The sequence below is a fragment of the Kribbella sp. NPDC002412 genome (assembly GCF_053592935.1).
Genome location: NZ_JBSFBL010000005.1, coordinates 1 through 57671, shown reverse-complemented (window position 1 = coordinate 57671; position 57671 = coordinate 1). Strand labels below are relative to the sequence as shown.

Annotated in this window: 39 protein-coding genes (1 of these 39 running past the window's edge); 15 read left to right on the top strand and 24 right to left on the bottom strand. The window is 69.9% G+C overall.

The window, feature by feature from the left end; translation table 11 throughout:
* Positions 1 to 636: the 5' portion of an ABC transporter ATP-binding protein gene (locus ACWCOV_RS05630; RefSeq protein WP_449828032.1), read on the bottom strand. 57 nt of this gene lie to the left of the window's left edge; the window shows 636 of its 693 coding nt (coding positions 1-636); the start codon lies at positions 634 to 636; its stop codon lies off the left edge, out of view.
* Positions 626 to 2032 (bottom strand): efflux RND transporter periplasmic adaptor subunit, encoded by a 1407-nt coding sequence (locus ACWCOV_RS05625; RefSeq protein WP_449828031.1) that lies wholly within the window; start codon positions 2030 to 2032, stop codon positions 626 to 628. Before ACWCOV_RS05625 ends, ACWCOV_RS05630 begins: the two co-directional genes overlap by 11 nt.
* A 235-nt stretch (positions 2033 to 2267) precedes the next feature.
* On the opposite strand from ACWCOV_RS05625, the gene ACWCOV_RS05620 reads away from it, so the two are divergent.
* Positions 2268 to 2639: an RNA polymerase-binding protein RbpA gene (locus ACWCOV_RS05620; RefSeq protein ID WP_130448290.1), complete on the top strand. Its 372-nt coding sequence runs from the start codon at positions 2268 to 2270 to the stop codon at positions 2637 to 2639.
* A 99-nt stretch (positions 2640 to 2738) separates the two neighbouring features.
* On the opposite strand, the gene ACWCOV_RS05615 is transcribed toward ACWCOV_RS05620, so the two are convergent.
* Entirely contained in the window at positions 2739 to 14156 is an 11418-nt protein-coding gene (locus ACWCOV_RS05615; protein WP_449828030.1) for a MupA/Atu3671 family FMN-dependent luciferase-like monooxygenase, read from the bottom strand.
* Positions 14104 to 15324 carry an MFS transporter gene (locus ACWCOV_RS05610; RefSeq protein WP_449828029.1) on the bottom strand — a complete coding sequence of 407 codons (1221 nt, stop codon included), beginning with the start codon at positions 15322 to 15324 and terminating at the stop codon, positions 14104 to 14106. The genes ACWCOV_RS05615 and ACWCOV_RS05610 overlap by 53 nt, the downstream gene beginning before the upstream one ends.
* A gap of 107 nt (positions 15325 to 15431) precedes the next feature.
* Between ACWCOV_RS05610 and ACWCOV_RS05605 the strand changes: the two genes are divergently transcribed.
* A complete protein-coding gene (locus ACWCOV_RS05605; protein WP_449828028.1) occupies positions 15432 to 16577 on the top strand; it encodes a GDSL-type esterase/lipase family protein in 1146 nt (381 codons plus the stop codon).
* On the opposite strand, the gene ACWCOV_RS05600 is transcribed toward ACWCOV_RS05605, so the two are convergent.
* The 9 genes from ACWCOV_RS05600 to kdd all read right to left on the bottom strand — a co-directional run bounded on the left by ACWCOV_RS05600 (position 16570) and on the right by kdd (position 28303).
* Positions 16570 to 19137, bottom strand: coding sequence for a P-loop NTPase fold protein (locus tag ACWCOV_RS05600; protein ID WP_449828027.1), 2568 nt, complete (start codon positions 19135 to 19137; stop codon positions 16570 to 16572). The genes ACWCOV_RS05605 and ACWCOV_RS05600 overlap by 8 nt on opposite strands.
* A 392-nt stretch (positions 19138 to 19529) precedes the next feature.
* Positions 19530 to 20018, bottom strand: coding sequence for an FxsA family protein (locus ACWCOV_RS05595; RefSeq protein WP_449828026.1), 489 nt, complete (start codon positions 20016 to 20018; stop codon positions 19530 to 19532).
* 3 nt (positions 20019 to 20021) lie between these two features.
* A complete protein-coding gene (locus tag ACWCOV_RS05590) occupies positions 20022 to 20783 on the bottom strand; it encodes a polyprenol monophosphomannose synthase (protein ID WP_449828025.1) in 762 nt (253 codons plus the stop codon).
* Positions 20784 to 20837: 54 nt separating this feature from the next.
* Positions 20838 to 22403 carry an apolipoprotein N-acyltransferase gene (lnt, locus tag ACWCOV_RS05585; RefSeq protein ID WP_449828024.1) on the bottom strand — a complete coding sequence of 522 codons (1566 nt, stop codon included), beginning with the start codon at positions 22401 to 22403 and terminating at the stop codon, positions 20838 to 20840.
* A gap of 559 nt (positions 22404 to 22962) precedes the next feature.
* Positions 22963 to 23352: a 3-aminobutyryl-CoA ammonia lyase gene (gene kal, locus ACWCOV_RS05580; protein WP_449828023.1), complete on the bottom strand. Its 390-nt coding sequence runs from the start codon at positions 23350 to 23352 to the stop codon at positions 22963 to 22965.
* Complete coding sequence (gene kamE, locus ACWCOV_RS05575) at positions 23353 to 24111, bottom strand: lysine 5,6-aminomutase subunit beta (protein ID WP_449828022.1); 759 nt, start codon at positions 24109 to 24111, stop codon at positions 23353 to 23355.
* On the bottom strand, positions 24108 to 25673 hold the full coding sequence (kamD, locus tag ACWCOV_RS05570) for a lysine 5,6-aminomutase subunit alpha (protein WP_449828021.1): 1566 nt from the start codon (positions 25671 to 25673) through the stop codon (positions 24108 to 24110). The genes kamE and kamD overlap by 4 nt, the downstream gene beginning before the upstream one ends.
* Positions 25661 to 27256 carry an amidohydrolase gene (locus ACWCOV_RS05565; RefSeq protein ID WP_449828020.1) on the bottom strand — a complete coding sequence of 532 codons (1596 nt, stop codon included), beginning with the start codon at positions 27254 to 27256 and terminating at the stop codon, positions 25661 to 25663. The genes kamD and ACWCOV_RS05565 overlap by 13 nt, the downstream gene beginning before the upstream one ends.
* A gap of 3 nt (positions 27257 to 27259) precedes the next feature.
* On the bottom strand, positions 27260 to 28303 hold the full coding sequence (gene kdd / locus ACWCOV_RS05560; protein ID WP_449828019.1) for an L-erythro-3,5-diaminohexanoate dehydrogenase: 1044 nt from the start codon (positions 28301 to 28303) through the stop codon (positions 27260 to 27262).
* Between the two features lie 142 nt (positions 28304 to 28445).
* Here kdd and ACWCOV_RS05555 point away from each other — a divergent pair, with 142 nt between their 5' ends.
* Positions 28446 to 29930 carry a KamA family radical SAM protein gene (locus ACWCOV_RS05555; RefSeq protein ID WP_449828018.1) on the top strand — a complete coding sequence of 495 codons (1485 nt, stop codon included), beginning with the start codon at positions 28446 to 28448 and terminating at the stop codon, positions 29928 to 29930.
* A gap of 80 nt (positions 29931 to 30010) precedes the next feature.
* On the opposite strand, the gene ACWCOV_RS05550 is transcribed toward ACWCOV_RS05555, so the two are convergent.
* From ACWCOV_RS05550 to ACWCOV_RS05540, 3 genes are read right to left on the bottom strand one after another with little or no spacing between them, the layout of a single operon-like run.
* The gene (locus tag ACWCOV_RS05550; protein WP_449828017.1) at positions 30011 to 30679 is read right to left on the bottom strand and encodes an HAD family hydrolase; all 669 of its coding nucleotides are present in this window, start codon (positions 30677 to 30679) and stop codon (positions 30011 to 30013) included.
* Positions 30676 to 31116, bottom strand: a complete 441-nt coding sequence (locus ACWCOV_RS05545; protein ID WP_449828016.1) for an Lrp/AsnC family transcriptional regulator — start codon at positions 31114 to 31116, stop codon at positions 30676 to 30678. Before ACWCOV_RS05545 ends, ACWCOV_RS05550 begins: the two co-directional genes overlap by 4 nt.
* 48 nt (positions 31117 to 31164) lie before the next feature.
* Positions 31165 to 32340 (bottom strand): endonuclease/exonuclease/phosphatase family protein, encoded by a 1176-nt coding sequence (locus ACWCOV_RS05540; protein ID WP_449828015.1) that lies wholly within the window; start codon positions 32338 to 32340, stop codon positions 31165 to 31167.
* Positions 32341 to 32469: 129 nt separating this feature from the next.
* Between ACWCOV_RS05540 and ACWCOV_RS05535 the strand changes: the two genes are divergently transcribed.
* Positions 32470 to 33390, top strand: coding sequence for a 5'-3' exonuclease (locus tag ACWCOV_RS05535; RefSeq protein ID WP_449828205.1), 921 nt, complete (start codon positions 32470 to 32472; stop codon positions 33388 to 33390).
* The gene (locus tag ACWCOV_RS05530; RefSeq protein ID WP_449828014.1) at positions 33387 to 34580 is read left to right on the top strand and encodes a M20 metallopeptidase family protein; all 1194 of its coding nucleotides are present in this window, start codon (positions 33387 to 33389) and stop codon (positions 34578 to 34580) included. Before ACWCOV_RS05535 ends, ACWCOV_RS05530 begins: the two co-directional genes overlap by 4 nt.
* 6 nt (positions 34581 to 34586) lie before the next feature.
* On the opposite strand, the gene ACWCOV_RS05525 is transcribed toward ACWCOV_RS05530, so the two are convergent.
* Genes ACWCOV_RS05525 through ACWCOV_RS05510 form a run of 4 tightly spaced genes read right to left on the bottom strand, consistent with a single transcriptional unit; the run spans position 34587 to position 39042 of the window.
* Positions 34587 to 35726 (bottom strand): MFS transporter, encoded by a 1140-nt coding sequence (locus ACWCOV_RS05525; RefSeq protein ID WP_449828013.1) that lies wholly within the window; start codon positions 35724 to 35726, stop codon positions 34587 to 34589.
* Positions 35726 to 36307 (bottom strand): TetR/AcrR family transcriptional regulator, encoded by a 582-nt coding sequence (locus tag ACWCOV_RS05520; RefSeq protein WP_449828012.1) that lies wholly within the window; start codon positions 36305 to 36307, stop codon positions 35726 to 35728. Before ACWCOV_RS05520 ends, ACWCOV_RS05525 begins: the two co-directional genes overlap by 1 nt.
* Before the next feature lie 40 nt (positions 36308 to 36347).
* Positions 36348 to 36998, bottom strand: a complete 651-nt coding sequence (locus tag ACWCOV_RS05515; RefSeq protein ID WP_449828011.1) for a response regulator — start codon at positions 36996 to 36998, stop codon at positions 36348 to 36350.
* Positions 36991 to 39042, bottom strand: coding sequence for a histidine kinase (locus ACWCOV_RS05510; RefSeq protein ID WP_449828010.1), 2052 nt, complete (start codon positions 39040 to 39042; stop codon positions 36991 to 36993). Before ACWCOV_RS05510 ends, ACWCOV_RS05515 begins: the two co-directional genes overlap by 8 nt.
* 151 nt (positions 39043 to 39193) lie before the next feature.
* Here ACWCOV_RS05510 and ACWCOV_RS05505 point away from each other — a divergent pair, with 151 nt between their 5' ends.
* A complete protein-coding gene (locus tag ACWCOV_RS05505; RefSeq protein ID WP_449828009.1) occupies positions 39194 to 39838 on the top strand; it encodes a hypothetical protein in 645 nt (214 codons plus the stop codon).
* A gap of 53 nt (positions 39839 to 39891) precedes the next feature.
* Here the strand turns inward: ACWCOV_RS05505 and ACWCOV_RS05500 are convergent, their stop codons facing one another.
* Genes ACWCOV_RS05500 through ACWCOV_RS05485 form a run of 4 tightly spaced genes read right to left on the bottom strand, consistent with a single transcriptional unit; the run spans position 39892 to position 45149 of the window.
* Complete coding sequence (locus ACWCOV_RS05500; protein WP_449828008.1) at positions 39892 to 41940, bottom strand: ABC transporter ATP-binding protein; 2049 nt, start codon at positions 41938 to 41940, stop codon at positions 39892 to 39894.
* Positions 41937 to 43670 carry an ABC transporter ATP-binding protein gene (locus ACWCOV_RS05495; RefSeq protein ID WP_449828007.1) on the bottom strand — a complete coding sequence of 578 codons (1734 nt, stop codon included), beginning with the start codon at positions 43668 to 43670 and terminating at the stop codon, positions 41937 to 41939. Before ACWCOV_RS05495 ends, ACWCOV_RS05500 begins: the two co-directional genes overlap by 4 nt.
* Positions 43670 to 44335 (bottom strand): TetR/AcrR family transcriptional regulator, encoded by a 666-nt coding sequence (locus ACWCOV_RS05490; RefSeq protein ID WP_449828006.1) that lies wholly within the window; start codon positions 44333 to 44335, stop codon positions 43670 to 43672. The genes ACWCOV_RS05495 and ACWCOV_RS05490 overlap by 1 nt, the downstream gene beginning before the upstream one ends.
* 43 nt (positions 44336 to 44378) lie before the next feature.
* Positions 44379 to 45149 carry a TetR/AcrR family transcriptional regulator gene (locus ACWCOV_RS05485; protein WP_449828005.1) on the bottom strand — a complete coding sequence of 257 codons (771 nt, stop codon included), beginning with the start codon at positions 45147 to 45149 and terminating at the stop codon, positions 44379 to 44381.
* 180 nt (positions 45150 to 45329) lie between these two features.
* On the opposite strand from ACWCOV_RS05485, the gene ACWCOV_RS05480 reads away from it, so the two are divergent.
* From ACWCOV_RS05480 to ACWCOV_RS05440, 9 genes are all read left to right on the top strand, one after another.
* Positions 45330 to 47216, top strand: a complete 1887-nt coding sequence (locus ACWCOV_RS05480) for an ABC transporter ATP-binding protein (RefSeq protein ID WP_449828204.1) — start codon at positions 45330 to 45332, stop codon at positions 47214 to 47216.
* Between the two features lie 456 nt (positions 47217 to 47672).
* Positions 47673 to 50048, top strand: a complete 2376-nt coding sequence (locus ACWCOV_RS05475) for a DEAD/DEAH box helicase (protein ID WP_449828203.1) — start codon at positions 47673 to 47675, stop codon at positions 50046 to 50048.
* The gene (locus ACWCOV_RS05470) at positions 50045 to 51259 is read left to right on the top strand and encodes an SWIM zinc finger family protein (protein WP_449828004.1); all 1215 of its coding nucleotides are present in this window, start codon (positions 50045 to 50047) and stop codon (positions 51257 to 51259) included. Before ACWCOV_RS05475 ends, ACWCOV_RS05470 begins: the two co-directional genes overlap by 4 nt.
* Positions 51260 to 51442: 183 nt before the next feature.
* Positions 51443 to 51931, top strand: a complete 489-nt coding sequence (locus tag ACWCOV_RS05465) for a GNAT family N-acetyltransferase (protein WP_449828003.1) — start codon at positions 51443 to 51445, stop codon at positions 51929 to 51931.
* Between the two features lie 177 nt (positions 51932 to 52108).
* Entirely contained in the window at positions 52109 to 53800 is a 1692-nt protein-coding gene (locus ACWCOV_RS05460) for an ABC transporter substrate-binding protein (RefSeq protein WP_449828002.1), read from the top strand.
* Entirely contained in the window at positions 53797 to 54750 is a 954-nt protein-coding gene (locus ACWCOV_RS05455; RefSeq protein WP_449828001.1) for an ABC transporter permease, read from the top strand. Before ACWCOV_RS05460 ends, ACWCOV_RS05455 begins: the two co-directional genes overlap by 4 nt.
* Positions 54750 to 55634, top strand: coding sequence for an ABC transporter permease (locus ACWCOV_RS05450; protein WP_449828000.1), 885 nt, complete (start codon positions 54750 to 54752; stop codon positions 55632 to 55634). The genes ACWCOV_RS05455 and ACWCOV_RS05450 overlap by 1 nt, the downstream gene beginning before the upstream one ends.
* Positions 55631 to 56629, top strand: a complete 999-nt coding sequence (locus ACWCOV_RS05445; RefSeq protein WP_449827999.1) for an ABC transporter ATP-binding protein — start codon at positions 55631 to 55633, stop codon at positions 56627 to 56629. Before ACWCOV_RS05450 ends, ACWCOV_RS05445 begins: the two co-directional genes overlap by 4 nt.
* Positions 56626 to 57609, top strand: a complete 984-nt coding sequence (locus ACWCOV_RS05440; protein WP_449827998.1) for an ABC transporter ATP-binding protein — start codon at positions 56626 to 56628, stop codon at positions 57607 to 57609. The genes ACWCOV_RS05445 and ACWCOV_RS05440 overlap by 4 nt, the downstream gene beginning before the upstream one ends.
* Positions 57610 to 57671: the final 62 nt, after the last annotated feature.

The following is a 57671-nucleotide window of genomic DNA, read 5'->3' as shown; positions in this document are numbered from 1 at the left end:
CGCCCGGGCCGCGACCTCGTTCTCGTGGGTGATCACCACGACCGTGCGGCCGTCGGCGTTCAGCTGGTCGAACATGCCGAGCACTTCCTCGGTCGAGTGCGCGTCGAGGTTGCCGGTCGGCTCGTCGGCGAGCAGGATCCGCGGTCCGGTGGCCAGCGCGCGGGCGATGGCGACGCGCTGCTGCTGGCCGCCGGACAGCTGGTTCGGCCGGTGGCCGGCGCGGTCCGACAGGCCGACCAGCTCCAGCGCCCGGGCGGCACGTCTGCGGCGCTCGGCGCGGCGGAGGTAGGCGTAGGTCAGCGGCAGCTCGACGTTCGCGATCGCCGTGGTGCGCGGGATCAGGTTGAACGACTGGAAGATGAAGCCGATCTTGCGGCCGCGGACGAGCGCCTGCTGGTCCTCGGACAGCCGGGCGACGTTGCTGCCGTCCAGCCAGTACTCGCCCCGGCTCGGGACGTCGAGGCAGCCGAGGATGTTCATCAGCGTCGACTTGCCGGATCCGGACGAGCCCATCACCGCGACGTACTCGCCGGACTCGACCCGCAGCGACACCCCACGGAGTGCGTGCACGGCCGTCTCCCCCGCGCCGTACGTCTTGGTGACGTCCCGGATGTCGATCAGGGCGTCAGCGGCCACGGTTGCCCCCGGCTCCGGTGCCCGCTCCGGGGAACTGGCCGCCGCCGGGAAGCTGCCCCTGACCGAACTGCCCCTGGCCGAATTGACCCTGGCGGCCCTGGCCGTTCTGGCCGGCCGTGGCGCCGATCGAGCCCTGCAGCAGCTCGATCCGGTCGCCCTCGTCCAGCCCGGAGGTGATCTGGGTGTAGCTGTCCCCACGGACGCCGACCTGCACCTCGCGGGTCCCACCGCCGTCGGCCATCGTCACTGTGTACGTCGTACCGCTGGTGGCGATCGCGGTGCTCGGGACGTACAGGGCGTTGGCGGCCTTGGCGGTCTGCACGGTGACGTTCGCGGTCTGGCCGATCCGGGCGTTGGCCGGGATCTTGGTGAGCGAGAAGGTGGCCGAGTACGAGACGACTCCGTTGGTGGTCGTCGGGATCGGTGAGACGGAGGCGAGGGCGGCGGTCAGCGTCGTACCGGGCTCTGCGTTGAGGGTGACGGTGGCGGACTGGCCGGCCTTGATCTTGATCGCGTCCGCCTCGGCGAAGGCCGCGACCACCTGGAGCGACTTGAGGTCGGCGAGGTCGACGAAACCTGTACCTGAGGTTGTGGTCGTGGTGGTGCTGCTGGAGCCTGAACCTTGACCTGAGGTCGAGCCTGTCCCGCCTGAACCCGTCCCTGAGCTTCCCGAGCTGGAGCCGCCGGTGACCGAGCCGACGGAGCCGTTGATCGCGGTGATGGTGCCGGCGATCGGCGCCTTCAGGGTGGTCGCGTCGACCGCGGCCTGAGCGGCCTCGACGTCCTCGTCGGCCTGCTCCTTGTCCGCCTTGGCGCGGGCCAGGCTGGCCTCGGCGTTGCTGACGGCGACTTCGGGGCTCTGGCCCTGGTTGCTCTGGGTCTGACTGTTCTGGGTCTGACTGTTCTGGGTCTGACTGTTCTGGGCCTGCTGGCCGTCGGTCGGTGTCGGGCTTGGCGAGGCGGAGGCCGCCTCCGCGTCCTCGAGAGCGTCCTGGGCGTCGCTCAGCGACTCCTCGGCGGCGTCGACCGAGTTCGCCGAGGCGATCTGGTTCTGCTCGGCGATCCGGAGCTGGCGCTCGGCGGCGGACGGGTCGATCTTGGCGATCGCCGTACCTTTGGCGACCACTTGGCCGACCTTGACCATGATCTGCGTCACGGTCCCGGAGGTCTCGAACTGCGGTGAGGCCGTCTGCGAGCTCTGCAGCGTGCCGCTGGAGCTGACACTCGCAGTCACCTCGCCACGCGCAACCGCGACGGTCGGGCGGGTCGCGGCAGCCGTCGGCTGGTCCGTGCGGAAGAAGAGGAAGTACGCCGTGATGGCGATGGCCAGGACGATGGCCACCAAGGCCACGTTGAGCACGCTGAGGCCACGGAGCTTGTGGCGGGGTAGCACCATGGACGCTGACGCTAGGGACGTTTGCTGAGGAATCGATCCTCGAAACCTGGCAACTCGCTGTGAACTCGGCGCGTCCCACAGCCGGTCGGCCGCGACACACCGTGATGTGTGAACGCCTGATGACAGGCGGTCACGACGGTGCTGTCAGGTGCGAACATGGGGCTCGGGCATGCCAAAATGGGAATGATCCGGGCCGGCCGACCGTTGGCACGGATGACGATCTCGGAGGTTTGACATGTCTAATCGCGTACTGCGTGGTTCGGGGCTGGGTGGGGTCAGCTTCGAGGATGACCGTGGTGTCGAGTTCGCGCCGCGCCAGATGATCACGTACGACTGCCCCCGCGGTCACGTGGTCGAGGTGACGATGGCGCACGACGCCGAGGTGCCCGCGGTCTGGGAGTGCCCGCACTGCGGCAGCGAAGCCGCGCGGTCGACCGGTGAGAAGCCGGAGCCGAAGCAGGAGAAGCCCGCCCGTACGCACTGGGACATGCTGCGCGAGCGCCGCAGCATCTCGGAGCTGGAAGAGCTGCTGGCCGAGCGCGTCGAACTCCTCCGCAAGGGTGAGATCGGCCCGGCGCACCTGCACCGCACCAAGCGCACCGCCTGACCCAAGCCCCAAACGGGCCCTTCTCCGCAACGCCGCGGCGAAGGGCCCGTTTCGTGCGTCAGCACCGGCCGAGGGACCCGGTCGGCCCTAGCCGAGCGATCACACCTGGCACCGGTTCGCCAGCGCCGCCACCAGGGTGGTGGACCACTCGGTGATGGTGGCGGCGGTGAAGAGGTCGGTGGAGTATTCGATGTCGAGGGTGAAGCTGGTGTCGGTGAGGGTGAACACGACGTAGAGCTCCCGGCGCGCCAGGTCCGGCGACGGCAGCGCACGGACCGGGTAGCTGCCGGTGGGCAGGCTCAGGGTGGCGGCAGGCGTCGTGATGACCGTGAACAGGATCGCTTGGGTCTGGTCTGGGAGGACCGTCCGCAGGATCTCGCCCCAAGGCAGGGCCTCGTGGTCGAGCGCCGAGTAGAGGGCGCGAGCGGTCTCGGCGAGCAGGTCGTGGGTTCCGAGCCGGATCCGGACCGGCACGGCTTCTCCGATGAACCCGATGATCCCCTCGTGACCGGACTGGCGCCGGCGCGCGCTGGACACCGGCAGCACGACCTCGTCGTGACCGCAGAGGGCGCCGAGCCACTCCGCGAAGGCGGCGGCGATCAGCACGTACGGCGTGGTGCCGGCGGACGCGGCCGCCGTTCGGACTTCCTTGGCCAGGCTCTCCGGGAGCTCCAAGTGCTGGGTCGCACCGCGGCCTGACAGCGTCGCCGGTCGCGGGTGGTCGACGGGAAGGGTGGGCTCGACGGTCGACCCGGCGAGCTCGGCACGCCAGAAGCCGTCCAGTTCCGCCCGGGTGGCCCCGGTGAGCGTGTCGTGTTCCCAGCGGGCGTAGTCCGTGTGCTGCGCGCTCGGCGGGGGCAGCTCCGCACCGCCGTACAAGGCCGACAGCTCGTCCCAGAACAGCCGCGCCGACCAGCCGTCGAAGACGAGGTGGTGAATCGCGGCGACCAGCACCCAGTGGTCGGCCGCCACGCGCCCCAGCCGGGCGCGCCAGAGCGGCGCCTGACTGGGCTCGAGTGCGGGCCGGGCGGTCGCGACACACCAGGTGTGGATCTGGTCCTCGTCGGCCGGCAGATCCTCGACTGGCAGTTCGACCTCGACCGACGCCAGCACCTGCTGCCGGTCGTCGAGGATCTTGGTCCGTAATGCGCTGTGACGCTGGATCAGACGCTCCAGCGCGTGTCGTAGTCGTTCCGGATCCAGTTCCTCGTGGATGTCGACCCGAGCTGGGGTGTTGTAGATCGACGCATCCGCACGACTCCGGACCAGCTCCAGGCATCGCCGTTGGGCAACCGTCAGCGGCGCAACCTCCACCGGCTCGGCCTCGACCGCCTCGACCTCGACCGGCGCGGCCTCGGCCGGCGCGGCCTCGGCCTGCGCGGGATCGGCCGGCGCGGGCTCGTTCCGGCTCGCGACGGCGCGGATGGTCGGCGAGCGGAAGAACTCGGACAGCGTGAGCTCCAGGCCGGTCGCGTCCCGCAGCCGGTTCAGCAGGCGAACCGCGAGGAGCGAGTGCCCGCCCAGGTCGAAGAACGAGTCGGTCACCCCGATCTCGGCCCGCTCCAGGACCTCACACCACACCGCATGGATCGTGCTCTCCAGCGGCGTTGCCGGCGGAACGTCCGCCTCGACCGCGACCGGCGCCGGGAGCGCCGCCTGGTCGAGCTTGCCCGTGGTTGTCAGCGGCAACCGTTCGAGCGACACCCAGCGCCGCGGCACAAGGTAACGGGGCAGCCGCGCCGCCAGGTATTCCATCAGCTCCTCATGATCGACAGCGCCGACCGTGTACCCGACCAGTTCGCCGTCGAGTACGACGACCGCGGCCTCGCTCACCGCCGGATGCCCCTGTACGGCGGCCCGGACCTCACCCGGCTCGACCCGGACACCACGCAACTGAACCTGGTCGTCGATCCGGCCGAGGTACTCCAGCGCGCCGTCGGCTCGCCAGCGCCCGAGATCGCCGCTCGCGTACCAGCCGGGAGCGTAGAACGCCTTGGCCGTCTCCTCGGGCCTGTTCAGGTACCCGTTCGCCACGCACACACCGCCGATACAGATTTCACCGACCGCTCCGGCCGGCACCGGCCGACGGTCCGGATCAAGGAGGCGGATCCGCACTCCCGGAAGCGGCCGGCCGATCGGGGGCACGGTCTCGCCGGGCTCGACCGGGTGATCCGTCACCCCGATCGACGTCTCGGTCGGGCCGTACCCGTTGTAGAGAACGCAGTCCGGGTGCGCCGCGAGGAACGCGTGTTCGACCGCGGTGGGCGTCGTCGCCTCGCCCGCGGAGCAGATCACCCGCAAGGAGGGCAGCTCCGGCCGGGTCGCGAGCAGCGCGTGGACGGCGCTGAACGGCATCACGATCCGCTGGATCCGGTGCTCACGAATCCGGCGCGCCAGTTGTTCCGGGTCGTACCTGCTGGCGTCCTCGATCAGGATCAGCGTCTGACCGGTGATGAACGTCGTGAACGTCTCGTGCAGGCTCATGTCGAACATCGACGACGCCCACTGCAACGTCGTCAGCGGATGGGTGGCGAAGCCAAGCAGATTGTTGACCGGACCCCGATGCGGCATCAGCACCCCCTTGGGCGTCCCGCTCGATCCGGAGGTGTAGAAGCAGTAGGCCAGGTCGTCGGGCGTCACCTCGACCCGCGGCCGGTCCGCGGCGACCGGGTCGAGGTGGTCGACGAGGATCGTCGGCAGGTCGCCGAGGTCCGGCATCCCGTCGCCGGTGACCAGAACGGTCGCCCCGGAGTCGTTCAGCTGGAACCGCAGGCGTTCGACCGGCACGGCCGGATCGAGCGCAAGGTAGCCGGCGCCGGACTTGAGCACCCCGAGCAGGACCGCGAGCTGATCGACACCGCGAGGCAGGCAACTCCCGACGAGCTCACCGCGCTGTACGCCGTTCCACAGCAACTCGATCGCAACCCGGTTGGCGCGGCGGTCCAACTCGCCGTACGTCACCTGCCCGAAGTCGCCGTCGACCGCGATGGCGTCCGGATGGAGATCGACCCGCTGCTCGAACAACTCGTGCAGGCACGCGGATGATGCCGGTCCCGGCTCACCCTCGAAGCCGGCCAGCAGCTGCTCGTCCGCCGCGGTCAGGTCGGACAGTGCCCTGACCGGGACACTCGGAGCGGCGGTCGCGAGCTCGAGGGTCAGCTCCAGGTAGTCGAGGAGCCGCTGAACTGTGGACTCGTCGAACAGGTCGCTGTCGTACTCGACCACGCAGCGGACACCCGACGGGGTGTAGCTCAGGTACAGTAGGAGGTCGACGGGCGCGCGGTCACTCGGCAGGTCGCGCAGATTGACCTCGAGGCCTGGGGCGAAGTCGAGCTTGTCGACACCGTTCTCGAACTCGACCGCCACCCCGAACAGCGGGTTGCGTCCGGTGGACCGGTCCGGGTTGAGCTCGGCGACGATGTCCTCGAACGGCACGTCGCCGTGGTCGACCGCGTCCATCAGGGACAGGCCGAGACTGCGGGCCAGCCCGGGGAAGTCGGCATCCTCGGACAGCCGGATCCGGAGCGGAAACGTGTCGACGAACATGCCGACGGACTCCGCGGCAGACCGGCCGCGACCGGAAACACCGGTGCCGATGACGAAGTCGCGCTGGCCGCTGAACCGGGACAGCACCACGCCGAGTCCCGCCAACAGCACGCTGAAGACGGTCACACCGGAGCTCGCGGCGAAGGCGCCGAGCCGGCTCGTGTCCAGCTCGTGGGTGAGTGACCGGCCGGCGCCGCTCCAGGTGCGCGGCCGCGGCCGATCGGTGGGCAGCCGCAGCTCCGGTGCGTCGGCGAGCTCGGCGAGCCAGAAGTCACGATCCTCGGCGCTCGAATGTGGCCGCTGCGAGAGACCGTCGACAGCGGGCGGCAGGCCGTCGACGGCGGGCGGCAGGCCGGGATCGGCGGGCCAGGCGCGGTAGTAGACGCCGAGGTCGCGGACGACGATCGGGGTCGAGGCCGAGTCGAAGACGATGTGGTGCCCGACCAGCAGCAGCACGTGGTGGTCGTCGGCCAGCCGGACCAAACGGGCCCGGAGCAGCGGAGCGGTGTCGAGATCCAGAGCACCTAGCCGTACGTCGTGCAGCAGGGACTCGATGTCGTTGCCCTCCGCATCGACTACCGGGCACTCGATCCGGACCTCCGTGCGGACGAACGCTCGTGGCTCGCCGTCGACCTCGCGGAACTCGGTTCGCAGCGCGGGGTGGCGGTCGACGACCCGCTGCAGGGCGCCCTGCAGCGCCGCCGGATCCAGCGGGCCGCGGAGCTCGATCGCCTTCGGTTCGTGGTACGTGTTCGCACCCGGGTTCAGCTGCTCCAGGAACCAGATGCGCTTCTCCGGTGGCGTCAGCGGCCGGCCGTCGTCCCCGGGCTCATCGCCCGTCCGGCCGGCGTCGGAGGGTTGCTCGACGTACTCGGCGCGGAGCTCGTCGACCGCGGCCAGGCTCCGCATCACGTCGTCGGGGCCGAGGCCGAAGTCCACGAAGCAGGCGAGCTCGTTCGCGCCGATCGCGATCAGCTGGTCGACGATCGCGCGGCAGGTGTCCGGCGTACCGATCAGTGCGCGGGTTTCGCAGTACCGGCGATAGGCCTGGCCCAGCAGGAAGTCGACGTCGTCCGGGGCCGTCTTCTCCAGGTCGATCTGGAAGCCGAGGCTGTTCGTCACCTGCCCGAACAGGGACAACGACGAGCGGAGATAGTCGCAGAACGGTTGGTACGCCTCGGCTCGGACGGTCTCGAGGTCGTCGCCGACGTACGTGTGCAGCAGGACGACCACGCGACCGGCGTCCGGGTCGAGACCGTGCTCGGCGCGGGTCGAGCGGTAGAGGGCGATGTTGGCCGCCAGGTCCTCGACGGACTGCGCCATCAGATTGGTGACGACGCCGAGACCGTTGCGGGCAGCCAGCTTGTACGACTCCGGATTCCCCACGACGGCGGTGAACAGCGGCGGCTCGTCCTGCAGCGGGCTCGGGTGCAGCCGCACCTCGGTCGGCTCGCCGTTCCCGGCCACCGCGGTGATCGCCTCACCCGCCCAGAGCCTCCTGACCGTGTCGAGACGGTCGTACATCTCCGTCCGGTGGTTGCCGTAGGCATCAGGTGCGAGCACGAAGTCCCGGGCGTGCCACCCGCTGGCGATACAGAGCCCGACCCGCCCGCCCGACAGGTTGTCGACCACCGACCACTCCTCGGCAACCCGAATCGGATGGTGCAACGGCAGCACCACCGACCCCGCGTTGAGCCGGATGTTTCGGGTTCGGGTCGCGAGCGCCGCGGCGAGAACAGACGGATTCGGGAACAACGCCCCGAACGAGTGAAAGTGCCGCTCAGGCAACCAAACCGAATGAAACCCCCGCTGATCCGCAAACTCGGTGGCCCCGACGATCAGCCCATACTTGTCCCGCGCCGCCGAGTCCGGATAATCCCCAAAGAAATACAAACTGAAGTCACACCCACCCCGCCGCCCGGCCCCAACACTCCCCGACCGCCCCAGCAACTCCCGCCCCGACCCCACCGACACGCTCTCGCCATCCACCTCGGGCGCGCCAACCACCGCCGAGGCCATAGCCACCTCGGGCGCACTATCCACCGCCGACGCGCCACGCGCCGCAGGCCCGCCATCCACCCCCGACGTACCAGCCACCTCGGGCGCACCAGCCGTCGCAGGCACGCCAGCCACCGCCGACGTACCAGCCACCTCGGGCCCGCCAGCCACCGCAGGCACGCCAGCCACCGCCGACGCGCTGGCCGCCGCGGGCGTACTGGTGGGCATTGCGGCCGGCGCTGCGGTCAGTTGCGGGCCCGAGCCAAGCGCACCGTTGAGCAACGCCAACTGCTCGGACATGAGATTGGTGACCCGGTCCACCATCCGCTCAGCCACCTGAAGCTGCCGCTCCACAACCTCCTGCAAACTCCCGGCCGACGAAACCACCGAACTGGCCGCCCCCGGCCACCCCGGCACCACACCCGCACTCGGTGCACCAGCTATGCCCGGTGCACCGGGTACGACGCCTGAGCCCGCCCCACCCGCCACCACGCCTGAGCCCGGAGCACCCTGTGCGACGTCCACAGGCGGCGGACCCGGTACGCCGGCTGTGCCCGACGCACCCGGCATCACGCCCGAACCCGGAGCACCCTGTACGACACCCGCGGCCGGTGCACCCAGCACGACGCCTGTGCCCGACGCACCCAGTACGACGCTTGGGCCTGGAGCACCCGGTACGACGGCTGCGCCCTGCGCACCCGCCACCACGCCCGCAGCCGGTGCACCCGGTAGGCCGGCTGAGTCTGGTGGAGTTGGGGTGCTGCTGGTCAGGGGTTGGGGTGGGGTGGTTGTGGAGTTGGCGATGAGGTCCGCGAGTTTGGCCGGGGTGTCGACGTCGCTGAAGAGACTGCGAACGGAGACGGCGACGCCAAAGGTGTCGGTCAGGTCACCAACCAGGCGCATGAGGGACAGCGAGTCTGCCCCAAGGCTGAGGAACGAGACATCGGCCGGTATCTCATTCGGCACCATCCCAAGCGCCGGCGCAATCAACTCCCGCACCGTGCCCAGCACCCCCGCCCCCGCGGACACAGGCGGCCTGCCGCTCCCCTCGGCAGCACGCAGGCTGGCGGTCCCCACAGCAACAGGCAGGAGGGCGCCACCCCTAGCAGCAGACAGGTCGGCGCTCTCCGCAGCCACGGGCAGGCCGGTAATCCTCACGGCAGCAGGCGGGCCAGCAGTCCCCACGTCAACAGGCGGGACGGTGGTGCCCGCGGGGACGGGCGAGTTGGCGGCGGCCACAGCAGCAGGCAGGTCTGCGGCGCCCACGGCGGCAGGCGGGAAGGCAGTCCCCGCGGCATCAGACAGGCCGGCAGTCCCCACAGCAGCTGGCATGCCGGCGGTGCCCGCAGCCGGGACGGCGCTGCCCGCGGCGGCAGGCGGGATAGCAGTGCCTGTGGGGGTAGATGGCGTCGCGGTTGGGGTGGGGGGTGTGAAGGGGTGGGTGGGGATGGGGCGTCGGGTTAGGGGGTGGCCTGGTAGGGGGATTCTGTGGGCGGTGGAGAGGGGCTGCCAGGTTAGGTTGGTGCCGGTGCGGTAGAGGGTGGCTACGGTTTCGGGGAACTGGGTGGTTGAGCCGCGGCGTTGGGTGGGTAGCCAGGTGGTGCCGGGGGCGGCTCGCCGGCCGAGGGGGGTCAGGACGGTGTCGGGGCCCAGTTCGAGGAAGCGGGTGGCGCCGAATTCGGCGGCGGCGGTGGTGGCCAGGTCGAATCGCACCGGGCGGCGTGCGTGGTCCACGACGTAATGGCTGGTGACGTGGGTCAGGAGTGAACCGTCGAGTCCGCTGAAGAACGGCAGTCGAAGGGGCTGGAAGGTGACCTCGTTGGCGGCTGCGCGGAGGTCGTCGAGCACTGGTTCGACCAGGACGGAATGGAATGCCCGGTCGACCGGCATGCGTCGCCAACTGACCCCGAGGCGATCGAGGATCTCCGCCGCGCCGGCCGCAGCGTCCTCGGACCCGGCCAGCACGAGCCGGTCAGGACCGTTGACCGCGGCAACTTCCAGTCCACACTCGGCGGCGAGCTTTTCCGCCGTCGATCGGTCCGCCGCGACCGCGATCATCGCGCCGGGCCGCATCCGCGTCCGCATCAGCTCGCCACGCCGTACTGTGAGCCGCATACCATCGCGCAGCGACAGCGCGCCGGCCGCGTACATGGCGGCGTACTCCCCCACGCTATGCCCGATGACCACGTCCGGCAGGACGCCGAGCGCCCGCCAAACCTCGGTCCACGCCACCTGGTTGGCGAAGAGGCTCACCTGGGCGAGCTCCTCCTGCTGGGCGTCGACGACGTCCTCGCCAACCATCTGCGTCACCTCGTCGAGCACCCTCCGCGCCGCGTCGAACCGCGTGGCAAGCCATGCGGACATTCCCGGGTACGACGCTCCTTGGCCGGAGTACGCGAATCCCAGAGGTCCCGGCCTGCCTGGTTCGCTGGGCGTCGCCTGGGCGAGGGCGGCGGCAAGCGAGGTCGCATCCGCACCGACTACGGCGACCCGGTGCTGGTGGTGCCGACGACCGAGCGCGAGCGTGGTGGCGACGTCTGCCGCCGCAACGTCCGGCATGGCCACAAGCTGATCCCGCAGCAAGCCCACCAACTCCTCCAGCGCAGCCCGCGACCGAGCCGAAACCGGCACCACCACCGGTTCACCCGCCGCCGACCGTCCGCGCTCCGTCCACTCCGTCAGACCTTTTGGTGTGGTGGTGCGGGGTGGTTGTTCGAGGATTATGTGGGCGTTGGTGCCGCCTACTCCTAGGGCGGTTACGCCGGCTCGGCGGGGGCCTGCGGACTCGGGCCAGTCGCGGGTTGTGGTGATGAGTTCGAAGGGGCTGTTCTCGATTCGGAGTTCGGGATGGGGGCGGGTCAGGTTGATTGTGGGGACGAGGCGGGCGTGCTGGAGCATGAGGATCGTCTTGATCAGGCCGGCCATGCCGGCGCAGGAGTCCAGGTGGCCGACGTTCGCCTTGACCGAGCCCAGGCCGCATTTCGCCGTACGGTCGTCCGGCGAACCGAACACCTGCGACAAGGCCGCGAACTCGATCGGGTCCCCCAGCGCGGTCCCGGTCCCGTGCGCCTCGACGTACGAGATGGTCTCGGCGCCGACACCGGCCCGCTCCAGCGCCTGACGGACCACATCCGCCTGACCGGACACGCTCGGCGCGGTGAAACCGACCTTGCTCGTGCCGTCGTTGTTGACCGCGCTACCAAGGATCACCGCATGAATCGTGTCGCCGTCGGCCAGCGCACGGTCCAACCGCTTCAACAGGACCGCCGCCACGCCGTTGCCCCCGACAGTGCCGTCCGCGTCGGCGTCGAACGGGCGGCAGCGACCACTCCGGGACAGGATGGACCCGGGCACGTACTGGTACCCGGCGTCCTGCGGCAGCCGAACCGCCGCCGCGCCCGCGATGGCCAGATCCGTGTCGGACGTGAGCAGCGCCTGGACGGCCAGGTGCACCGCGACCAGAGAGGTCGAGCACGCAGTCTGCACGCCGATCGCAGGCCCGGTTAGGCCCAGCCGATACGCGGCGCGACTGGCGAGGAAGTCCGGCGCGGCCCCGATCGTCGCCTGCATCGCGGTCGGCACATCGCCAACCCCGACTACCCCTCGTCGACCATCCCGGGCACGGTCTTCCCGATCGTTGCCGGGACTCGGGTCCAGCAGATCCTGGTGTCCGTACAGATTCATCCCGGATCCGGCGTAGACGCCGATCCGCAGCCCGGACGCGTCGGATCCTGCGTAGCCGCCGTGCTCCAGGGCCTGGTGCGCGACCTCCAGGAACTGCCGGTGTGCCGGCTCGGTGAGCGCAGCCTCCTTCGGCGACATCCCGAAGAACTCCACGTCGAACGCCTCGACGTCGTCAAGCACCCCACCTGCCCGGACCCACCCATCCGCGCCGGGGCCCGTGGACACGCTGTCCACTCCCCCGCACAGGTTGGCCCAGAACTCGTCGATCGTCCGCGCCCCCGGGAAGCGCGCGGCCATGCCGACAACCGCCACCCGCCGATCCACGCCGTCGGCCTCCGCACCAGCCCTCGAAACAGGCGCGGCCTCAGCCAGCCAACCGGTGAGAGCAGCCGCAGTCGGATACTCGAACGGCACCGTCGCCGGCACCTCGATCCCGAAGCGTTCGGACAGCATCGCCCGAAGCCGAGTGAGCTTGATCGACGTCAGACCCAACTCGTAGAACGGTACGTCGTCAGCCGTCGGCTGCCCCGCCAACTCCGCAACCAACCTGCTCACCTCGGCCGCCACCGCACGGACCGACGACCCCCGCGACTCCGCCAATTCCGTTCGAGCCGCCGAAGGCACCCGAGAGCGCGTGCCCGCCCGCGGGCCCGCTGTCGACGCAGCCGCGTTGTCCCTCACGCCGTACTGACCACTCAGATACCGCTGACGCAACTCGTTGCGGCGGACCTTGCCGCTGGCCGTTCGCGGGAACTCCCCCGCCGGTACGGCGACCACCTCGGCCGCCAGCCTGAGCCGCTCGAAGATCAACGCCCGCACCGCCGGCGCCACCGCGTCGTCCGCCTCGACGAAGACCACCAGATCCTCGGTCCCGGTCTCGGCGTTCGGGACGCCGCACGCGCCGACCGCGTGCACGCCGACACCGTCCACCCCCGCTGCCACGCCTTCGATCTCGTGGCAGAAGACCGTGTTCCCGTTGACCACCACCGTCTCCCCCTCGCGGCCGGTGATCACCACTTGCCCGCCGGAGACGAACGCCAGATCCCCGGTCCGCAACCACTCCCCATCCGGCAGTGCGGCCGCGGTCGCCGACTCGTTGTTCACATATCCGGTAGTCACCCGATTGGACCGGACCTGCAGCCTCCCGATCCGCAGCTCGGGCAGGACCTCGTCGTTCTCATCGACGACTCGGATCGACGCGCCCGGTGCCGGGGAGCCGACCGCGACGAAGGTCAGGCAGTCCGACTCCGGCCCCGCCGGCACCAGGACGCTGTCCAGCGAGGACTTGAGCACCCGGACCACGCTGCCCTCGTCAGTCAGCCGGCCGAAGGTGATGGCGGTCGTCGTCTCGGCCATGCCCCACGCCGGCCGGAGGCAGGCACGATCCAAACCCGATCCAGCAGTCGCCGCGAAGAACCGGTCGAGGACCGGCAGCACGATCTGCTCGCCGCCGCACACGAGCGACCGCACACTGCTCAGGTCGAGGGACGCACCAACGGGCAGTGCATCAGCAACCAGTTGCAGCCCGAACGTGGGCGACCAGGTGTGCTGTACCTCGTACCGATCGACCTCCTGCAACCAGAGCAGCGGATTCGCGAGTACGTCGTTAGTCGGCAAGTGCACGCCGGTTGCTCCAGCGAACACGGGCAGCACGTGGTACAGCAGCAACGCGCCACTGTGGTCCACCGGCAGCCAGTTGAGCATGGTCTCGCCCGGCCGAAGGTCGAGTAGCAGCCGCGACCCGGCGGCGAACTCAGCGAGCGCCTGGTGCGTGAGCGCGGCAGCCTTTGGTGCGCCGGTGCTCCCCGAAGACAGCATCACGACGGCCACCTCGGCCGGGTCCGGCTGATACAGCTCCGCGGCCGGTTCCAACCGGGCGAGATCCTCGATCGCCACCGCCGGCAGGTCGAGGTGGGCGCGATCGGTCAGGATCAGCGGGGAATCGAGCAGCCCCCATGTGTGCCGCAGCCGCTCCTCCGCGGCCGCGTCGGAGATGACGGCCGGCCGCATCCCACCCAGCAGGCAGGCCCAGAACGCCGGGAAGAAGGCATCCAGCGCAAGCCCGTGCAGGATCACGTGGTGCCCGCTCACGGCTTCGCGCGTACGGAGGCCGGTCAGGATCCGGCGCGCCCGGTCGAGCAGCTCCGGATAGGTCAGCAGTCCCGCGGGCGTCCGTACTCCGGCCGAGGGGAACTCGGCGGCTGCCCGGAGCAGCGCCTGGACCGCGTCCGGCGAGTCAGCCGCGGTCGGCGCCGGCTGGGGACCGTGGATCATCGACGTTCTCGGCATGATGCCTCCTCGAAAGCGACAGAAAGACCAGTACGCCGACCACCGCGACGCCGTGCAGCCCGGCGACCACCGGCAGCGGCGGCAGCACGTCGAGCAGGCCGCCGGCGAGCAGCATCCCGCCGGCGAAAGCAGAGTTCTCCACGCTTGCGGACAAGCCGAAGACCCGGGTCCGCTGGTGCTCGGGCCGGGTCTGCAGCGTGGACAGGTAGCCGATCTCGCTCACGCCGTCGGCGATCCCGGCGAGCAATGAGACGGCGATCAGACCGGCCGCGGGCAGGCCGGTGAAAGCGAGTACGAACGACACCGACATGGCACAGGTCGCGACGGCGAACGCCCGATGGTCGAGCTGTTTCAGGAACCGGCTGACAAGCTGGTGAGCGCTCACGCTGCCGATCGCCCAGGCGGTCAGGAACTGAGTGCTGACCGCGGCGGGGTTGTCCGGCGCGGTCAGGGTGGCGTAGATCGGGAGCGCGACGTTGTGGCCGGCCGAGGCGAGCGCGTCGATCCCGCGCACCGCGATCATCCCGGCGATCAACGCCGGCAGGTACTGCCACGGCCACTGGCGCGCGTGCCCGCTCCGGCCTGACCTCGGTGAGCTGGGCGCTGCCTGCGCGGTTGGCGAGGGCCAAATCACGAAGGCCTGCGCCGTCGCCGAGACCAGGAACGATGCGGCGTTCAGCAGGAAGGCCGCGCTGTACCCGCCGAGGTCGATCACCAGCGCAGCCGTGCCGAATCCCAGCACACTGGCCAGCGACCGTGCCGTCACCAGGCGACCGTTCGCCCGGGTCCGCTGATCCGCACCGACCAGGTCCGGGATCCCACTGCGCAGCGCGACGACCACCGTCGTGTTGCAGACCCCAAGTACCAGCGCGACCAGGACAAGCACGGCCAGACTCGGCGCCAGGACCAGCACCACCATCACCGCCGCCTGCAGCAGATCGAGTCCGATCAGCAGCGGCCGACGCCGTACCCGGCTCAGCACCAGGCCGGACACCAGTCCGGCCACGAACCCGGCTCCGAGCCGGATCGCCATCACCGCACCCGTGGCCCACGTGCTCTGCGTCCAGTGGTAGCTGAACAGCCCGAGCGCGACCAGGTTCAGGTAGTTCCCGTACGACGAGACCGCGTAGCCGCTCAGCAGCAGCCAGAGTGCGCGCGCAGGCGGCATCCCCGGCTCCCTCCTGCCCGGGTTGGGCGGTCACCCGGGTGGCTGGAAGCTTAGGCACATTCCGGTCAGGTGGCTACGAATAGCGGTGAGTCCTCGATACTGGGGCGATGCAGAACTGGATCGCCACGCCTGTGACCGACAGACTGCTCCGTGGCGCGCTGGAGCTGGAGCAGACCAAGGGCGGCGTGCTGCCGCACCGCTTGCCGGCCTGGGCTCGAGCGCAGTACGACGACCCGCAGCTGGAGATGGTGGAGTCGCAGCCGTCTGGGATCCGGGTGGTGTTTCAAACGCGCGCTACGGCGATCGAGCTGGACACGCTGCCCACCAAGCGCGTCTACACGGGCGCGCCGCGCACGCCAGACGGGGTGTACGACGTGCTCGTCGACGGCGAGCTGGTCGACCAGCCGACCGTGCCGAGCGGGAACGTGCTGACCATCGACCTGACCACCGGGGCCACCGACACGCAACCCGGTGAAGCGGGCACGGTCCGCGTCACCGGGCTGAGCGGCGAGCTGAAGACCGTGGAGATCTGGCTGCCGCACACCGAGACCACCGAACTCGTTGCCCTGCGCACCAATGCGCCGGTCGAACCCGCCCCGCCCACCGGCCGCCGCACCTGGCTGCACCACGGGAGCTCGATCAGCCACGGTTCGAACGCGACCAGCCCGACCGGCACCTGGGCCGCCCGCGCCGCTTCGCTGGCCGGCCTCGAGCTGACCAACCTGGGCTTCGGAGGCAGCGCCCTGCTCCAGCCGTTCGTGGCCCGCACCATGCGCGACACTCCCGCCGACCTGATCAGCGTCAAGCTGGGCATCAACGTGGTGAACGCCGACGTGATGCGCCGCCGCGCGTTCGGCCCCGCCGTACACGGCTTCCTGGACACCATTCGCGACGGCCACCCGACCACCCCGCTCCTGGTCGTCTCCCCCATCCTCTGCCCGATGCACGAGGACACCCCCGGCCCGACCATGTGGGACCTGGAAGCGCTGAGCCGGGGCGAGCTGCGGTTCCAGGCCACCGGCGACCCGGCCGACGTACCCATGGGCAAGCTGACGCTCGGCGTGATCCGGGAGGAGCTGGCCCGGATCGTCGCGCAACGGTCCGCCGACGACCCGAACCTGCACTACCTCGACGGCCGCGAGCTGTACGGCGAGGCCGACAACGCCGAGCTCCCCCTGCCCGACGACCTGCACCCCGACGGCCCCACCCACCAGCGGATGGCCGAACGCTTCGCCAAGCTCGCCTTCAACTAGCTTCGAAGGTCAGGCGGCGGATCAGGTCGAAGCGGATGAGGAACTTGCTCATCGGTGTCATCCCGAACGGGACCGTCCCGGCACCCGCGACCTCCTGACGCTTCCGCAACCAGGCCTGCACGCGCTCGCGCTCAACAGTCAGCTCGACCGGATCGAGCGCGGCGAGGGCACTGAGCAGCGTGGCCGGCGGGCTCGCGGGCAATCCGGCCGACACCTGGGCGAGCCGGCTGGCGAGGTACGGCGTACCTTCGTGCAGCGCAGCCATGAAACACGTGGCCATCCGCTCGGTCGGCTGGTCGCCGTCCGCCGACAGCGGTGGTGCCATCGCAAGCAGCAACTGGCAGATGTTCACGAAGCGCTTGACCCGGCGCGGGGTCCCGCCCATCAGCGGCGCGAGCGACTCGACGAAGGCGAGCTCGTCCACGGTCAGCGCGAGCGGCCTGGCATCGAGATCGAGCCAGTTGCCGAAGTCCGTGAGCATCGCGCGCACCAGCTCTTCCTCGCGCTTGCCGACCTTCAGGGTGCTCATCCGACCGCGGCCGGGATCGGTCGGCTGTGCTGCCACCGACGGCAACAGCAGGCCGCGCAACAGGCGCCGCCGGGCGTCGTCGTCGAGCGTCTCCACCCAGAACGGAATCTGGAAGATCTTCTCCACGTAGTCCATCGCCTTCGGCTGGTCCCCGGCCTCCCCGAGCCTCGCGTCGAGCGCGGGCAGCGCTTCGTGCAGCGCCGACCTGAGCCATCGGGTGTCCACCGCGACAACCACGACGAACAGCGGGAACGAGAGCAACAGGTGCACCGCCTCGAGCACCTCGACCACCTTCTTGGGCGGGCACCGGTCCAGGTCGTCGATGTACAGCACGATCCGGTTCGGCGGGCCACCCACGGCCCGTGACGTCTCCTTGTTGAAGTCGGCCGTCAGGTCGGCGAGATCCTGCAGGTCCTCATGGACCTTGCTGATCAGGCCGAGCTGACTGCGGTAGTCGTCGCTCGCCTTGCGATCGGCCAGGAACTCCACGTACGTGTTCCCGACCGTGAGGGCGTCGCTCTTCCGCTTCAGCTCCGCCTGCTCGTCGCGGGCCTTTCCCGCGACCGTCTCCGCCTCGGTCAACTTGGTCCGGGTCGTGTCGAGGTGCTCGTTGGCCGCAGCCAGGCTCGTCCTGACCTCGCTGACAGCCGCTGTGAGCTGTGCGTCGATCTTCGCCTCGGCTTCCGCCAACGCTTCCTGCTGGCTCGCGGCGAAGCTTGCCGCCGCCTTCAGCGCGAGTGCCGCCAACGGGATCAGCGGTGCGAGGCTGGCCACCACACTCGTGATCGGTGGAGCCGACAGCAGGTCCATCACCAGGGCCACAGCCGGTACGGCGATCGCCGCCAGCGCCACGTAGACGATTCGCTTGACCGTCCAGAACCGCTGCTGCAGCCATGGACTGGTTCGAGTCGCCACCGTGGCACGCCGTACCTCTGCCACCGCGTCAGCGACTTCGTCACCGAGCTCTTCCTTGCCAACGGCAACCGCCGTCTGGACCAGCGCGGCCCGGGCGCCGGCCTCGAGCTCACCGGAGATCAGGCTGTCCCGGAGCTCGGAGGTCGTCCGCACCACCGCCTCGAGGTGTTCTTCCTTCTCCCGGACGACGCCGGCGGCCTTGGTCTCGGCGGCCTGCAAGGTCACCAGCGCCGCTTCCGCCTCGACGACGTCCTTCTGCTTGGCGTCCAGTTTCGCCAGGATCGCCTGCCGCCGCCGATCGGACAGCTTCTGCCGCGCCACCGGATCCAGCTCGTCGAAGATCTTGTCCAGCAGCGAGGCCCAGAGGTTGGTCTCGACGTACTCCCAGGCGTTGAACTCGATGTGCGCGACATTCGGCCAGACCGCGAGATTGGCCTGGTTGCTGGTCCCGGCCAAGCTGCTGAGCTGCTCGATCCGGTGCCGGATCTTCGCCATCAGGAAGCTCTTGCCGCTCCCCCACTGACCGAACAGCCCGATGGCCAGCGGCGGCACCAGGGTGCGGGACGAGATCAGGTAGGCGAACGCATCGGCCTCGGTGCTGATGTCGATGAAGTCGGCGGCCGGGTCGACCACGTCACTGCTGAACGCCGCCAGGCTGGCCGGCCGACGCGGAAAGTTCTCGGCCAGCCACTCACCCAGCTTCTTGCCCGCAACCTCCGTCTGCGGATCGAGATCCAGGAGGAACGTCCCGTACCGATCGGCAAGCACGTTCACCGAGAGACCGGACCGCTCCAGCGGGCGTTGCAGAGCTTGCCTGAAGACCGTCGACTCGGTCAGCAGCGCACCGACCACGTCGGCCAGGATCGTCGGCCGACTGCCGCCCGACAGCCGATCCGCCGTGGACAGGATCTGGCTGACCCGTTCATCCAGGCTCGCCGTGCTCTGCGTACCCACGGTTGCGGCCGCCTGCCGCAGGCTCTCCAACGTGACTTTCGGAAAGTCGTCAGGCAGCAGATCACGTGCAGTCAGCCCGAAGTACCCGATCAGCCGCCGCATCTCCCCGTCCGCATCAGGATGAGCCAGCAAGGTCCCCAGAAACACATCCGCCTCGCCCACCACCTGCCCCACCCCACGCAAAGCCGCCGAAGCCTCAGCCCACCGCAAAGCCTCCCCCACCGACCCCGACCACCCACCCGCCGCCTGTGCCATACCCCCACCCCCACACAGGACGATACGGTGCCGGACACCCCTAGCAGCAGCCCTCAACCGAGCCGATCCCTCCCACTCACCGCAGTCCCTCAAGCGAGTGCGCCGGCGTGGGCGGTCGGTCGCGCGCGTCAGCGCGCAGGATGCGGCGGCAGCCGCAGAAGGCGGGCGATAAGCCCGCAGGTCGCGGCGTCAGCCGCAAGGATGCACCGGCGATAAGCCGGGGGGTGGGCGGGAGCGGGCGTAGCAGGCGCGGTGAGGAGCGGAGCGTGGATGCGCCTGCGTAGCACGCGTGGGTAGAACTACTTCTTCTGATCCGGGTCGATTACTTCGCCTTGGATTACGTCGTCCGAGGTCGGGTTGGGGTGGGTCGGGCCGAAGCCTGAGCCTGGGGGGAAGCCGGTGAGGTTGACGCCGCCCAGTTGGGTGGTCAGGCGGCGGCTGAGGAAGCTGGACAGGCCTCGGCGGGCGAGGGGGCGGGTGAAGGGGAGGACGAAGAAGAAGCCGAAGATGTCGGTGACGAAACCGGGCGTGAGCAGCAGCGTGCCGCCGACCAGCACCAGGGCGGCGTCGGACAGTTCGCGGCCGGGCATCTTGCCGGTCTGCAGCGCGGTTTGCAGGGCGTTCCAGGCCCGCCGGCCTTCGCGCTTGATCAGCCAGGCGCCGAGCGCGCTCTCGACGAGCAGCAGGCCGACTGTCGGCCAGCCGCCGATCACCTGGCCGATCTGGATGATCACGTAGATCTCCAGGATCGGCACCACCAGCAGCGCCAGCGCCACGAACCACGGCATGTCCTACCCCTTCCTGAGGAAACTTCGGAGCTGACGTGCCCGGTGACCAACGCCCCACCGGCCGACCCGGGCCATCGCCTCGATCACGATCGCCCGCGACATCTTGGACTGACCACGTTCGCGCTCCACGAAGGTGATCGGCACCTCGACCACCCGGAAGCCGGACTTGATCGCCCGCCACGCCAGATCGACCTGGAAGCAGTAGCCCGCGGAGGCGACCTCGTCCAGTCCGATCCCCTCCAGTGTTGCGCGCCGGAACGCCCGATACCCACCTGTCGCGTCCTGGAGCGGCACTCCGAGCGCCAGCCGGGTGTAGATGTTGCCGCCCCGGCTGAGGATCTCGCGCGACTTCGGCCAGTTCTGCACCTCGCCGCCCTTCACGTACCGCGACCCCAGCACCAGGTCGGCCTCGCGCAGCGCGGTCAGCAGCCTGGGCAGCTGCTCGGGCTGGTGCGACCCGTCCGCGTCGTGCTCGACCAGGACGCCGTACTCCCGCTCGATGCCCCACCGGAAGCCGGCGATGTACGCCGCGCCGAGGCCTTCCTTGCCCTTGCGGTGCAGGACGTGCACGTGGTCGTCGTCGGCGGCAAGTTTGTCGGCGAGCTCACCGGTGCCGTCGGGCGAGTTGTCGTCGGCGACCAGGACGTCGGCCTCCGGTACGGCGTCGCGCAGCCGGCTCACGATCGGCTCGATGTTCTCGGCCTCGTTGTACGTCGGGATGATGACCAGGATCCTGCCGAGATCCGCGAAGGGGGTGGTGCTCACGCTGCTCCTGCCTCCCGGTGACGACTCTGTCCCGGGCTCAAAAAGGGGCCTGACTCAGGCCGGGACCTTTTCGCGGCTGCGCGTGGGCGCCGGCGGGGCGTCCGGGCCGTGGTCCGCCCGGCGGCGGCGAGCCACCAGCGCGAGGACCACACCCAGGATCCCCAGGCCGGTCAGGATCCACTGCGGCCAGCCGCCGAGTGTGGTGGCCAGCGTATGGGTATCGCGCACCGGAACCGAGGCGACATACACGTCCGGCACGAACTGTGACGACTTGTGCTCGACGGTGCCGTCCGGCTGGATCACGCCGGAGATGCCGCTGGTGGACGCGATCAGCACGGTCCGGCCGGTCTCGATCGCCCGCATCCGGGTGATCGCGAACTGCTGCTCGGGCTGCCCGGTGCCGCCGTACGTCGCGTTGTTCGTCTGGACGACCAGGATCTGGGCGCCGCCCTTCATCACGTCCTCGACCACGTCGTCGTACGCGACCTCGAAGCAGATCACGTCGCCGTAGGTGACGCCGTTGATCGGCAGCACCCCGGGCACCTTGCCGGGCGCGGTCTGCCGGCCGACCATCTCCAGCCGCTTGATGTAGGGCAGCAACTGCTCGCGGAACGGGATGTACTCACCGAACGGCACCGGGTGCCGCTTCGCGTAGATCTGTCCCGCGCCCTTGACCGGGTCCCACACCACGCCGGTGGTCTGCCGCTCGTTCGGCCCCGGTCCTTCGAGTACGGCGCCGACCAGGATCGGCACGTCGACGGCCTTGACCGCTTCCTCGATGTCGGCCTTCGTCTCGGCGTCCTTGAACGGGTCGATGTCGGTCGAGTTCTCCGGCCAGATGACGATGTCCGGCTTCTCCTCGGTGCCCGCTTCGACCCGCTTCTGCAGGTCGAGGGTCGCGTTCAGGTGGTTGCGGGTCACGGTCCGGGCGCGGCCGAGGAACTCCAGGCCCTTGCCCGGCACGTTGCCCTGCACCATCGCCGCGGTCACGACCTTGCCGTTGCCCTCGGTGGACAGGTTGATCAGCGCGCTGCCGCCGACGATCGCGACCCCGGCGACCAGCGCGACGGCCCGGAGCCTGAGCGTGCTCTTCGGCTTCAGCACGGCGTACACGAGGACGCCGAGCACCGCGATCGCGAAGCTCAGCCCCGGGATGCCGACCAGTGACGCCAGCTTGCCCAGCGGGGAGTCGGCGAACGCCCACGCCAGCCGGCCCCAGGGGAACCCGCCGAACGGGATCGAGGCGGTGGCGTACTCGGTCGCGACCCACAGGCAGGGGATCAGCACCGGCCACCACTTCAGCTTCAGCACCTGGGTCGCGAACGCCCCGAAGACCGCGTAGAAGAGGCCCTCGAGGATCGCCAGCGCGATCGCGGCGTCGCCGCCGATGACGCTGAGCCACGGCACCAGGACGAGGTAGTAGGTGATGCCGAACCCGGCGCCGATCAGGAAGCCGGCCTTGGCCGAGGCGCCGTTCAGCGCGGCCAGGAACAGCGGTACGGCGACGACCGTCAGCCAGGGGTAGTCGTGCGGTTCGAAGGCGAAGCCGAGCAGTGCGCCCGCGACCACGGCCACAGCGACCCGCGGCAGGACGCGTCCCAGAGCCTTCAACCGGTCCACGCGGTACCCCTTGTCCTCACTGTCCCCGGCGGACGCCGGTCGCACGACCGTACAACGTCCCGGACAAGCAAATGTATCCGGTCAGTAGCCGGTAGGCGGCGATCGCGCAAAGTGAGCACTGATCAGCGGAGTGCGAGGAAGTGAGAAGACCTCAGAAAAGAGGAAAGAGGCTCGGCGCGCCTTCGGACCAACCGTCGATGCGCTGGCTGCGAACCGTCCGGCTGTTGTCTACTGGCCGCCGAGCCTCTTCCACCTCTGCCCCGCGGGGGGCTAACCACCGGCGATCTCAGCCCCCGTCGACTCAAGCCTGGCACTGGCCTGGTCAGCGTCGCGGGATCATCCGGTGGCCGAACTTCGTGTGACCGTTGATAAAACGGGATATGACGACTCCCAAAACGATGCTCGCTGGCGGCGATGGTGTCAACCTCTCCAGCGGCTCCTTGAGGCCGTTGTAACACATTCGCCTGCCCGGTACGGATAAAACGAGAATCCCTCAGCGGAGTCACGTTACAGAGCCGTCTCGGCACTCCACGTGATCGTTACCCAGGGCAACTAACCGTCACCCGACCGGTACGACGACGGTCCCTTTTGCGCGCGTGATCACAAGCGGCTCGGCCAGCACCTCGGCCGCCGACTCCGACACGTCCGGCCGGCCCCGGCAGACCACCGAGGCGCTGAAGTCGAGCTCCCGGCTGCGGTTGCCGACCCGGCTGATCGTCGCCGTCACCTCGACCACGTCCCCGGCCCGCAGCGGCTGCAGGAACTGCACGTCGGAGTACGACGCGAACAGCCCCTCGTCGCCGTCAGCCTGGATGCACACCTCGGTCGCGACGTCACCGAACAGGCCGAGCACGTAGGCGCCGTCGACCAGGTTGCCGGCGTAGTGCGCGTGGCTGTACGGCACGTACCGCCGATGCGTGACACTCAACCCGATAGTTGCCTTCGACACCTATGCGCTCCTCTTGCCGGTCGTCTGCTTGCGTCGAGTCACGAGTGCGTCGACCAGGTAACTGGCCACCTCGCCAGGAGTGGTGCCGCGGCCGAACACCCGGTCCACCCCGAGCTCGCCGGCCATCTGCTCGGTGAAACGGGGGCCGCCGGCAACCAGCACCGGCCGGGCGTCCTCGGGATAGGCCTCGCGGAACGCGGCCGACATCTCCTTGGTGTTCAGCACGTGCGCCTCCCGCTGGGTGACCACCTGCGACACCAGGATCGCGTCCGCCTTCTCCGCCCGGGCCCGCCGGACCAGCTCCGGTACGGCGACCTGCGCGCCGAGGTTCACCACCTTCAGCTCGCGGTAGTACTCCAGGCCCTTCTCCCCCGCGAACCCCTTGATGTTCATGATCGCGTCGATGCCGACCGTGTGCGCGTCGGTGCCGATGCACGCGCCGACGATGGTCAGCCGGCGGCGCAGCGTCTTGCGGATCGCGAGGTTGACCTCCTTCGGCGACAGCAGCGGATAGTCGCGCTCGATCACCTCGACCTTGCTGGTGTCGACCAGGTGGTTCACCGGGCCGTACACGACGAAGAAGGTGAAGTCCGGCCCCATCGCCTTGGCGTGCACGACCAGCGCCGGGTCCATGCCCATCTTGTTCGCCAGCTGGACGGCGGCGCCCTCGGCCCGCTTGTCGTGCGGGATCGGCAACGTGAACGACATCTGCACCATGCCGTCGCCGGTGGTGTCGCCGTACGGCCGGATGATGCTCACTGGCCCTCCTCCAACAGCTCGATCGCCGGGTTGTAGTACTCCCCCGACTTGCGCGCGACCCCGTCCAGGCCGCGGCCGGCGTCGGAAGGGCGCTTCATCAGACCGAAGGTGCCGTCGCCGATCGCGTTCAGCAGGCCGTCGTCGACGATCTCCTCCAGCAGCTCGACCGACTCGGCGAGCACCTGGCGGGCGCGGGAGGCGATGAAGCCGTTCGGCTCCGGCCGGAAGTCCTCGTGAAGGTTGCCCGCGGCACCCAGAACGTAGCGGACGTTCTGCAGGGCGAGGTCGCGGTCGGAGATCCACGGCGTCACCACCGCCTCGGTCATCATGCCGACCAGCAGGATTCCCTGACCGGTCATCGCGCCGACCAGGTTGAAGAACCCGTCCAGCAGGTAGCCGCGGAACACGTCGCCGGTCATGTGCCGGGTCGGCGGCATCCACTTCAGCGGCGCGGCCGGGAACAGCTGCCGGGCCAGCATCGCGTGCGCCAGCTCGAGCCGGAACGAGTCCGGCAGGTCCGGGTTGATCTCGAACGCGTGCCCGAGGCCGAGCTGCCAGTCCTCCAGCCCGGCCTCCTTGGCGAAGTACTCGTTCAGCAGCTGCGACACGGTCACCGTGTGCGCGGCCTCGACCGCGTCCGCGGTGGTCAGGTAGTTGTCCTCGCCGGTGTTGATGATGATCCCGGCGCGGGCGTGGATCTGCCGGCTGAACCGCTGGTCGACGAAGGTGCGGATCGGGTTGATGTCGCGGAACAGGATCCCGTACATCGAGTCGTTCAGCATCATGTCCAGCCGCTCGAGCCCGGCCAGCGTCGCGATCTCCGGCATGCACAGCCCGGACGCGTAGTTGGTCAGCCGGACGTATCTCCCCAGCTCCCGAGAGGACTCGTCCAACGCGGCCCGCATCAGCCGGAAGTTCTCCTGCGTCGCGTAGGTCCCGGCGAACCCTTCACGCGTCGCGCCTTCCGGCACGTAGTCGAGCAGCGACTGCCCGGTCGACCGGATCACCGCGATGATGTCCGCGCCCTCGCGCGCGGCCGCCTGCGCCTGCGGGATGTCCTCGTAGATGTCGCCGGTGGCAACGATCAGGTAGATCCACGGCCGCTGCTCCGGGTCCCCGTGCCGCTTGATCAGCCGGTCCCGTTCCCGCCGCCGCGCGTCGATCCGCTTCAGCCCGGCGGCCGCCGCCTTCCGTGCCGCGGACCGCGCCCGTACGGCGTCTCGTCCCTCAGGCAACCGGAACGTCACGGACCCCGAGGCGGCCTTCTGCGCAAGGACGCTGAGGTCCTCGGCATCGCCGCGAGCCAGCGCATCCCACACCGGCAGCGCGAGACCGTGCTCGAGCCCGACGTCCGCGCGGACCGTGTCCGCGAGCCGGTTGACCCACGGGATGCCTTCGGAGTCCGCGCCGGTCAGCCCGGCCAGCCGCAGGACCGCCCGCTCGACCGACACCGTGGTGTGCTGCCGCGCCAGGTTGACGATCGGCCGCCCGGCCTTGCGCGCCAGGCTGCGCGCCTTCCGGACGGTGACCGGATCCAGGTCGAGCTTCTTCACTGTGACCACTTCTGGGACCATCCCTCGGCTTCGTAGACGACACGGCCACCGACGACCGTCCGCAAGCAGGTAGGTATTCCGGCCGTCAGGTCCGGGAGCACCGGCACGCCGGCCCGCGGGTCCGTCGACCAGGCCGCGACGCGCGAGTCGGGTGTCTGGACGACCAGCTCCGCATCGCTCTCCCAGATCGCGTACGTCGCCGCGGTGCTGGGCGCGAGGACGCCGGCATCATCGATTCCCGCCGCCCGCCAGCCACCACGGGTGTGCGCTTGGAACGCGGCCCGCACGGTGATCCGCTCCCCCTGCTCGTGGTGGAACGCGGCCGCCCGCACGGCCTCCCAGCCGCCGAGCTCGGTCACCGGCGAGTCGGAGCCGAAGGCAAGGACCACGCCGGCGCGGGCCAGCGACCCGAACGGGTTCATGCCCTGCCACCGGTCCCCCACGCGCTCGGCGTACATGTCGTCCGGCCCACCCCAGAGCGCGTCGAACATCGGCTGCACGCTGGCCACGACACCACAGCGCGCCAGCGTCGCGATCACGTCCGCGCTGGGCATCTCGACGTGCTCGAGCCGGTGCCGCGCGGCGACGAGGGCCTGAGCGCCCACCTTCTCCGCGGCGAGCTCGAAGCCGCGCGCAATGTTGTCGAGGGCCTGGTCGCCGATGCAGTGGAAGCCGGCCTGCACGTTCCGCTCGGTCGCCGCGATGACGTGCTCGGCGATCTCCTCGGCGGTCAGGTAGGCGTGGCCACGGTGGTCGGCGCGATCGGCGTACGACTCGCGGAGGGCCGCCGTCCGTGATCCGAGGGCGCCATCCGCGTTGAGGTCGCCGGCGAGACCGGCCAGGCCGTAGGTCTCGACGTGCTCGAAGGCGCCCGGCTCGCCCCAGTACAGGGTCGCCGACAGGCCGAGCTCGTCGGCCACCTCACGGATGATCGGCAGTTCCCACAGCGGTCCGATGTGCGGCGCCGCCATCTCGTGGAACGCCCCGATGCCACGGGACGCCATCGCGTGCAGCGCGGCCTTCACATCAGCACGCCGCTGGTCCGGCCCGATCAGCTCGCTCAGCGCGTCCCGTACGGCGTGATGCGCGTCCCGCTCCACTCGGCCGCTCACGTCGTACCCGGCTCCGGTTGCGGCCGGGACGAAGGCCGACGAGATCACCCCGGAGTGGCCGTCGACTCGGGAAATGTAGACGCGGCGACCGCCGGCCGCGCGGTCCAGCTCCTCCGCGGTCGGCGGGCGACCCTCGGGCCACTTGGTCTCGTCCCAGCCGGCGCCGTCGATCACCGCGTCGGCCGGCAGGTTGGCCGCGAACGCCGCGAGCTTGTCGAGTGCTTCGGCGAGGGACGCCGTACCCGCGAGGTCGAGGCCGGTCAGCAGCGCGCCGGTCTGGGCGGTGTGGACGTGGGCGTCGACGAAGGCCGGCGTGACCAGCTTGCCGTCGAGGTCGATCACCTCGTCCGCGCCGTCGGCGTACGACGAGGCGCCGGTGTCGTCACCGAGCCAGGTGACCACACCGTCGTCGAACGCGATCGCGGTCGCGTGCGGGTCGGCGGGAGAGTAGACGGAACCGTTCGTCAGAAGTGTGCGCACGGCTCAATCCTCCGCCAGCCTGCTTTCGAACAGTTCGCGGACACCCGGCTCAGTGCGCAACAGCTCCATCGCGTAGTCCGCATGCCCCGGCACGTACCCGTTGCCGACCAGCATGGTCACGTCCGCCGCCAGACCCTCCGCACCGAGCGCAGCGGCCGAGAACGACGTCGCCATCGAGAAGAAGATCACAGTGCCACCGGCCGCGGTCGCGAGCACGGCGCCGTGCTCGCACCCAGGTACGTCGACGCACACGACGGTGATGTCCGCCGGTCCCCCGGCCTGCTCGACCGCTTCGGCGAGAGCGACCGGGTCACGCGCGTCGGCCAGCGCGACCGTGTCGGCCAGACCTGCCGCGGTCAGTCGGTCCGACTCGTGCTGCAGCGGCACGATCCCGATCGTCCGGGCGGCGCCTGCATGCCGCGCTGCGGCCAGCGACAGCGACCCGCTTTTACCTGCGCCGCCAATTACTGACACGACAGGTTTTATGCCTTTGTCGACATACTGGCGGACCACACGGGCGGTCAGCGCCGGCGCGCCGCACACGTCCATGACCGCCAGCGACAGCTCCGGCTTCAGGTCGTCCGGGAGCTTCGCCACGATCGACCGGGCGAACAGAATCGCGTGCCCCCGGGCCGGCACCTGCTCGCTCTTGCCGTCCCAGCTCGCCAGGCCGTCGGTGATCTGCAGCGGCGTCAGCGTGAGTGAGACCAAGGTCGCAACGCGGTCGCCGGGCGCGACGCCGAGCGGCGACTCCGGGCCGACCTCCTCGACCACTCCGACGAGCATCCCGCCGGACCCGGTGACCGGGTTCTGCATCTTGCCGCGTGCCGCGACGATGTCGAGCACCGCCTGGCGGACCGCCGTACCGTCGCCGCCGTGCGCCTCGGCGAGCTGGCGGTAGGAGGCGGCGTCCAGGTTCAGCCGCTCGACCGCGATGCGGACCTCGTCCGGCCAGATCTCGGGACGAGCGTCGAGTTTCTCCGCCGCCTGCGGCAACACGCCGGACGGGGCGATCACACGGTGCAGTCCTACCGGGCTAGACGACACGGGGCCTCCTTCACGAGTCAGGCAAAATACTACTCAGATCGCGGTCTGACGAGAATTCTTGCGGCGTACTGTTGGATCTGAGGGAAGTTCTATCGCTATCCTCACACTAGACCGCATCGCCCCTGAAGCCCCGGAGGCCTCTGTGACCGACCTGATCAGCCCCGCTGTGCCGCCTTCGGGTGGCGCCGTACCGCAGCCGGACGACCTCGCCGGCCAGCCGTACGCGTACCGGCGAGCCGAGCTGGTGGAGCCGGACTGGACCCGCATCCCCGGGTGGAAGGACGTGACCGCCGAGGAGTGGCGGTCGGTGCAGTGGCAGCGCGCGCACTGCGTGAAGAACGTCAAGCAGTTGCGCGAGGTGATGGGCGACCTGCTCGAGGAGCGGCTCTACGACGACCTCGCCCGGGACCAGGCCGAGCGGGCGACGATGTCGATGCTGCTGCCGCCGCAGATGCTGAACACGATCGTCCCGCACGGCGCCGAGGACTACACCGATGCGTTCTACGCCGACCCGGTCCGCCGCTACATGCTTCCGGTGTTCAGTGACCGTCGTACCGACTGGCCGTCGCACCCGCACGCGACTCGGGACTCGCTGCACGAGCACGAGATGTGGGCCACGGAGGGGTTGACCCACCGCTACCCGACGAAGGTGCTGGCGGAGGTCTTGCCGACCTGCCCGCAGTACTGCGGTCACTGCACCCGGATGGACCTGGTCGGCAACTCCACGCCGGTCATCGACAAGCTGAAGTTCGTCGCCAAGCCGCAGGCCCGGCTCGACGCGATGCTCGACTACCTGCGCCGTACGCCGGGAGTCCGCGACGTCGTCGTGTCGGGTGGCGACGTGGCCAACATGCCGTGGCCGCGGCTGGAGGCCTTCCTCAGCAGCCTGCTGGAGATCGAGAACATCCGCGACATCCGGCTCGCCACCAAGGCGCTGATGGGCATGCCGCAGCACTGGCTGTCGGACGACGTCCGGGCCGGTGTCGAGCGGGTCAGCCGGACCGCCCGCGAGCGCGGCGTGATGATGGCCATCCACACCCACGTGAACGCGGCGCAGTCGGTGACGCCGCTGGTGGCCGAGGCAACGAAGGCGATGTTCGAGGCCGGCATCCGGGACGTGCGCAACCAGGGTGTGCTGATGCGCGGCGTGAACGACTCGGTGCCACAGCTGCTCGACCTGTGCTTCGCGCTCCTCGATGGCGCGACGATCACGCCGTACTACTTCTACATGTGCGACATGATCCCGTTCTCCGAGCACTGGCGGGTCTCGGTGCGCGACGCGCAGCACCTGCAGCACGGCATGCTCGGCTACCTGCCCGGCTTCGCCACCCCGCGCATCGTCTGCGACGTCCCGTACGTCGGCAAGCGCTGGGTGCACCAGCTGTCCGAGTACGACGAGGTCCGCGGCATCTCGTACTGGAAGAAGAACTACCGCACCGGGATCGAGCACCAGGACCCGGAGGCGCTGAACCGGACCTACGAGTACTACGACCCGATCGACACCCTGCCCGCCGCCGGCCAGGAGTGGTGGAAGCAGCACGCCGGCACCTCGCTGGCCGAGGCCGAGAAGCGCGCCGCCGCCTCCCGCCAGGCCGCCGAGTCCCAGAAGCTGCTGCAGATCAACTAACCCGATCCCGTCTTCGGTGCCACCAATGCAGGGGGTGGCACCGGAGGCGTTGCACCTTCCCGCGATCCCCGCTCCGGCGTCTAGGTCGGGGTGCCGATCAGGTCTGGCAGCTGGGCGAAGGAATTGATGCTTGGGCCGGTCCAGCTCGGGTCGCTGTCGGAGTGTTCGGTGGTGCGGATCGCGTGCATGCCGAGGGCCGCGGCTCCTGGGAGCTCCTTGTCGTTGCCGTCGCCGATGTAGACGCAGTCACCCGGCTCGACGTTGAGGGCGTCGCACGCTGCCAGGTAGATCTTGGGCTCCGGCTTCGCGGCGCCGACCTCGGCGGAGAAGGCTGTGGCCTCGAAGTACGGCGGGAGCGGGCTGTGGGACCACTGGAGCTGGGTCTCCGACGTGATGTTGCTGACCAGGCCGAGCCGCCAGCCGGCCGAGCGCAAAGTCTCCAACGCGGACAGCGTGCCGGCCGGAGCGGCGTTGAGCAGGCGCCGGGAGAGGTCGCGGCGCAGGGCCGTTGCGTCGAGCACCTGCTGGTCCGAGGGATCCGCCCCGGTGCGCCGGGCGATCACCCGGAGGGTGCTGGGCAGGTCGCCGTACGCGCCGGTGAAACGCTCGTACGACGTCGCCGCGAACTCCCGCGTGAAGGCCTCGGCATCCACGCCGAGCACCTCCGACATCGCCACGTTGACCACGTCGCGCTCGGCGTCCCCACTGGGCACGAGCGTGCTGAACAGGTCGACCAGTAGCGCCTTCACAGGGCCGGCGGACGGCGCTCGTACGGTGTGCTGAGGACGATCGTGGTCGTGGTGGACACGTTGGCGCGGGCGCGGATGACGGCCAGCAGGTTCTCCAGGGCGCCCGGTGAGGCGACCCGGACGACCAGGATGTAGCTGGAGTCGCCGGCCACCGAGTAGCAGGACTCGATCTCGCGGACCTCACGGAGCCGCTCGGGCGAGTCGTCCGGCTGGGAGGGGTCGATCGGCCGGATCGAGATCAGCGCGGTGAGCGGCAGGTCGAGGGCGGTGTGGTCGACCGTTGCCGCGTACCCCTGGATGATGCCGCGCTGCTCCAGCCGCTTGACCCGCTGGTGCACGGCCGAGGTGGACAGGCCGGTCGCCTTGCCCAGGTCGGTGAAGCTCATCCGGCCGTCGGTCGCCAGCAAGCCCACGATCTTGCGGTCAAGTTCCTCCACGCCCACGACATTACTGGAGCGACACCCCGGATCGCTTGCCTTCTCACGTCAGCGGTCCAGTGTCAGCACCACCCCGGCGTGGTCGGACGGCCACAGACCGGTGACCGCATCCTGGTCTCCGCTCTCGTCCCCGGTCACCTCGCCCGCGATCACCCGGACCTGCGTACCGGGGGCCGGTCGCGCGAAGATCATGTCGATCCGGTGGTCGAACGACGGTGGTGGCGGCTCGTCCACGGTCTCGTTCAGCCCGGACGTCCAGCCCTGGTTCGCCGGCCGCCAGGTCAGCCACAGATCGGTGAACCCACCCGGGCCGACGATGAAGTTGTACGGCCCGTTGTGCGGCGTACCGAGTGGATCGGTCGGTTTCACCGTGCTGTTCAGCGGATCGGAGTTGCAGTCACAGCCGATGATCGTGGTCCGGCCGCGGTCGCCCGCCGGGCCGGCCAGCAGCTCCATGGCCTGCGCCAGCGCGAGGTCTGAGCTGAACGCCTCCAAGTGGGTGTTCACGAAACGGAACGACCGGCCGGACCCGTGCGCCACGTCGACCCAGTTGTACCCACGGGTGAACGTCGCCGGCAAACCTGCCACCGTGAGGACCAGTTTCGCGTTGTACTGCCCGCCGCCGGAGTCCAGGACCCGCAGGTTGCTGCTGGCCCGCAGCAGCACCACATCCCGGATAGTGAGCCGCACGTCCCGCCCCTGGGTCGCCGTGCCGGTGAAGGGGTTGCCGACGAACGACGGCGCCTCGACGTCGGACTCCTCCTGCACGGCGACCGCCTTGTACGGAACACCTGCTTGGCGGAGGTCCTGCAGCAGGATCGCGAGGAAGTCGTAGTCCACCGTGGTCGCGTTCAGCGCGCCCGGGGTGCCGGCACCCGGCAGCTCCAGCGGACCGTGCCGCCAGAGCGCGACCTCCTGCAGACCGATCAGGTCCGGTTTCACCTCGGCGATCTCCGTCGCGAGCAGCTCGCTGCGGCGCGGGAAGTTCGTCCGGTCCACGATGGCACGGGTGACGTGGTTCGCGTTGCCGAGCGCGACGAACGCGGCGGCACCGGTCAGCCCGGCGGTCGCCCGGATCGGCCGCTGGATGTCGGCGCCCAGGTAGATGTTGCGGGTCATCACGGCGACCGGCTTGTCCGCGACAGCCTGTGCCGGCCCGGCCTGCAGGGGGACGGCCAGCAGCCCCAGGACCGTCGCCAGCCGCCACCACCACGATCGACTCATCTGGATCCCCTCCTCCGACTGACACCGATCCTTGGCGTACGACGCGCCCTTGGCAAGAACTCGGTCACGTCGCGGCCTGTCGGCGCGGCATGAAAGCATCACCCCATGGCTGAGACGGCGCAGCGCCTGATGCTGCTGGACACCGCGTCGCTGTACTTCCGCGCGTTCTTCGGCGTGCCGGACACGATGAAGGCCGCCGACGGGACGCCGACCAACGCGGTCCGCGGCCTGCTCGACTTCATCGCCCGGCTGACCGAGAACCACCGGCCGACCCACCTGGTCGCCTGCTGGGACGACAACTGGCGGCCGTCCTGGCGGGTCGCGCTGATCCCGTCGTACAAGGCGCAGCGGGTCGAGTTCGTCACCGCGAAGGGTGAGCAGGTCGAGGACGTGCCGGACCGGCTCGAGGTCCAGGTGCCCTACATCCGGGCCTGCCTGGAGGCGCTCGGGATCGCGGTCGTCGGCGCCGCGGACCACGAGGCGGACGACGTGATCGGCACGCTGTGCCACCAGGCGACCATGCCGGTGGACGTGGTCACCGGTGACCGCGACCTGTTCCAGCTGATCGACGACAGCCGCGGCATCCGCGTCGTCTACACCGCCGCGCGCGGCGTCGGCCGCGCCGATGTGTACGACGAGAAGGCGCTGCTCGCCAAGTACGAGATCCCCGCAAACCGGTACGCCGACTTCGCCACGCTCCGCGGCGACGCCTCGGACGGCCTGCCCGGTGTGAAGGGCGTCGGCGAGAAGACGGCCGCCTCGCTCGTCACGGCGTACGGCGACCTGGACGGCATCCGCGCGGCGGCGGCCGACCCGAGCACGCCGATGGCGCCGTCGGTGAAGCGGAAGATCCTGGACGCGAGCGACTACCTCGACGTCGCCACGAAGGTCGTCGCGGTGGCCAAGGACGCCCCGGTCGGGACGTTCGACGCGACCATCCCGCACGAGGTGAAGGACCCCGAGCGCTGGCTCGACCTCATCGAGCTCCTCGAGCTCGGCGGCAGCGCCCAGCGCGTGATGTCCGCCCTCAACCTGGGTCCCAAGGCGTGAGCACGCGCGAGCTCGCCGAGCGGTTCCGCGGCGAGATCGTCGAGCTGCGCCGCGCGCTCCACCAGGTCCCGGAGTACGACCTCGACCTGCCCAAGACGCAGCAGCTGGTCCTGAACGCGCTCGAGGGCCTGCCGCTCGAGATCACCCTCGGCAAGGAGCTGTCCTCGGTGACGGCCGTGCTGCGCGGCGGCCGTGGACCGGGCCCGGTCGTGCTGCTGCGCGGCGACATGGACGCGCTCCCGGTCACCGAGCGGACCGCCGTTCCGTACATCTCCCAGCACCCGGGGATGATGCATGCCTGCGGCCATGACCTGCACGTCGCCGGACTGGTCGGCGCGGCGAAGATCCTGTCCGCGCTGAAGGACGAGCTCCCCGGCGACGTGGTCTTCATGTTCCAGCCCGGTGAGGAGACCAGCGGCGGCGCGCCGATCATGATCCGCGAAGGCGTGCTCGACGCGGCCGGGCGGCGCGCGGACGCGGCCTACGGGCTGCATGTCGGGTCCGCCAACCAGCCGTTGGGGATGTGGAGCAGCAGACCCGGCCCGTTCATGGCCGCGGCCGACCAGCTGCACGTCCGCGTCGTCGGAGCGGGCACGCACGGCGCGACGCCGTACCGTGGCAAGGACCCGATTCCGGTGCTCTGCGAGATCGTCGGCGCCTTGCAGGCCATGGTGACGCGGCAGTTCGACGTGTTCGACCCGGTCGTGCTCACCGTCGGGCGGATCGCGGGCGGGACGAAGGAGAACATCATCCCGGACGACGCGTTCTTCGACGCGACGATCCGGACCTTCTCCGAGACGGCCCGGACGAAGATCCAGCAGGCCTCGACCCAGCTGGTCGAGGGACTGGCGGCGGCGCACGGGCTCACGGCCGAGGTGACCTACCAGCTCGGCTACCCGGTGACGGTCAACGACGCCGCGGAGTTCGAGTTCGCCCGGGCCACGATCGTGGACCTGTTCGGCGCCGACCGGTTCCGCGAGCGTCCCAATCCGCGCTGCGGCGCCGAGGACATGTCCTACGTCCTGCAGGAGGTTCCCGGCGTCTACCTCAACATCAGCGCCTGCCGCTCCGCCGACCCGGACGCCGCCGCCGACAACCACTCGCCGCTGGCCGACTTCGACGACTCGATCCTCCCGGACGCGTCCGCCCTGCTGGCCGAGCTGGCCGTTCGGCGTCTCGCCCGAAGCTGACGACAGCTAACCCGCCTTCGCGCGGGTCCAGGCCAGCGCGGACAGGCCGATGCCAAGCACAGTCGTCAGCGCCGCAGCCAGGTAGACCGCAGACAGCCCCGGTCCGGCGATCACGCGGCCGCCCAGCCAGCCGGCAAAGGCGGCCGCGACCTGGTACGCCGAAGCATTGACAGCAATCGCCAGCGTCGGAGCCGCGACCGCGGTGGCCAGGACCCGCGACTGCATACCCGGGATCACGGAGAAGCCGACAGCACCGGCGGCGAAGACCAGGACGCCGGTGAGCACCGCGTTCGGGCTTGCCCACAAGGCGACGAGCAGGGCCACCAGCAGGACCAACGCCACGAGCTGCGAGGCGAACAACGCGCGGTCCGCGAGGCGTCCGCCGACCAGGTTGCCGATGGTCGCGCCGACGCCGTACACCAGCAGCATCGGGGCGACTGCCGAGGTCGCGAACGAGCCGGGGCCGGTGAGCAGCGGGGCGAGGTAGGTGAACACCATCAGCAGGCCGATGTTCGCGACTGCTGTGATGGCGATCGCGAGGAGCAGGTCCCGGTCGCGGAAGACGGCGAACTCGCTCAACGCCCGGCTCCGCACCCCCGTCTCACTGGCCGGCACCAGCCACCTGACCAGCAACAGACCAGCTGCGCAGCACGCCGTGATCGCAGCGAAGGTGGCACGCCAGCCGAAGGCGTCACCGATCCACGTCCCGAGCGGCGCGCCGAGGATCATCGCCAGGTTCATGCCGAAGGCAAGCTTCGCGACCGTGGCGCCTTGTTTCTCCGGCGGGGCGGCGGAGACCGCGATCACGATCGCGTTGGCGAAGAAGGTCGAGGTGACCAGCGCTGTCACGACCCGCGCCGCGAACAGGACGCCGTACCCGGGAGCCAGCGCCGAGAGCAGGTTGCCGGCGACCGCGACAGCCAGCAGGGCGAGCACCAGCGGCTTGCGCGGCCGGCCCGCGGTGAGGGCCGTCAGCAACGGTCCGCCGACGATCATGCCGAGCGCGTACGCCGTCACGAGCAAGCCGGCGGCCGGGATCGACACCTCCAGGTCGTCGGCGACCGCGGGCAGGATGCCGGCCAGGACGAACTCGCCGGTGGTGACGCCGAAGACGCAGACCAGCAGCGCCGGCAGCGGGCCGCGCATCACAGCGCAGCGATGGTGCCGTCGACCACGTCGAGCAGTGCCTGCCGGTCGTCGGTGACCTTGGCCAGCACGCGCAGCCCGTAGTACGCGCTCTGGAACATCCGTGCGACCTGCGTGGGCGACCGGTCCGCCGACAGCTCGCCGGACTCCTGCCCGATCGTGATCAGGGCGACGAGCGCTTCCTCGAGATCCTTGAACTGCCGATGGACCAGCCCGGCGACGTCGCCCGTCCGGCCACTGGTCTCGGTCGCGGCATTGAGCGCGAGGCAGCCGCGCCGACCAGGATCGCTCAGGTCGACCTCGACCATGCTGAGCATCAGGCTCCGCAGCCGGTCGCGGACTGAGCCGTCGGTGGGCGCCAGCTCGTCCAGTTGCTGCGCTGCTCGGGTGGCGGCGTACCGCTTGATCGCCTGCTCGTAGATCGCGTGCTTGCTCGCGTAGGCGTTGTACAGACTCCCCCGCTGCAATCCCGTGCGCTCACAGAGGTCCTGAGTGGTGGTCGCTTCGTACCCCTTCTCCCAGAACACCTCCATCGCCGCGTCGAGGACGGCGCTGTCGCTGAACTTCCGAGGTCTGGCCACGACCTCACGCTAACGTGTTTTTGATCGTGCAGTCAAAAACCTAGCGACCCAGGCCGGCGTCGCGGGCGCGGATGATGGCTTCGGCGCGGTCGGCGACATGCAGCTTGGCGAAGATGTTCGACACGTTGTTGCGGACCGTTTTCGGCGACAGGTAGAGCTCGGCGGCGATCTGGGCGTTGGAGCGGCCGGCCGCGACCAGGGCGAGGATCTCGTGCTCGCGCGCGGTCAACTGCGGGAACGGACTGCCAGGCGTCGCGGCCGGGGCGGCCGAGAAGAACTCCGCGACCCGGCGGGCGATGGCCGGCCCGAAGATCGCCTCGCCCTGCGCCACCGCGGTGATCGCGCGGACGATCTCGGCCTGGTTCGCGCCCTTCAGCAGGTAGCCGCGGGCCCCGGCGCGCATCGCGGCGAACAGGGTCTGGTCCTCCTCGGCCATCGTGAGTACGACGATGCCGATGTGCGGACTGTCCGCGGTGATCGCCCGGGTCGCCTCGATCCCGTCCAGCCGTGGCATCTGCACGTCCATCACCACGACATCGGGCTGCAGTTCGCGCGCCCGGTCCACAGCCTCCACGCCGTCGGCCGCCGTACCGACGACCTCGACGCCGTCCAGCGAACCGAGCAACGCGGCCAGCCCGTCGCGGTAGACGGGATGGTCGTCGGCGAGCAGCACCCGCACCGGCTCAGCCACGAACAACCTCCGGTACGGCGTCCAGCGGCAAGGTCACCCGGACCACGGTGCCACCGCTGGCCGGACACGTGACACTGCAGACTCCCCCGAGCTCGGCGGCCCGTTCCCGCACCGACAGCATTCCCACGCCCGCCGTCACCTCCGCACCGATCCCGACTCCGTCATCACTCACCGACAACTCCAGCGCCGTCCCGTCGACCCGCAGCGCGATGTCGCACCGGCTCGCTTCGGCGTGCCTGGCAACGTTCGTCAACGCCTCCGACGCGATCCGGTACGCCGCGACCTCCACACCGGCCGGCAACGGGCCTAGCGCATCCGCGTCGACCGACACAGCCAGCCCACCCAGGCGGAAGCGCTCTGCCTGCTGCTCGATCGCCCGCACCAGCCCGAGCTCGTCCAGCGACGGCGGACGCAGGTCGTAGACGAGTCGCCGTACGTCGGCCAGCGCGGCAGCCACCTCGGTCGTCGCCTGGTCGAGCATCCGATCAGCCTCCTCCGGTGCGGACTTCGCCAGGTTCCGGGCGGTCTCGATCCGCAGCGCGACCGCACCGAGGCTCGGGCCCAGGCTGTCGTGCAGATCGCGACGCAGCCGGCGGCGCTCCTCCTCGCGGGCGGCGACCAGGCGGCTCCGGCCCTGCTGGAGCTCGGTGCTCAACTCGCTGGCCCGCGCGGCGGCCGCCGCCTGCCTGACCAGATCACCCAACAGCTGCTGGTCCCGCTCGGACAACGCCGTGCCGCCGCCGGGACAGAACACCAGGCGCCCGACCGGCTCACCGCGATAACCGACCGGCAGCGCGTGTGTCGGTCCAGAGGCTCGACCGTGCTCGACGATCGCGAGCCTGCCGCCAGACCGCTCGATCTCGACGCGCACGTACGGCAACCGGAACGCCTCGGCCACCGTGCGGGCGACCGCGCGGAGCTGCTCGTCCGGGTCAGCGGCGGATTCGAGTCGCTCGGCCAGGGTGGACATCGTGGCGTACGGGTCCTCGCGTGAGCCCCGGACGAGGCGCCGTACCCATCGCCAGAGCCGGCTTCGCAGCGGTGCGTAGACCACGGCAACGACCGCGATCGCGACCAGCGCGGCGTCCCGCTCGCCGAGCACTCCGCCGGCGACCGCGAACACGGCCAGGTCGACGCCGACCACGAGCACCGCGAGGACGCCGTACAGGAACGTCGCCGAGAGCAACCGATCCACGTCGTACAGGCGGTGCTTGGTGACCGCGACGACGATCGCGGCCGAGGTGAGCGCGATCGCCAGGCCGAACATGATCGCCGGGACGGCCGGCGGGTTCTCGAACGGGACGAGCAGCACGATCATGGCGACCAGCGCCGCCCACATCAGCCAGCGGATCTGCGCCCGCCGCTCCCGCGCCGCCGTCCGGTAGCGGTGCACGGTGACCGCGAACGGTACGACGAGGCTCACGAGCACAGCCGGGTAGGCGACCCGCAGCAGCGGCTCCCAGACGCCGTACGGCAGGTCGATGCTGAACGGGTCCAGCGACAGCCGGGTGATCTCAGGTGGCAGCGCTGCGTTGTGGTAGCGCTGCATGGCCTCCATCGGCACGACCAGCAGCAGGAGCGGCAGCAGCACGGTCAGCGCGAGGCTCACGATCGACAGCCAGCGCCAGAGCCGCGCGGTGGGCAGCCTGCCGTCCGGGAACAGCAGGATGAGCAACGGCAACCCGAGCAGCAGGAACGCACCGAGGCGGGAGTAGAACCAGTACGCCGCCGACGCGCCGGGCAGCCCTGGCGACGTGTAGATGGCGTACGTCGCCCAGCTCGAGGCGAACCCGTCGACGATCCAGAACAGGCCGGAGCCGGTCAGGATCCAGGCGATCGGGTGCCGCGGGAGGCGCTGCAGGAGCAGCAGGCCGGGCACGAGCTGCGCGAGCCCGGACAGGGCGGCGGTCCAGCCCTCGTCCAGCTCGGCCGCGGGCGGAGCGTCGGCGTTCCGGACGTCGAGCGCCACCGTGGCAGCGACCAGCAGGAGCGCGGCTGCCCCGAGTACAGCCGGCCCCCATCCCCTCCGTGCGTCCTCCCCCACCGCTGCATTGTCACCCAGAGTGTGTCCCGCCGTCGCGGGTCAGCTGTCCCGTCGCGACTCGGGACACCGCCGGGGACCCCAGGCCCTGCCGCCCGGGTCGGCCGGCCCCGAAGACTCGGTGCCAAGACAAACCTCAGGGGGAGGAACTGCAATGACTACCACGCCTGCCAGGGCTCGCACCGACGTAGCACTGACGCTGGATGGGAGCTTGGGCACGACAACCGGTCCGGCGGCACACACGATCCGGCGACTGGGTCTGGGACTGACCGCGGGGACGCTCACGTGGGCCGCGAGCATCTTCGCGTTCAGCACGGTGAACGACGGGGTGCCCGAGCGGATCGGGGACCTGACCGGGCTGGCGTTCCAGCTGGGTGTGTTCTGCCTGCTGGCGATCCAGTTCAGGACCCGGGCCACCGGGCTGTCCCGCGGGTCCGTCGTACTGCTGAAGGTCGAGGCGGTGATCCTCGGGATCGCCAGCGTCTGGTCGCTGCTCCACGGGGTGCTGCCGGAGCCGCACCAGGACGCGGCCTGGCTGGTGCCGCTGGACATCTGCTGGCCGCTGTCGATGCTCGGGATGGCCGTGATCGCGGTGAAGATCGCGTTCGCCGGCCGCTGGCGCGGCCTGCTGCGCTGGTGGCCGCTGGTCGCCGAGAGCTGGGCCGTCGTGACGGTCCCGTCGATGATCGTGTTCGGCGACCAGGCGTCGCGCTGGATCGGCGGCACGCACCTGCTGATCGGCTACGCAACCCTCGGCGTCCTGCTCGCCTCGAAGCCGCACCTCGTCGTACCGAAGTGAACCGAAAGGGGTGCCACCCGTCAAAGGTGGCACCCCCTTCAGCTGTCGTGATCTCAGACGCGGACTGCGCCGCCGGGTGGGCCGGTGACTGCGGGAGCTTCCTCGTCGACGTCGACGACCGCGCCGCTGAACTGAGCGTTGTAGAGCCGGGCGTAGGCACCGTTCGCCTCGAGGAGCTCCTGGTGATTGCCCTGCTCGACGATCGCGCCGTCCTCCATGACCAGGATCAGGTCGGCGTCGCGGATGGTCGACAGGCGGTGCGCGATCACGAAGCTCGTCCGGTCCGATCGCAGGGCGGCCATCGCCCGCTGCACCAGCACCTCGGTGCGGGTGTCGACCGAGCTCGTCGCCTCGTCCAGGATCAGCAGCTGCGGGTCGGCCAGGAACGCCCGGGCGATGGTGAGCAACTGCTTCTCACCGGCGCTGACGTTGCTGCCCTCCTCGTCGATCACCGTGTCGTACCCGTCCGGGAGGCTGTGCACGAACCGGTCGACGTACGTCGCCTTGGCGGCAGCGAGCATGTCCTCCTCGGTCGCGTTCAGGTTGCCGTACAGCAGGTTGTCCCGGATCGTGCCGCCGAACAGCCAGGTGTCCTGCAGCACCATGCCGATCCGCGACCGCAGGTCGTGCCGGGTCAGCTCGGTGATGTCGACGCCGTCCAGAGTGATCCGGCCGCCGTTGAGCTCGTAGAACCGCATGATCAGGTTGACCAGCGTGGTCTTGCCGGCCCCGGTCGGGCCGACGATCGCGACCGTCTGGCCGGGTTCGGCGACCAGGCTCAGGTCGGTGATCAGCGGCTTGTCCGGGTCGTACGAGAACGACACGTGCTCGAACTCGACCCGGCCGCGGGCGTCGGTGACCTTCTCCGGCGTCGCGTCGTCCGGCACCTGCTCCTTCGCGTCCAGCACCTCGAAGACCCGCTCGGCCGAGGCGACCCCGGACTGCAGCAGGTTCGCCATCGACGCCACCTGGGTGAGCGGCTGGGTGAACTGGCGCGAGTACTGGATGAACGCCTGCACGTCACCCAGCGACATCGTGCCGGAGGCGACCCGCAGACCGCCGACCACCGCGATCACCACGTAGTTCACGTTCCCGATGAACATCATCAGCGGCATGATCAGGCCGGAGATGAACTGCGCGCCGAACGCGGCCTGGTACAGCTCCTCGTTCTTCTTCGCGAAGTCCGCCTCGATCTCCTTCTGCCGGCCGAACACCTTCACCAGCTCGTGCCCGGTGAACGCCTCCTCGATCTGACCGTTCAGCGCGCCGGTGTGCCGCCACTGCGCCACGAACCGGGTCTGCGACCGTTTCGCGATCGCCGCGGTCACGATCATCGAGATCGGGATCGTGACGAGCGCGATCAGGGCCAGCAGCGGCGAGACCACGAACATCATCGTCACCACGCCGATCACGGTCAGCAGCGAGGTGAGCAGCTGGCTCAGCGTCTGCTGCAGGCTGGTCGAGATGTTGTCGATGTCGTTGGTCACCCGGCTCAGCAGCTCACCGCGCGGCGCGCCGTCGAAGTAGCTCAGCGGCAGCCGGTTGAGCTTGTCCTCCACCTCGGACCGCAGGTCGAAGATGGTGTGCTGGACGATGCCGTTCAGGATGTAGCCCTGCATCCAGGACAGCACGAACGACCCGGCGTACAGGCACAGCACCAGCAGCAGCACGTTGCGCAGGGCGTCGAAGTCGATGCCGACACCCGGGATCAGGTCGATCCCCTGCAGCAGGTCGGCGAGCCGGCCGTTGCCGGAGGCCCGGGTCTGCTCGATCACCTGCTCCTTGCTCACGCCGCTCGGCAGCCCCTTGCCGATCGCGCCGGCGAAGATGATGTCGGTCGCCCGGCCGAGGATCTTCGGGCCGAGCACCGACAGCGTGACGCTGCCGATCGCGAGCAGGATGACGCCGAACACCTGGGTCCGGTGCGGGCGCAGCCGCGCCAGCAGCCGCTTCGCCGACGGGAGGAAGTCCATCGACTTGTCCCCCGGGATCCCGCCGGGCGGCCCGAACGCCCGCCCGGTGGTCGGCCGCTCGGTCGCCTTGACCGTGGCCGGCCCCTGGCCGTTGGGCGACGGCGGCGGTGTCTTGTTCTCCTCGCTCATGCCGCCTCCTCCGCGGAACGCTGGGACTCGACGATCTCGACGTACGTCGGGCAACTCTCGAGCAACTCGTCATGCGTGCCCTTGCCGACGATCGCGCCGTCCTCGATCACCACGATCTGGTCGGCGTCGACGATCGTGGACACGCGTTGCGCCACGATCACCACGCAGGCGTCAGCGGTGATCGGTCGCAGCGCCGCCCGCAGCCGGGCGTCGGTGGCCAGGTCGAGCGCCGAGAACGAGTCGTCGAACAGGTAGATCTCCGGTTTGCGGACCAGCGCGCGGGCGATCGCGAGCCGCTGCCGCTGACCGCCGGACACGTTCGTGCCGCCCTGCGCGATCGGCGCGTCCAGCCCCTCCGGCATCGCCTCGACGAAGTCCTTGCCCTGGGCAATCTCCAGCGCGGCCCAGAGCTCCTCGTCGGTGGCGTCCGGATTGCCGTAGCGCAGGTTGCTGGCGACCGTCCCGGAGAACAGGTACGGGCGTTGTGGCACCAGGCCGATCCGCTCCCACAAGGCCTCCGGCTCGATGTCGCGGACATCGATTCCATCCACCAGCACCCGGCCCGCGGTCGCGTCGAACAACCGGGGAACCAGCGACAGCAGCGTCGTCTTGCCGGCGCCGGTGCTGCCGATGACCGCGGTCGTCTGGCCCGGCGAGGCGACGAAGCTGATGTCGCGCAGCACCGGCTCGGCCGCGCCCGGGTACTGGAACGAGGCGTTCTCGAACACCAGCTGCCCGCGGCCGGTGAAGGTGCGGATCGGGGTCACCGGCGGCCGCACCGAGGTCTCGGTGTCGAGCACCTCGCCGATCCGGTCCGCGCACACCGAAGCGCGCGGCACCATGATCATCACGAACGTCGCCATCATCACCGAGAACAGGATCTGGATCAGGTAGCTCAGGAACGCGGTCAGCGCGCCGACCTCCATCGACCCGTTCTCGACCCGGGAGGCGCCGAACCACAGCACCGCGATGCTGGACAGGTTCAGGATCAGCATCACCACCGGGAAGACCAGCGCCATCAGCCGGCCGGCCTTGATCGCGGTGTCGGTGAGGTTCTCGTTCGCCTCGCCGAACCGCTCCACCTCGTGCGGCTCGCGGACGAACGCGCGCACCACCCGGATCCCGGTGATCTGCTCGCGCAGCACCCGGTTCACGCCGTCGACGTTCTTCTGCATCCGGCGGAACTGCGGGACCATCCGGCTGGCGATGAAGCCGACCGACACCGCCAGCAACGGCACGGCCACCGCCACCAGCCAGGACAGGCCGACGTCCTCGCGGACCGCCATCACCACGCCGCCGACCATCGTGATCGGCGCCGCCACCAGCAGCGTGCAGGTGGTGACCACCAGCATCTGGATCTGGGTGACGTCGTTGGTGCTGCGGGAGATCAGCGTCGGCGCCCCGAACTGGTTCACCTCACGGGCGGAGAATTCCCCGACCCGGTGGAACACCGCGGCGCGCAGGTCCCGGCCCAGCAGGGCGGCGGTCTTCGCGCCGAAGTAGACGGCGAGCACCGTGCAGATGATCTGCACCAGGCTGACGCCGAGCATCCAGCCGCCGGTCTCCATGATGTAGCCGGTGTCGCCCTTGGCCACGCCGTTGTCGATGATGTCGGCGTTCAGGCTGGGCAGGTAGAGGGAGGCGATCGTCCCGATCAGCTGCAGGACGACCACCATGGTCAGGTTTCCCGCGTACGGCCGCAGCTGCGTACGCAAGATTCGCAATAACATCAGGCATCCCCAGAGTCGTTGGTGCGAGGACCGTCGAGGGCGAGCTCGGCGGCCTCACGGGCGGCCGGCCGGCCGCTGTCGCGCTGCCGGAGACCGTCGAGGGCGAAGTCGACGATCTCCTCGGCGGACAGCACCGTGCCGCCCGAAATCATTGGGTGGGTGGCCGAGAAGGTGATCAGCCCGATCCGGCGGACCACCTCCTCGGGCGGGAAGCGCAACTGGTCCGCGTCCGGCCGGAGCAGGTCGGCGAAGGCCAGGTTGGCCAGGTCGGACTGCCGCTTGCGGCGAGCCTCGTCGAACGCCGTGCTCTTGAAGTCCGGCGGGCGCCGCATCCGCAGCGCGAACATCAGCTTGAAGACACCGCGCAGCCGGTTCTGGCCGATCTCGACGGCGGCGACCATCCGCTCCCGCAGCGGCAGCGAGCGGTCGACCTGCTCCAGCGCGGTGATCAGGTCGGAGCTGTCGAACGCGGTCGCCATCGCGGCATCGATGAGCGCGTCCTTGCTGCCGAAGGCGCGGAAGATCGTGCCTTCGGCGATCCCGGCCGCCTCGGCGATCTGCTTGGTGCTCACGTCCAGGCCGAACTCCTCGAGCAGCGGCAGCGCGGCCTTGACGATGGCCGCGCGTCGCTCGTCCGGTGGCAGGGGCGTCGCTCGTGGTGTCACGCGTTCGAGGCTAACTGAGTGAGTACTCACTCACAACTACGATTCACCCTTTCGGGCCAGACCGGTTCGCCACCAGCGCGGACACGCCGTCCAGGAGCCTGGCGAGACCGTATTCGAACGCATGATCGGAGTCGTACGGGGCCTCGAACTCATTCCCGACCGCGGTCCCGACCCGCGACGCGAGCGGGAACTTCTGCGCGTCGCCGATCTTGTCCAGGTGCGGGACGTGCGCCAGCCACCACTCCTTGTCGGTCATCCCCGAGCGCTGGATCACCTGCCGCGCCTCCACAGCCGTCCGTACGGCGCCGTGCACGTACCCGTTGACCAGCGCGACCGTGTCGTCCATCTCGATGTCGGTCAGGCCGATCCCCTCGACGGCGGACAGCTCGTACTCGTACTTCGCCATCACCTGCGGGCCGAGCGGCGGCCGGCTGATCGCGACCTGGAGCAGCCACGGGTGGCGCAGGTACAGCTCGCGGTTCGCCCGGGCGACCTCGTCGAGCTTGGCCCGCCAGTCCCCGTCCACGGTGCGTCGCGGCAGTTCGCCGTACACGGTGTCGAGCATGACGTCGAGGAGCTCGGCCTTGCCCGGGAAGTAGCGGTACAGCGTCATCGCGCCGACGCCGAGCTCGTCGGCGACCCGGCGCATCGACATGCCGCCGATCCCCTCGGCGTCGGCGATCCGCAGCGCGGCCTCGACGATGCCCTCGACGGTCAGCGCCGGCTTGGGTCCGCGGGTCGGCTGCGGGCGGCGGCGCCAGAGCAGCTCCAGGCTCTTCGCGGGGTCGCCGCTGCCGCTGTACTCGGTATTCATGTGCGCGATTCCGTCGGGGTGGCTAGAGTGGACCGGTTACTTCGTACAGTGTACTCAGTTAGGACCTGGTTTGACCTCAAGAATTGTTGAGGTTCTAGCGTCGGAAACTGTCGGTGGTCCGCGGGATCATCGGCCCTTCCTGGACAACCGAGCTGCCGGAGTGTCGCCGTGAGTATGGAAATGACCGCGTGGACGTCGATGTACCACGCGATGCACCGACAGGACGAGAAGCGGCCCTTCTCGCGCGCGACGCTGAAACGGATCCTCGCGTTCGCGCGGCCGCACCGGCGCGCCCTGGTCCTCTTCCTTCTGCTGAGCGTCGGCGCCGCGATCCTCGCCGTCGCCACGCCGGTGCTGGCCGGGCAGGTGGTCGACGCGATCGTCGGCGGGAAGGCGATCAGCACGGTGCTGTGGCTCGCCGTCCTGATCGCGATCATCGCCGTCGCCGAGGCCGGGCTGGGCCTGCTGACCCGCTGGCTGTCGGCGCGGATCGGCGAGGGGCTGATCCTCGACCTGCGGACGGCGGTGTTCGACCACATCCAGCGGATGCCGATCGCCTTCTTCACCCGCACGCGGACGGGCGCGCTGGTGTCGCGGCTCAACAACGACGTGATCGGCGCGCAGCGTGCGTTCAGCGACACGCTCTCGGGTGTGGTCAGCAACCTCGTGATGCTGGTGCTGACGCTGGTCGTGATGCTGCGGGTGTCGTGGCAGATCACGCTGCTCGCGCTGGTGATCCTGCCGATCTTCGTCATCCCGGCACGCCGGATCGGGAACCGGCTGGCCGCGCTGGAGCGTGAAGCGGCGAACTACAACGCCACGATGAGCACGCAGATGACCGAGCGGTTCTCGGCACCGGGCGCCACGCTGGTCAAGCTGTTCGGCCGGCCGGCGCGGGAGTCGGCGGAGTTCGCGATCAGGGCGCGGCGGGTGCGGGACATCGGCGTGCGGACGGCGATGGTGCAGTGGGTGTTCGTGACCTCGCTGACGCTGGTGTCGGCGCTCGCGCTGGCCGTGGTCTACGGGCTGGGCGGGTTCTACGCGTTGCGCGACCAGCTCGACGCGGGCGCCGTGGTGTCGATGGCACTGCTCCTGACCCGGTTGTACTCGCCGCTGACCGCGCTGGCGAGTGCCCGGCTCGAGGTGATGACCGCGCTGGTCAGCTTCGAGCGGGTCTTCGAGGTGCTCGACCTGGAGCCGCTGATCAAGGACAAGCCGGACGCCGGGAAGGTGCCTTCGGGTCCGGTGGCGGTCGAGTTCTCGCACGTACACTTCGCGTACCCGTCGGCGGACAAGGTCTCGCTGGCGTCGCTCGAGGAGGTCGCGAAGCTCGACACCCGCGGCGGGGTCGAGGTGCTGCACGACGTGTCGTTCCGCGCCGAGCCGGGTCAGATGGTCGCGCTCGTCGGCTCGTCCGGCGCCGGCAAGTCGACGATCGCCCAGCTCATTCCGCGCCTGTACGACGTGGACTCCGGGTCGGTGAAGCTGGCGGGCGTCGACGTACGGGACGTGAGCGCGGAGTCGTTGCGGGACACGCTCGGCATGGTGACGCAGGACGGGCACCTGTTCCACGACAGCATCCGGGAGAACCTGCTGCTCGCGCGGCCGGAGGCTGCGGAGGACGAGCTGTGGGATGCGTTGACGCGGGCGCGGTTGGGTGAGCTGATCAGGTCGTTGCCGGATCAGCTGGACACGGTGGTCGGCGAGCGCGGGTACCGGCTGTCCGGTGGTGAGCGGCAGCGGTTGACGATCGCCCGGCTCCTGCTGGCGCAGCCGCGGGTTGTGATTCTCGACGAGGCGACCGCGGCGCTGGACTCGACCAACGAGGCTGCTGTGCAGGCGGCGCTCACCGAGGCGCTGGAAGGCCGGACCGCGGTGGTCATCGCGCACCGGCTGTCGACGATCCGGGCCGCGGACCAGATCCTCGTGATCGAGGCCGGGCGGATCGTCGAGCAGGGCACGCACACGGAGCTGCTGGCCGCGGGCGGTCGGTACGAAGAGCTGTACCGCACGCAGTTCGACCAGCCGGGCGCCGGTCCCACCGACGCGGAGGTGCTCAAGGTCTGAGGTATGGCGAGATCCGGTGCCAGGGTGTTGTGAGCTAGGAGGGTGTTGGGGTTGGCGGTAGCGGGGCAGCAGGAGCTGGCGGGTTGTGCGGTGGTCTTCAAACCTGCCGACCCACCACGAGAAGGCCGAGTGTGCTTCTGGGACCCGGACGGCGGTGATCTCCCCCTCGGCGTCGGCGAGCAGACCCACCTCCAACTGGTCGTCGACTCCGAGTTGCGCTCGGTCCGCGCGATCGAGCTCCCGGTCGCCGAGGCGGTGCCGTTGCTCGGCCGTGCCCGGCAGACACCCGGCGCACACTCCTCAGCAACCTTCTGGGGCGCCGCGTCCCTGGCCGCCCTCCAACTGGTCGCCCGCGGCAAACTGCTCCCCGGCGTCTCCCCCGCCGGCCACGACGCCTGGCGAGTAGGCCCCCTGGACACCACAGACATCAACCGAGTCCTCTCGTTGGCCGAGGCAATGCCCCCAACCGCCCGAGCCCTCCCCCTGGTAACAGTTGGGCAGCCGCGGCTGCCGGTGGCTGAGGATTTGGTGCGGAGCTTCCTCGACGCCGTCGCGGATGGGATGCCTCGGTCGCCTGCTGCTGCGAGGGCTCACCGGACTGACCTTTTCACCAGCACGAGACCCCAGCGGGTTGAGCGGTTGCGGGGGTGGGCTGATGAAGTGGCGGTGGGGCTGGACAGTGGGGTCCGGATCTCGTTGCGGGTCGAGTTGCCGGAGACGATGGCGTTTCGGGCGGTTGTGCAACTGCACAGCTTGCAGGATCCGACGTTGGTGCGGGATGCGGATGACGTCTGGGCGCAGGACGTGGCCGGGTTCGGGCCGCGGGCTCGGATCGACGCGACGCTGGCGATTCGGCGGGCCGGGCGGGTGTGGGCGCCGTTGGGCCGGCTGCTGGAGTCCGCCGTACCGGATCGGATGGAGTTGTCCGACGAAGAGGTCGCCGACCTGCTCGCGGGCGGTGCTCAGCGGCTGGCCGCGGCTGGCGTCGACCTGCATTGGCCGCGCAGTCTCGGCCGGGCGCTCACCGCACGCGCGGCGATCACGTCGTCGGACGGCCCACCGAGCGACCTGCCGAGCTTCTTCGGCGGCGACGCGACCCTCGACTTCAGCTGGCAGGTTGCGCTCGGCAACGATCCGCTGACCGAGGCCGAGATGGACCAGCTCGCCGAGGCGACCCGCCCGGTGGTCCGGTTGCGCGACCAGTGGATGCTGATCGACCCCGACCTGGCCAGTAAGGCTCGCGAGCGCATCCTCAAACCGGTCACGGCGATCGACGCCCTGAGCGCCGCGCTCACCGGAAGCACCGAGGTCGACGGCCGCCAGATCGCGGTGAAGCCGGCCCAATGGCTCGAGGAGCTCCGCGCCAGGATCGCCGACCCCGATCGCGCGGACGAGCTCATCGAACCGCCCACCAGCCTGCAAGCCACCCTGCGCGACTACCAGTTGCGCGGCCTCCGCTGGCTGGCCCGGATGACCTCGCTCGGCCTCGGCGGATGCCTGGCCGACGACATGGGTCTGGGCAAGACCATCACCCTCATCTCACTCCACCTCCACCGCCAGGCCTCCCCCGACACCGCCGGCCCGACGCTCGTCGTCTGCCCAGCCTCGCTGCTCGGCAACTGGGAGCGCGAGGTCCAGCGGTTCGCCCCAGGCACACCGGTACGCCGCTTCCACGGATCGGCGCGATCCCTCGACGGCGCCGACGACGGCTTCGTGCTGACGACGTACGGCACCTTGCGGCGGGACGCCGTACGGCTGGCCGCTCATCGATGGGCGCTGGTCGTCGCGGACGAGGCGCAACACGTGAAGAACCCATCGTCCAGTACGGCGAAGGCGCTGCGGACCGTGCCGTCGCAGGCACGAGTGGCCCTGACCGGTACGCCGGTGGAGAACAACCTCTCCGAGTTGTGGGCGATCCTCGACTGGACCACGCCCGGGCTGCTCGGGCGGCTCGGCACCTTCCGGAACCAGTGGGCCACGCCGATCGAAGCCGACAAGGACGAGGAGGTCGCCGAGCGGCTGGCCAAGCTGGTCCGCCCGTTCCTGCTCCGGCGGCGCAAGTCCGACCCGGGGATCGCGCCGGAGCTGCCGCCGAAGACCGAGACGGATCAGCCGGTGTCGCTGACCCGCGAGCAGGCGGTGTTGTACGAGGCAACGGTTCGCGAGCTGATGACCGAGGTGAAGGCCAGCGACCGGATGGCGCGGCGCGGGCTGATCGTGAAGCTGCTGACCGGCCTGAAGCAGATCTGCAACCACCCGGCGCAGTACCTGAAGGAGGGCGACGACGCCCGGCTCACCGGCCGCTCGGGCAAGCTCGAGCTGCTCGACGAGTTGCTCGAGACGATCGTGGCCGAGGACGGCGCCGTCCTCGTCTTCACGCAGTACGTCGCGATGGCGAGACTGCTCGAGCGGCACCTGGCCGACCGTGGCATCGGCACCCAGTTGCTGCACGGCGGGACGCCGGTGCCGAAGCGGGAGGAGATGGTCGAGCGGTTCCAGGCGGGCGACGTACCGGTGTTCCTGCTGTCGCTGAAGGCGGCCGGGACGGGTCTCAACCTGACCCGGGCCGATCATGTCGTGCACTACGACCGCTGGTGGAATCCGGCGGTCGAGGACCAGGCGACCGACCGGGCGTACCGGATCGGTCAGACCAAACCGGTCCAGGTGCACCGGTTGATTGCCGAGGGCACCATCGAGGACCGGATCGCGGCGATGCTGGCGAGCAAGCGCGAGCTGGCCGAGGCAGTCCTCGCCGGTGGTGAGGCGGCGCTGACCGAGCTGTCCGATGCCGAGCTGGCCGACCTGGTCGAGCTGCGCGGGGGGCTGCGATGACTGAGGCACGAGGTTTTCCGGCGTTCGAGGCGCAGCGGCGGAGCACGCGCGGGCGGTCGTGGTGGGCGCGGGCATGGGTGCAGGCGCTGGAGGACACGTCGCTGGACTCGGATCAGCTGCGGAAGGGCCGGCGGTACGCGAACTCCGGGCAGGTCGGGACGATCACGGTCAGCCCGGGGCGGATCGCGGCGACGGTCTACTCCCCCGAGGACACCTACGAGGCTGTCGTGACGGTCGACGAGTTGAGCGCGGACGAGTGGAGCCGCTTCCTCGACCAGGTCGCCGAACGCGCCGGCCACATCGCGGCGTTGCTGGACGGTGAGATGCCGCACGACCTGGTCCATGCGGCTGCTGATGCCGGTGTGCGGCTGCTGCCGGGTATTGGTGATCTCGACTGGAGTTGTACGTGCGACGGCTGGGAGCTCCCGTGCCAGCACGCCGCCGGCCTCTCTTACCAGGTCGCCTGGCTCCTCGACTCCGACCCCTTCGTCCTGCTCCTCCTCCGCGGCCGCTCCCGCGAAGCCCTCCTGGACCAACTCCAGAGCCGGCAACTCCGGGGCGGCGAGGATGAACCAGTCGCGGACGGTGAGCCGACCGCTGAGGCGCGCGGGGGCGGTCTCCGAGAGCCAGCCGGGGCGGCGGTTGCCGACGTGTTGTCTGCGCCGGTTGCCGAGTTGCCTGAGGTGCCTGAGTTGCCGGGCAAGGTGACGGTGGATGAGTTGGCGGTGAGTGGGATCGAGCCGCCGGAGGGGCTCTCGCCGGGCACGCTGTCGCTGCTGGTGCTCGACGCTTCGCGGCGGGCGCGGGCGGTGCTCAACGCGCTGCTGCACGGGACGCAGGAGCCGCAAATGCTCGACGAGTGGCAGGACGGCGTGCGGCTTGCGGCCGACTTCCCCGAGCTCGCCGAAGCGCTCGCCGACGAGAAACTTGCGCTGGGCATCCAAGCCTGGCGGTACGGCGGCGCGCCCGGCCTCGACGTACTCGAACACACCTGGTCACCGGATCCGGCCGACCTGGCCCGCGCACGCACCGAGCTCACCGCCGCGGAATTCACGGTCGACATCCGAGACAACCGGATCACCGTCGGCACGGACACCCAACTCCGCCTGGACCACCACGGTCGCTGGCACCCGTACCGCAAGGTCGGCGACACCTGGACCCCGACCGCACCGGCGACCACCGACCCGCTCGCCGCGCTGGCGGATTGGTAAAACCACGTGCACACCACGGGCTCGACCGGTTAACTTGGGCCCCGGCTTCGGAACACAGAGGAGGTGGGTTGATGACCGCGTCAGCGGGCGCTGTCGCCTGGGCGGCAGCCATTCCGGTCATCCAACTCACCTAGGGTCCCGCGCGGCGGGACCCCTTGCCCGAAAGGGATTCCGTTGTCCTTCATGTGGAAGACCCGCGCCGAGACGAACGCGGACATCGAGACCATCCGGGAGCTGACCCGGCAGGCGTTCGGACGGCAGTTCGAGGTCGATTTCCTCGACGCGTTGCGGGCCGACCCGGTCGCCTGGATCGACGGGCTGTCGTTCGTCGCGACCGACGACGACCAGCCGGTCGCCCACGCGCTGCTCACCCGTTGCAACGTCGGCGACACACCGGTCCTGTCACTCGGGCCGGTGGCAGTGCTGCCGCCGTACCAGCGTCGGGGTGCCGGCAGCGCGGCCGTCCGAGCAGCACTCGACACGGCGCGTGAGCGCGGTGAGCAGGCCGTGGTCGTGCTCGGGCACGCCGAGTACTACCCGCGGTTCGGCTTCCGGCAGGCCACCGAGTTCGGCATCCACCACCCCGAGTTCGACGGGCCGAACCTGATGGCGCTCGCACTCACCGGCACCCCGATCCCTGCCGGCGATCTCCGCTACCCGGTCAACGCCTGAGGCCAGGCCGCCGGGCGTGCTCCAGCGCCCGGCGGCCCGCTGGCGGTCGGCACTTGAACGTTCACAACGCAGTACGGCGGGGACTCGTAAAAGATTCACACAAACTCGCCGTTTCACTTGCGCACCTGCCTTGTATACATGAAACAGTCGACGAGACCGCCTACTCAGGAGCACGTGATGACTACTCGCCGACTTCTGTCCTTACTGAACCGCTCCAGCTGGAGCCGTGGCTCGCGGTACACCGGAGCGGCAGTCGGGGTGATCGCCCTGGCCCTGATCGGGACCGCCTGCTCCCCCGTCGAGCCGGCCGGGAGCGACTCGGAGGGCAGCGCGCAGCCGTCCACCGGGCAGGACGTCTTCGGCGACCCCGCGGACCCCGCACAGGTGAAGCCGGGCGGCACGCTGACCGTCGCCCTGTCCGCCGACCCGGACAAGCTGGACCCGACGCTGTCGCGCAGCCTGTACTCGCGCTACGTCTTCCACACCATGTGCGAGAAGCTGTACGACCTCGGCCCGGACGCGAAGATCGTGCCGCAGCTCGCCACCGCGCTGCCGACCATCTCCCCCGACGGCCTCAGCCTCACCATCCCGCTCAAGCAGGGCGTGAAGTTCGCCGACGGCGGCACGATGGACTCGACCGCGGTGAAGGTCTCGATCGAGCGCGGCCTCACGCTGGCCGGCTCCGGCCGCAAGAGCGAGCTCGGACCGATCGACAAGGTCGAGACGCCGGACCCGAACACCGTGGTGATCAAGCTGTCCAAGCCGTTCGCGCCGCTCACCGCCGCGCTGGCCGACCGGGCCGGCATGGTGCTCAGCCCGGCCGCGGTGTCCAAGCTGGGCGCCAACTTCTCCACCGCGCCGGTCTGCGCCGGCCCGTTCAAGTTCGCCAGCCGGGTCGCGCAGAACTCGATCAAGGTGGTCAAGGACCCGCTGTACTACGACGCCGCGAAGGTGCACCTGGACGCGATCGAGTACCGGATCATCACCGACTCGAGCATCCGCTCGGCGAACCTGAAGTCCGGTGACGCCCAGGTCGCCGACTCGCTGTCGACCCAGGACGCGCCGTCCCTGCAGCAGGACAGCAGCATGACCGTGCTGCAGTCGCAGTCGCTCGGCTACCAGGGCCTGACGGTCAACATCGCGAACGCGAACGGCATCGGGAACCCGCTCAAGCAGCTCGACACCCCGATCGCCAAGGAGCCGAAGGTCCGGCAGGCGCTCGCGCTGTCGATCGACCGCGAGGCGCTGGTGAAGTCGATCTTCAACGGCCTCAACACGGTCGCCTGCTCACCGGTCTCGCCGAAGAGCGAGTTCAGCTCCGACGCGGCCCAGGTCTGCCCGCCGCACGACCCCGCGAAGGCGAAGCAACTGCTGTCCGAGGCCGGCGTCGGCACGCCGTACAAGGTCACGATGATCACCTCGAACAACCCCGACAGCCTGCGGCTCGCGCAGGCGCTGCAGGCGATGGTCAAGGAGGGTGGGTTCGACCTGGTGATCAAGCCGGTCGAGTACGCCTCGCTGCTCGACCAGCAGGACCGCGGTGACTTCGAGCTGCTCCAGCTCGGCTGGTCCGGCCGGGTCGACCCGGACGCGAACATCTACAACTTCGTCGGGTCCGAGGGCAGCCAGAACGTGGCCGGCTACAGCAACCCCGAGATCGACAAGCTGCTCACCGACGCCCGCCAGTCGACCGACAAGGCCGAGCGGATCAAGCTGTACGGCGACGTCGTCAACAAGCTGCAGCAGGACGACCCGCTGATCTACATGTACCGCCAGCGCAACCTGACCGGCGTCTCGAAGAAGGTCCTCGGCATCCAGGTCTACCCCGACGGTGTGCTCCGGGCAGCCTTCGCAGGGTTCGCCAAGTGAATCGGTACCTTCTCGGCCGGTTGTGGCAGTCGATCGTCACGTTGATCCTGGCAACGATCGTGGTGTTCGCCGGCGTCCGCGCGCTGCCGGGTGACCCGGCCCTCGCCCTGGCCGGCGAGGACCGGGACCCGGAGTCGCTGCGGGCGATCCGGGAGCAGTACGGGCTGGACGACTCGATGCTGGTGCAGTTCTGGCAGTTCGTCAGCCACGCCGCGCGCGGGGACCTCGGTCAGTCGATCCGCACCGGCGAGTCGGTCACCACGATGATCGCGAGCGCCCTGCCGGTGACGATCGAGCTGTCCGTCCTGGCGATCCTGATCGCCAGCGTGATCGGGGTCGGCGCCGGTGTCGTCGCCGCCGTACGACGGGGCCGCCCGGCGGAGTGGGCCGCGAACGCGCTCGCCCTGCTCGGCCTGTCGGTGCCGAACTTCTGGCTCGGCCTGATGGCGATCCTCTACCTGTCCGTCGCGCTCGGCCTGTTCCCGGCGTCCGGGTTCGTGCCGTTCTTCACCAACCCGATCGACAACCTGCACCACCTGGTCCTGCCGGCGCTGATCCTCGGCACCGGCCTGGCCGCGGTGATCATGCGCCAGACCCGGTCGTCGATGCTGGACGCGCTCAGCGCCGACTACATCCGTACGGCGGAGGCGAAAGGCCTCTCGCCGCGCGCGGTGATCGGCCGGCACGCCCTGCGCAACAGCCTGATCGTGGTGATCACGATCGTCGGCCTGCAACTCGGCGCGCTCATCTCCGGCGCCGTGGTGACCGAGCGGATCTTCGCGCTGCCCGGTTTCGGCAAGCTGACCGTGGACGCCGTCTTCCAGCGCGACTACCCGGTGATCCAGGCCGTCGTGCTGGTGACCGCGACGGCGTACATCCTGATCAACCTGCTCGTCGACCTGCTGTACTCGGTGATCGACCCGCGGATCCGGGTCCGGGGTGATGCCTGATGGCCATCACCGATGTCACCGTCACCGCCGGCACACCGCTGCGCAGCAACCGGCGCCGAGTGGTACGGCGGATGCTCCGCAACCCGCTCGCGATCACCGGCCTCGTCGTCCTCGGGATCGCCGTGATCCTCGCGGTGTTCGCACCGTGGCTCGCACCACACGGGCCGACGCAGACCCAGCTCGACCGCGCGTTCGCACCACCCGGAACCGCCGGCTACATCCTCGGCACGGACGACCTCGGCCGGGACGTGCTGGCGCGGATCATGTACGGACTGCGGGCGTCGCTGCACGTCGGCGTGCTCGCGGTCGCCACGTCGCTGGTGGTCGGCGTGCCACTGGGGTTGATGGCCGGGTACTTCCGGGCGATCGACGCACTGATCTCGCGGTTCACCGACCTAGTGCTCGCGTTCCCGTTCCTGATCCTCGCGGTCGGTCTGGCCGCGATCCGCGGCGCCAGCCTCGGCAACGCGGCGATCGCGATCGGCATCGCCCAGATCCCCGGGGTGATCCGGATCGTCCGGTCCGAGACGCTGCGGCTCAAGTCGCTCGACTTCGTCGCCGCCGCGATCGTCGAGGGCGCCGGGGACCTGTGGGTGCTGGGCCGGCACATCCTGCCGAACGCCGCCTCGGTCATCATCGTCCAGGCCACGGTCGCGATCCCGGCCGCGATCCTCGGCGAGGCGGTGCTGTCCTTCCTCGGCCTCGGCATCCAGCCGCCGGCGCCGAGCCTGGGCACGATGCTGTCCGACGCCCAGCAGTTCGCGGCCCGTGCCCCCTGGGCCGCGGTGATGCCCGGCCTCGCGATCATGCTGCTGACGCTGGCGTTCAACATCGTCGGCGACAGCCTGCGCGACGCGCTCGACCCGAAAGCGAGCCGCCGATGAGCGAACGACCACTGCGGACGGTTCTCGAGGTCAACGACCTCTCCGTCACGTTCCGGACCGAGGACGGCACGTTGTCGGCCGTCGACCGGGCCGGCTTCCAGGTCGGCGAGAGCGAGGTGCTCGCCGTGGTCGGCGAGTCCGGCTGCGGCAAGAGCGTCACCGCGATGAGCCTGGCCGGCCTGCTCCCCCGGACGGCCACGGTCGAGGGGTCGGTCAAGCTGGACGGCGTCGAGCTGATCGGCGCCGACAAGCGGACCCTGCGCTCGATCCGCGGTCGCGAAGTGGCGTACATCTTCCAGGAGCCGATGACGTCGCTGAACCCGGTCTTCACCGTCGGCCACCAGATCGGCGAGGTCCTGCGGACCCATATCGGTCTCAGCCGGCAGGCCGCCCGGGCCCGGTCGATCGAGTTGCTCAAGCTGGTCGGGATCCCGTCCGCCGAGCGTCGGATCGGCGACTACCCGCACCAGCTGTCCGGCGGCATGCGGCAGCGCGTGATGATCGCGATGGCGGTTGCCTGTGATCCCAAGGTGCTGATCGCCGACGAGCCGACCACCGCCCTCGACGTCACGATCCAGGCAGGCATCCTCGACGTACTGCGGGAACTGCGCGAGCGGCTCGGGACCAGCATCGTGCTGATCACGCACGACCTGGGCGTCGTCGCGGACCTGGCCGACCGGGTCGCCGTGATGTACGCCGGCCGGGTCGTCGAGACCGCGGAGGTGCACGAGCTGTTCGCCCACCCGCAGCACCCGTACACAGCCGGCCTCCTCGGCGCGTCACCGGCCGCCGGCCGGCACGCCGAGACCCACCGCCTCAACGAGATCCCTGGCCTGGTGCCGGTCCTGTCCGAGCAGCCGGACGCCTGCACCTTCGCCGACCGCTGCCCAAGAACAGTCGACACGTGTACGGCGTCCCAACCCCAACTCACACCTGGTCAGCACCGAGTGGCCTGCTGGAACCCGGTCCGAGAGCCCGCGGAGGTGGTGTCATGACCGATTTCGCACTCGAGGTCGAGGATCTCGTCATGCACTTCGGCCCGGTCCGCGCTGTCGACGGCGTCACACTGCGGATCCGGCAGGGATCCGTGGTCGCGTTGGTCGGTGAGAGCGGGTCGGGCAAGTCCACGGTCGGCCGGTGCATCGTTCGCCTGCTCGAACCAACCGGCGGGACCGTGAGGCTCGCTGGTGAGGACATCACGCACCTCAACCGTCGGCAGTTGCGTCCGCACCGGCGCGATGTGTCCATCGTCTTCCAGGACCCGGCCGGCTCACTCGACCCGCGGTTGTCGGTCGGCGACATCGTCGGCGAGCCGCTGCGTCTCATGCGTCGCAAGGACATCCCGGCAAAGGTCTCCGAGTCGCTGCGCCGAGTCGGGCTCCGGCCGGAGGTCGCACAGCGTTCCCCACACGAGTTGTCCGGCGGTCAGCGGCAGCGCGTGAGCATTGCGCGTGCACTGATCTCAGAGCCGCGGCTGCTCGTGGCGGACGAGCCGACAAGTGCGCTGGACGTGTCAGTGCAGGCCGCAGTACTCAATCTGCTGGCCGACCTGCAGCGGGACCTCGGCTTCGCCTGTCTCTTCATCACGCACGACCTGTCAGCGGTGGAGTACCTGGCCGACGAGGTCGCGGTGATGTATCTGGGTCAGCTGGTCGAGCATGGCCCGCGGGCCCGCATCTTCGGTGCGCCCTCCCACCCCTACACCCAGGCTCTGCTCTCGGCGGCGCCCGTACCCAACCCGGCGGAGCAGCGGGCGCGCAAGCCGGTGCTGCTCGGTGACGACCTGCCCTCGGCGATCGACCCGCCACCCGGGTGCCGCTTCCACACCAGGTGCCCGGTCGCGATCGACACATGCCGGACAGTCGTTCCGGAGCAGCGCGTGATCGGAGAAGGTGGACATCAGGTCGCCTGTCACCTGGTCCGCGACGACGGCACCGGCCCCGACGTACGCACAGTAGGAGGAGTTACTCGATGACAGTATGGATGCCACGCCTCCGGCGCGGCGGGTCATGGGGCTGGAACTCCCGGCCTTCCCTC

Excerpts from the sequence above, each read along its gene's own strand:
- ACWCOV_RS05480 (WP_449828204.1), top strand. The coding sequence starts at position 45,330 with ATGACCGCGTGGACGTCGATGTACCACGCGATGCACCGACAGGACGAG.
- ACWCOV_RS05525 (WP_449828013.1), bottom strand. The coding sequence starts at position 35,726 with ATGCGCGGCCCGCTGCCGGCGCTGCTGGTCTGCGTCTTCGGCGTCACC.
- ACWCOV_RS05500 (WP_449828008.1), bottom strand. The coding sequence starts at position 41,940 with ATGAGCGAGGAGAACAAGACACCGCCGCCGTCGCCCAACGGCCAGGGG.
- ACWCOV_RS05460 (WP_449828002.1), top strand. The coding sequence starts at position 52,109 with ATGACTACTCGCCGACTTCTGTCCTTACTGAACCGCTCCAGCTGGAGC.
- ACWCOV_RS05615 (WP_449828030.1), bottom strand. The coding sequence starts at position 14,156 with ATGCCGAGAACGTCGATGATCCACGGTCCCCAGCCGGCGCCGACCGCG.
- ACWCOV_RS05445 (WP_449827999.1), top strand. The coding sequence starts at position 55,631 with ATGAGCGAACGACCACTGCGGACGGTTCTCGAGGTCAACGACCTCTCC.
- ACWCOV_RS05620 (WP_130448290.1), top strand. The coding sequence starts at position 2,268 with ATGTCTAATCGCGTACTGCGTGGTTCGGGGCTGGGTGGGGTCAGCTTC.
- ACWCOV_RS05625 (WP_449828031.1), bottom strand. The coding sequence starts at position 2,032 with ATGGTGCTACCCCGCCACAAGCTCCGTGGCCTCAGCGTGCTCAACGTG.
- ACWCOV_RS05465 (WP_449828003.1), top strand. The coding sequence starts at position 51,443 with ATGTGGAAGACCCGCGCCGAGACGAACGCGGACATCGAGACCATCCGG.
- ACWCOV_RS05475 (WP_449828203.1), top strand. The coding sequence starts at position 47,673 with ATGCCCCCAACCGCCCGAGCCCTCCCCCTGGTAACAGTTGGGCAGCCG.
- ACWCOV_RS05535 (WP_449828205.1), top strand. The coding sequence starts at position 32,470 with ATGCTGCTGGACACCGCGTCGCTGTACTTCCGCGCGTTCTTCGGCGTG.
- ACWCOV_RS05595 (WP_449828026.1), bottom strand. The coding sequence starts at position 20,018 with ATGCCGTGGTTCGTGGCGCTGGCGCTGCTGGTGGTGCCGATCCTGGAG.
- ACWCOV_RS05505 (WP_449828009.1), top strand. The coding sequence starts at position 39,194 with ATGACTACCACGCCTGCCAGGGCTCGCACCGACGTAGCACTGACGCTG.
- ACWCOV_RS05610 (WP_449828029.1), bottom strand. The coding sequence starts at position 15,324 with ATGCCGCCTGCGCGCGCACTCTGGCTGCTGCTGAGCGGCTACGCGGTC.
- ACWCOV_RS05450 (WP_449828000.1), top strand. The coding sequence starts at position 54,750 with ATGGCCATCACCGATGTCACCGTCACCGCCGGCACACCGCTGCGCAGC.
- ACWCOV_RS05605 (WP_449828028.1), top strand. The coding sequence starts at position 15,432 with ATGCAGAACTGGATCGCCACGCCTGTGACCGACAGACTGCTCCGTGGC.
- ACWCOV_RS05495 (WP_449828007.1), bottom strand. The coding sequence starts at position 43,670 with ATGTTATTGCGAATCTTGCGTACGCAGCTGCGGCCGTACGCGGGAAAC.
- ACWCOV_RS05440 (WP_449827998.1), top strand. The coding sequence starts at position 56,626 with ATGACCGATTTCGCACTCGAGGTCGAGGATCTCGTCATGCACTTCGGC.
- ACWCOV_RS05540 (WP_449828015.1), bottom strand. The coding sequence starts at position 32,340 with ATGAGTCGATCGTGGTGGTGGCGGCTGGCGACGGTCCTGGGGCTGCTG.
- ACWCOV_RS05470 (WP_449828004.1), top strand. The coding sequence starts at position 50,045 with ATGACTGAGGCACGAGGTTTTCCGGCGTTCGAGGCGCAGCGGCGGAGC.
- ACWCOV_RS05485 (WP_449828005.1), bottom strand. The coding sequence starts at position 45,149 with ATGAATACCGAGTACAGCGGCAGCGGCGACCCCGCGAAGAGCCTGGAG.